Annotated in this window: 55 protein-coding genes (1 of these 55 running past the window's edge); 38 read left to right on the top strand and 17 right to left on the bottom strand. The window is 54.7% G+C overall.

Annotation, left to right across the window (positions count from 1 at the left end; genetic code table 11):
• Positions 1-1,386, bottom strand: partial view of a beta-galactosidase gene (locus ACPUC7_RS19865; RefSeq protein WP_494924189.1) — the 5' end (the start) only. The gene continues 1,695 nt to the left of window position 1, outside the view; 1,386 of the gene's 3,081 nt are visible here — the first part of the coding sequence; it begins with the start codon at positions 1,384-1,386; the stop codon falls past the left edge of the window.
• A 265-nt stretch (positions 1,387-1,651) separates the two neighbouring features.
• On the opposite strand from ACPUC7_RS19865, the gene ACPUC7_RS19860 reads away from it, so the two are divergent.
• The 7 genes from ACPUC7_RS19860 to ACPUC7_RS19830 all read left to right on the top strand — a co-directional run bounded on the left by ACPUC7_RS19860 (position 1,652) and on the right by ACPUC7_RS19830 (position 8,088).
• Positions 1,652-1,783 carry a hypothetical protein gene (locus ACPUC7_RS19860; RefSeq protein WP_343553647.1) on the top strand — a complete coding sequence of 44 codons (132 nt, stop codon included), beginning with the start codon at positions 1,652-1,654 and terminating at the stop codon, positions 1,781-1,783.
• 215 nt (positions 1,784-1,998) lie between these two features.
• The gene (iraP, locus tag ACPUC7_RS19855) at positions 1,999-2,253 is read left to right on the top strand and encodes an anti-adapter protein IraP (protein WP_494924188.1); all 255 of its coding nucleotides are present in this window, start codon (positions 1,999-2,001) and stop codon (positions 2,251-2,253) included.
• Between the two features lie 103 nt (positions 2,254-2,356).
• Positions 2,357-2,659, top strand: coding sequence for a PsiF family protein (locus ACPUC7_RS19850; RefSeq protein WP_343553610.1), 303 nt, complete (start codon positions 2,357-2,359; stop codon positions 2,657-2,659).
• A gap of 323 nt (positions 2,660-2,982) precedes the next feature.
• On the top strand, positions 2,983-4,506 hold the full coding sequence (locus tag ACPUC7_RS19845; protein ID WP_494924187.1) for a sodium:solute symporter family protein: 1,524 nt from the start codon (positions 2,983-2,985) through the stop codon (positions 4,504-4,506).
• A 1-nt stretch (position 4,507) separates the two neighbouring features.
• Positions 4,508-5,281, top strand: coding sequence for a glucosamine-6-phosphate deaminase (locus ACPUC7_RS19840; RefSeq protein WP_494924186.1), 774 nt, complete (start codon positions 4,508-4,510; stop codon positions 5,279-5,281).
• Complete coding sequence (locus tag ACPUC7_RS19835) at positions 5,274-6,422, top strand: N-acetylglucosamine-6-phosphate deacetylase (RefSeq protein WP_494924185.1); 1,149 nt, start codon at positions 5,274-5,276, stop codon at positions 6,420-6,422. The genes ACPUC7_RS19840 and ACPUC7_RS19835 overlap by 8 nt, the downstream gene beginning before the upstream one ends.
• A gap of 139 nt (positions 6,423-6,561) precedes the next feature.
• On the top strand, positions 6,562-8,088 hold the full coding sequence (locus ACPUC7_RS19830; protein ID WP_494924184.1) for an FAD-dependent oxidoreductase: 1,527 nt from the start codon (positions 6,562-6,564) through the stop codon (positions 8,086-8,088).
• 155 nt (positions 8,089-8,243) lie between these two features.
• On the opposite strand, the gene proC is transcribed toward ACPUC7_RS19830, so the two are convergent.
• A complete protein-coding gene (gene proC, locus ACPUC7_RS19825) occupies positions 8,244-9,056 on the bottom strand; it encodes a pyrroline-5-carboxylate reductase (RefSeq protein WP_343553615.1) in 813 nt (270 codons plus the stop codon).
• Between the two features lie 149 nt (positions 9,057-9,205).
• On the opposite strand from proC, the gene ACPUC7_RS19820 reads away from it, so the two are divergent.
• Positions 9,206-9,649 carry a YaiI/YqxD family protein gene (locus ACPUC7_RS19820; RefSeq protein WP_007887063.1) on the top strand — a complete coding sequence of 148 codons (444 nt, stop codon included), beginning with the start codon at positions 9,206-9,208 and terminating at the stop codon, positions 9,647-9,649.
• Here ACPUC7_RS19820 and ACPUC7_RS19815 read toward each other — a convergent pair whose 3' ends face one another.
• Positions 9,650-10,345 (bottom strand): DUF2076 domain-containing protein, encoded by a 696-nt coding sequence (locus ACPUC7_RS19815; protein WP_494924183.1) that lies wholly within the window; start codon positions 10,343-10,345, stop codon positions 9,650-9,652.
• 284 nt (positions 10,346-10,629) lie between these two features.
• Here ACPUC7_RS19815 and aroL point away from each other — a divergent pair, with 284 nt between their 5' ends.
• The 7 genes from aroL to ppnP all read left to right on the top strand — a co-directional run bounded on the left by aroL (position 10,630) and on the right by ppnP (position 16,314).
• On the top strand, positions 10,630-11,154 hold the full coding sequence (aroL, locus tag ACPUC7_RS19810) for a shikimate kinase AroL (protein ID WP_494924182.1): 525 nt from the start codon (positions 10,630-10,632) through the stop codon (positions 11,152-11,154).
• 107 nt (positions 11,155-11,261) lie between these two features.
• A complete protein-coding gene (locus ACPUC7_RS19805) occupies positions 11,262-11,453 on the top strand; it encodes a YaiA family protein (protein WP_343553619.1) in 192 nt (63 codons plus the stop codon).
• Between the two features lie 362 nt (positions 11,454-11,815).
• Positions 11,816-12,568 (top strand): IclR family transcriptional regulator, encoded by a 753-nt coding sequence (locus tag ACPUC7_RS19800; RefSeq protein WP_494924181.1) that lies wholly within the window; start codon positions 11,816-11,818, stop codon positions 12,566-12,568.
• Positions 12,569-12,737: 169 nt separating this feature from the next.
• Positions 12,738-14,297, top strand: coding sequence for an OPT/YSL family transporter (locus ACPUC7_RS19795; protein ID WP_343553621.1), 1,560 nt, complete (start codon positions 12,738-12,740; stop codon positions 14,295-14,297).
• Positions 14,298-14,312: 15 nt separating this feature from the next.
• Positions 14,313-15,245: a DUF1177 domain-containing protein gene (locus tag ACPUC7_RS19790; protein WP_494924180.1), complete on the top strand. Its 933-nt coding sequence runs from the start codon at positions 14,313-14,315 to the stop codon at positions 15,243-15,245.
• Between the two features lie 2 nt (positions 15,246-15,247).
• Positions 15,248-15,925, top strand: coding sequence for an AroM family protein (locus tag ACPUC7_RS19785; RefSeq protein WP_343553623.1), 678 nt, complete (start codon positions 15,248-15,250; stop codon positions 15,923-15,925).
• Positions 15,926-16,029: 104 nt separating this feature from the next.
• The gene (gene ppnP, locus ACPUC7_RS19780) at positions 16,030-16,314 is read left to right on the top strand and encodes a pyrimidine/purine nucleoside phosphorylase (protein ID WP_343553624.1); all 285 of its coding nucleotides are present in this window, start codon (positions 16,030-16,032) and stop codon (positions 16,312-16,314) included.
• Positions 16,315-16,469: 155 nt separating this feature from the next.
• Here ppnP and rdgC read toward each other — a convergent pair whose 3' ends face one another.
• Entirely contained in the window at positions 16,470-17,381 is a 912-nt protein-coding gene (rdgC, locus tag ACPUC7_RS19775; protein ID WP_494924179.1) for a recombination-associated protein RdgC, read from the bottom strand.
• Between the two features lie 145 nt (positions 17,382-17,526).
• On the opposite strand from rdgC, the gene mak reads away from it, so the two are divergent.
• The gene (mak, locus tag ACPUC7_RS19770) at positions 17,527-18,432 is read left to right on the top strand and encodes a fructokinase (RefSeq protein ID WP_494924178.1); all 906 of its coding nucleotides are present in this window, start codon (positions 17,527-17,529) and stop codon (positions 18,430-18,432) included.
• Positions 18,433-18,479: 47 nt separating this feature from the next.
• Here mak and eat read toward each other — a convergent pair whose 3' ends face one another.
• Positions 18,480-19,844, bottom strand: coding sequence for an ethanolamine permease (eat, locus tag ACPUC7_RS19765; protein WP_494924177.1), 1,365 nt, complete (start codon positions 19,842-19,844; stop codon positions 18,480-18,482).
• A 259-nt stretch (positions 19,845-20,103) separates the two neighbouring features.
• Between eat and ACPUC7_RS19760 the strand changes: the two genes are divergently transcribed.
• Entirely contained in the window at positions 20,104-21,108 is a 1,005-nt protein-coding gene (locus ACPUC7_RS19760; RefSeq protein ID WP_494924176.1) for a phosphotransferase enzyme family protein, read from the top strand.
• A gap of 182 nt (positions 21,109-21,290) precedes the next feature.
• Positions 21,291-22,352, top strand: coding sequence for an AraC-like transcriptional regulator QhpR (gene qhpR, locus ACPUC7_RS19755; RefSeq protein WP_494924175.1), 1,062 nt, complete (start codon positions 21,291-21,293; stop codon positions 22,350-22,352).
• Here qhpR and ACPUC7_RS19750 read toward each other — a convergent pair.
• Entirely contained in the window at positions 22,312-22,731 is a 420-nt protein-coding gene (locus tag ACPUC7_RS19750; RefSeq protein ID WP_343553630.1) for a cell envelope integrity TolA C-terminal domain-containing protein, read from the bottom strand. The genes qhpR and ACPUC7_RS19750 overlap by 41 nt on opposite strands.
• Positions 22,732-22,885: 154 nt before the next feature.
• Here ACPUC7_RS19750 and ACPUC7_RS19745 point away from each other — a divergent pair, with 154 nt between their 5' ends.
• The 3 genes from ACPUC7_RS19745 to ACPUC7_RS19735 are packed head-to-tail and all read left to right on the top strand — an operon-like array spanning position 22,886 to position 24,584.
• Positions 22,886-23,563, top strand: coding sequence for a CsgG/HfaB family protein (locus tag ACPUC7_RS19745; RefSeq protein ID WP_343553631.1), 678 nt, complete (start codon positions 22,886-22,888; stop codon positions 23,561-23,563).
• A gap of 11 nt (positions 23,564-23,574) precedes the next feature.
• Positions 23,575-23,934 (top strand): DUF4810 domain-containing protein, encoded by a 360-nt coding sequence (locus ACPUC7_RS19740; RefSeq protein WP_343553632.1) that lies wholly within the window; start codon positions 23,575-23,577, stop codon positions 23,932-23,934.
• Positions 23,931-24,584 carry a DUF799 domain-containing protein gene (locus tag ACPUC7_RS19735; RefSeq protein WP_494924174.1) on the top strand — a complete coding sequence of 218 codons (654 nt, stop codon included), beginning with the start codon at positions 23,931-23,933 and terminating at the stop codon, positions 24,582-24,584. Before ACPUC7_RS19740 ends, ACPUC7_RS19735 begins: the two co-directional genes overlap by 4 nt.
• Before the next feature lie 51 nt (positions 24,585-24,635).
• Here ACPUC7_RS19735 and ACPUC7_RS19730 read toward each other — a convergent pair whose 3' ends face one another.
• A complete protein-coding gene (locus ACPUC7_RS19730) occupies positions 24,636-28,313 on the bottom strand; it encodes an AAA family ATPase (protein ID WP_494924173.1) in 3,678 nt (1,225 codons plus the stop codon).
• The gene (gene sbcD, locus ACPUC7_RS19725; RefSeq protein WP_494924172.1) at positions 28,310-29,515 is read right to left on the bottom strand and encodes an exonuclease subunit SbcD; all 1,206 of its coding nucleotides are present in this window, start codon (positions 29,513-29,515) and stop codon (positions 28,310-28,312) included. Before sbcD ends, ACPUC7_RS19730 begins: the two co-directional genes overlap by 4 nt.
• 197 nt (positions 29,516-29,712) lie before the next feature.
• Here sbcD and phoB point away from each other — a divergent pair, with 197 nt between their 5' ends.
• The 6 genes from phoB to proY all read left to right on the top strand — a co-directional run bounded on the left by phoB (position 29,713) and on the right by proY (position 37,172).
• Positions 29,713-30,402, top strand: a complete 690-nt coding sequence (gene phoB, locus ACPUC7_RS19720; protein WP_343553636.1) for a phosphate response regulator transcription factor PhoB — start codon at positions 29,713-29,715, stop codon at positions 30,400-30,402.
• Positions 30,403-30,416: 14 nt separating this feature from the next.
• Positions 30,417-31,727: a phosphate regulon sensor histidine kinase PhoR gene (phoR, locus tag ACPUC7_RS19715; protein WP_494924171.1), complete on the top strand. Its 1,311-nt coding sequence runs from the start codon at positions 30,417-30,419 to the stop codon at positions 31,725-31,727.
• Between the two features lie 102 nt (positions 31,728-31,829).
• Positions 31,830-32,756, top strand: a complete 927-nt coding sequence (locus tag ACPUC7_RS19710; RefSeq protein ID WP_494924170.1) for a PstS family phosphate ABC transporter substrate-binding protein — start codon at positions 31,830-31,832, stop codon at positions 32,754-32,756.
• Between the two features lie 167 nt (positions 32,757-32,923).
• Positions 32,924-34,030: a cobalamin-independent methionine synthase II family protein gene (locus tag ACPUC7_RS19705; protein WP_494924169.1), complete on the top strand. Its 1,107-nt coding sequence runs from the start codon at positions 32,924-32,926 to the stop codon at positions 34,028-34,030.
• A gap of 399 nt (positions 34,031-34,429) precedes the next feature.
• A complete protein-coding gene (gene brnQ, locus ACPUC7_RS19700) occupies positions 34,430-35,749 on the top strand; it encodes a branched-chain amino acid transport system II carrier protein (RefSeq protein WP_494924168.1) in 1,320 nt (439 codons plus the stop codon).
• 67 nt (positions 35,750-35,816) lie between these two features.
• A complete protein-coding gene (gene proY / locus ACPUC7_RS19695; RefSeq protein ID WP_494924167.1) occupies positions 35,817-37,172 on the top strand; it encodes a proline-specific permease ProY in 1,356 nt (451 codons plus the stop codon).
• 374 nt (positions 37,173-37,546) lie between these two features.
• On the opposite strand, the gene ACPUC7_RS19690 is transcribed toward proY, so the two are convergent.
• The 3 genes from ACPUC7_RS19690 to ACPUC7_RS19680 form a co-directional block, all read right to left on the bottom strand.
• Positions 37,547-38,356 (bottom strand): inositol monophosphatase family protein, encoded by an 810-nt coding sequence (locus ACPUC7_RS19690; RefSeq protein ID WP_494924166.1) that lies wholly within the window; start codon positions 38,354-38,356, stop codon positions 37,547-37,549.
• A 203-nt stretch (positions 38,357-38,559) separates the two neighbouring features.
• Entirely contained in the window at positions 38,560-39,798 is a 1,239-nt protein-coding gene (locus ACPUC7_RS19685) for a mechanosensitive ion channel family protein (RefSeq protein WP_494924165.1), read from the bottom strand.
• An 86-nt stretch (positions 39,799-39,884) separates the two neighbouring features.
• The gene (locus ACPUC7_RS19680) at positions 39,885-40,466 is read right to left on the bottom strand and encodes an ACP phosphodiesterase (protein WP_494924222.1); all 582 of its coding nucleotides are present in this window, start codon (positions 40,464-40,466) and stop codon (positions 39,885-39,887) included.
• 298 nt (positions 40,467-40,764) lie between these two features.
• Here ACPUC7_RS19680 and queA point away from each other — a divergent pair, with 298 nt between their 5' ends.
• From queA to secF, 5 genes are read left to right on the top strand one after another with little or no spacing between them, the layout of a single operon-like run.
• Positions 40,765-41,835: a tRNA preQ1(34) S-adenosylmethionine ribosyltransferase-isomerase QueA gene (gene queA / locus ACPUC7_RS19675; protein WP_494924164.1), complete on the top strand. Its 1,071-nt coding sequence runs from the start codon at positions 40,765-40,767 to the stop codon at positions 41,833-41,835.
• A gap of 34 nt (positions 41,836-41,869) precedes the next feature.
• Positions 41,870-42,994 carry a tRNA guanosine(34) transglycosylase Tgt gene (gene tgt, locus ACPUC7_RS19670; protein WP_064740428.1) on the top strand — a complete coding sequence of 375 codons (1,125 nt, stop codon included), beginning with the start codon at positions 41,870-41,872 and terminating at the stop codon, positions 42,992-42,994.
• A 24-nt stretch (positions 42,995-43,018) separates the two neighbouring features.
• The gene (yajC, locus tag ACPUC7_RS19665) at positions 43,019-43,351 is read left to right on the top strand and encodes a preprotein translocase subunit YajC (protein ID WP_343554131.1); all 333 of its coding nucleotides are present in this window, start codon (positions 43,019-43,021) and stop codon (positions 43,349-43,351) included.
• Between the two features lie 25 nt (positions 43,352-43,376).
• Positions 43,377-45,224: a protein translocase subunit SecD gene (gene secD / locus ACPUC7_RS19660; protein ID WP_494924163.1), complete on the top strand. Its 1,848-nt coding sequence runs from the start codon at positions 43,377-43,379 to the stop codon at positions 45,222-45,224.
• 10 nt (positions 45,225-45,234) lie between these two features.
• Positions 45,235-46,203: a protein translocase subunit SecF gene (secF, locus tag ACPUC7_RS19655; protein ID WP_494924162.1), complete on the top strand. Its 969-nt coding sequence runs from the start codon at positions 45,235-45,237 to the stop codon at positions 46,201-46,203.
• 115 nt (positions 46,204-46,318) lie between these two features.
• On the opposite strand, the gene ACPUC7_RS19650 is transcribed toward secF, so the two are convergent.
• A complete protein-coding gene (locus ACPUC7_RS19650) occupies positions 46,319-46,882 on the bottom strand; it encodes a SadB/YajI family lipoprotein (RefSeq protein ID WP_494924161.1) in 564 nt (187 codons plus the stop codon).
• Positions 46,883-46,897: 15 nt separating this feature from the next.
• The gene (gene lysM, locus ACPUC7_RS19645) at positions 46,898-47,335 is read right to left on the bottom strand and encodes a peptidoglycan-binding protein LysM (protein ID WP_494924160.1); all 438 of its coding nucleotides are present in this window, start codon (positions 47,333-47,335) and stop codon (positions 46,898-46,900) included.
• A 212-nt stretch (positions 47,336-47,547) separates the two neighbouring features.
• On the opposite strand from lysM, the gene nrdR reads away from it, so the two are divergent.
• The 5 genes from nrdR to thiL all read left to right on the top strand — a co-directional run bounded on the left by nrdR (position 47,548) and on the right by thiL (position 51,125).
• Positions 47,548-47,997 (top strand): transcriptional regulator NrdR, encoded by a 450-nt coding sequence (nrdR, locus tag ACPUC7_RS19640; RefSeq protein ID WP_008103978.1) that lies wholly within the window; start codon positions 47,548-47,550, stop codon positions 47,995-47,997.
• Positions 47,998-48,000: 3 nt separating this feature from the next.
• Positions 48,001-49,104, top strand: a complete 1,104-nt coding sequence (gene ribD, locus ACPUC7_RS19635) for a bifunctional diaminohydroxyphosphoribosylaminopyrimidine deaminase/5-amino-6-(5-phosphoribosylamino)uracil reductase RibD (RefSeq protein ID WP_494924159.1) — start codon at positions 48,001-48,003, stop codon at positions 49,102-49,104.
• Positions 49,105-49,192: 88 nt separating this feature from the next.
• The gene (ribH, locus tag ACPUC7_RS19630) at positions 49,193-49,663 is read left to right on the top strand and encodes a 6,7-dimethyl-8-ribityllumazine synthase (RefSeq protein ID WP_007887008.1); all 471 of its coding nucleotides are present in this window, start codon (positions 49,193-49,195) and stop codon (positions 49,661-49,663) included.
• Between the two features lie 19 nt (positions 49,664-49,682).
• Positions 49,683-50,102: a transcription antitermination factor NusB gene (nusB, locus tag ACPUC7_RS19625; protein WP_007887007.1), complete on the top strand. Its 420-nt coding sequence runs from the start codon at positions 49,683-49,685 to the stop codon at positions 50,100-50,102.
• Between the two features lie 45 nt (positions 50,103-50,147).
• Positions 50,148-51,125 (top strand): thiamine-phosphate kinase, encoded by a 978-nt coding sequence (gene thiL / locus ACPUC7_RS19620; protein ID WP_494924158.1) that lies wholly within the window; start codon positions 50,148-50,150, stop codon positions 51,123-51,125.
• 70 nt (positions 51,126-51,195) lie between these two features.
• Here the strand turns inward: thiL and ACPUC7_RS19615 are convergent, their stop codons facing one another.
• The 4 genes from ACPUC7_RS19615 to xseB form a co-directional block, all read right to left on the bottom strand.
• Positions 51,196-52,170: an aldo/keto reductase gene (locus ACPUC7_RS19615; RefSeq protein ID WP_494924157.1), complete on the bottom strand. Its 975-nt coding sequence runs from the start codon at positions 52,168-52,170 to the stop codon at positions 51,196-51,198.
• Positions 52,171-52,257: 87 nt separating this feature from the next.
• On the bottom strand, positions 52,258-54,123 hold the full coding sequence (gene dxs / locus ACPUC7_RS19610; protein WP_494924156.1) for a 1-deoxy-D-xylulose-5-phosphate synthase: 1,866 nt from the start codon (positions 54,121-54,123) through the stop codon (positions 52,258-52,260).
• Positions 54,124-54,142: 19 nt separating this feature from the next.
• Entirely contained in the window at positions 54,143-55,042 is a 900-nt protein-coding gene (ispA, locus tag ACPUC7_RS19605) for a (2E,6E)-farnesyl diphosphate synthase (RefSeq protein ID WP_494924155.1), read from the bottom strand.
• Positions 55,042-55,284: an exodeoxyribonuclease VII small subunit gene (xseB, locus tag ACPUC7_RS19600; RefSeq protein ID WP_494924154.1), complete on the bottom strand. Its 243-nt coding sequence runs from the start codon at positions 55,282-55,284 to the stop codon at positions 55,042-55,044. The genes ispA and xseB overlap by 1 nt, the downstream gene beginning before the upstream one ends.
• A 235-nt stretch (positions 55,285-55,519) precedes the next feature.
• Here xseB and thiI point away from each other — a divergent pair, with 235 nt between their 5' ends.
• On the top strand, positions 55,520-56,968 hold the full coding sequence (gene thiI / locus ACPUC7_RS19595; protein WP_343554114.1) for a tRNA uracil 4-sulfurtransferase ThiI: 1,449 nt from the start codon (positions 55,520-55,522) through the stop codon (positions 56,966-56,968).
• Positions 56,969-57,185: the final 217 nt, after the last annotated feature.

The following is a 57,185-nucleotide window of genomic DNA, read 5'->3' as shown; positions in this document are numbered from 1 at the left end:
GCCCAGCGACCAGATAATAATGCAGGCGTGATTACGATCGCGCTGCACCATGCGCGTAACGCGCTCACTGTAAGCGGCAAACCAGCGCGGATCGCTGGAGAGCCGGTTCATTGGCTGCATGCCGTGGGTTTCGATATTGGCTTCATCGACCACATATAAACCGTACTCATCGCACAACCGATACCACAGCGGATGATTGGGATAATGCGCGCAACGCACCGCGTTGAAGTTGTGGCGCTTCATCAATTCAATGTCGCGGCGCATGCTGGCTTCATCTACCACCTGGCCGTTTTCCGGGTGATGTTCATGGCGGTTAGCGCCGCGAATCAGCAGCGGCTTGCTGTTGACGCACAATTGGCCGTTCTCAATGCTAACGCGGCGGAAACCGACGTCGTAGGCTTCGGCTTCAATCAGCCCGCCTTGATCATCGAGCAGTGAAACTACGGCACGATACAGGTGCGGCGTTTCGGCGCTCCACAACAACGGCTGCTGCACCGGCACAATCATTAATGCGCGTTCAGGATAATGGCCGCGTTCATCAATAATCGCGCTACCAGGTGCTTGTTGTTGTTCGCCAATCAACTTATCGCCGAGCCATAAACTGACGCGCAAGCGGCACTGTGCGAGTTGGTGCGCGCCGGGCTGAATCTTAACGTTGACGCGCAAATCACCACGGATGTATTCCGGGCTGAGTGCGGTTTCAATTTGCACATCGGCGAGTTGCGTAAGCGGCTTATGCAGCAAGGTCACATCGCGGAAAATGCCGCTCATGCGCCACATATCCTGATCTTCCAAATAGCTGCCATCGCTCCAGCGCAGCACCATCACCGCCAGGCGGTTTTGTCCTGGCTGCAACGCTGCGCTGAGATCGAATTCGGCCGGTAAACGGCTATCTTGCGAGTAACCGATCCATTGTCCATTGCACCATAAGAAGAAGGCAGAATTGACGCCATCAAAGATGATGCGTGTCTGGCCCTGATTCAGCCAATTTTCATCCACTTTGAATGTGAGCGAATAACATCCGGTGGGATTTTCCCTGGGAATAAAAGGCGGCGTCACCGGAATCGGGTACTGCACGTTGGTGTAAATCGGCGTATCGTAACCATGCAATTGCCAGTTGGCGGGCACCGGTAGCGCATGCGCGCCAGGCAGATCCTGCAACAGCCAGCTTTGCGGCACTGCTTCCGGCTGAGTGAAATAGCTGAAGGTCCATTGGCCGTTGAGTGAGATGCGCGAAGGCGAAGGGCGATCGTCACGTGCGCTGATCTCATCGCGCCAACTGGCAAACGGTGGATGCGCATCCAGGCGATTCAGGCTGGTGATAACCGGGTTTTCCCAATCGCGGCGTGCCAGAATTTCACTAAGGGAAACGGTGGATGATGTCATGGTCTGATCTCATTAAATGTAATGCGCTCACATTGCGTGAATTTAGCGCAACAGTAAAGGGATTAGCGATGATTTTGCGAGGTGAGTCCGCCTGGTAATTAACCGGAACTGTGATGTTTTTGCCATGGCAGTACCCGCGAATTGTTAAGCGTGGTGAGCGGAGATGAATAGCGGCGTGATGCGGAGAATTCTGTATTGTCGCGCCCGATGCGGCCTCATACACTCAGCCCGATTTCACCCTTCTGAGGTTATTATGGTTCGTATTATGAAACTCGCCGCGGTCGTGGCATTGGTTAGCGCATTGAGCGGTTGCATTTTCCCACCTCCAGGCGGCGGTGGTGGTTGGGGCGGCGGACACGGCGGCGGTCCGGGTCGTGGATTCTCGGAACCACGCTAATTTAGTGCCAATTTAAATTAATTTCTAATAAGCGAAACGTTTCAACAAACACTATTTGTCATCAGTGAAACGTTTCGCCGTTACATATTGAATTTGCATCGCTTTTAATGCGCTGCGGTTATTGCTAATTTTTCCATTTAACACTTAAAAATCCTTGTTGTTTTATTCTGCTCAATGCTAACGTCTGTTTTTCTTCTCTCTATTGAGCTTGTCGCATGAAAAACCTGATTGCGGAACTCCTTCTAAAGCTGGCAGAAAAAGAAGAAGAGTCTAAAGAATTAGTGGTTCAGGTTGAGGCGTTAGAAATCGTGTTAACGGCGATGCTGCGCAAACTGAATCCGGAACAATTCCATGAAATCGCTGCGGGCATTAAATTGGCGATGCCGCCGGTGTCACCGGCTGCTGAAACGCCTGATACCACATTATTGCGTAATTACGTTGAAAGACTGCTCGACCACCCGCGCGTTTAGCCAGCTTGGTCCTGTTTTTACAGGAAAATGTCGTTATGGAGTTCTCGCATTTGCTTATTCCGTGCCATGCTTAGTAAGCAATAATGCTAAGGAGAATCCGGTAATGAAATCGTGTCTTTTGGCAATAATGGCAGCAGGCCTGCTGATTGCAGGCGGAGCCAGTGCAGCAGAGAAAACCGCTCAACAGGAAAAAATGACCATGTGTAACCAGAGCGCCGGTACACAAAATCTGAAAGGTGATGCGCGTAAAAGCTTCATGAGTGACTGTCTGAAAAAAGACAGCAAAATGGGCAGCATGACGCCGCAGCAAATGAAGATGAAAACCTGCAACGCCGATGCAGCGGATAAAAAACTCGCTGGTGATGCACGTAAAACCTTTATGAGTTCCTGTCTGAAAAAAAGTTAATTGAATTAACCGCTGACGTTTAACATGTAATAAGGGTTCATGTTTATCATGAACCCTTTTTTTATGTCGAATTTCATACCTACAGTTATCGTAGGGTCGCCATTTATGGTGACCTATAAATATCTGGATGCGATCTCATTACGTAAATATTCAATTTTACTTATCACGTCAGAATAAAAACGCATACCAGGATATCCATCACATTCCGCGGCTAAAAACACTGGCAGGATGCATTAGTCCTAAATGATGACTAATTAAATATTCGCCAATTTCCCCGCGAAGCCGGACCGTTCGTTGGACAGCCTTTACCTGTGGAGTCTGCTATGAATGTGCTTGATTATGCTGTGATGGCGCTTTACGCGCTGATGATTGTGGCTATAACCCTGTGGGCAATGCGCAAGGTGGGCAGCACGCGCGATTTCTTTGCCGCGGGCGGCAAAATGCCGTGGTGGCTTTCTGGCGTGTCGCATCACATGTCGGGCTACAGTGCGGCGGTGTTCGTCGCCTACGCGGCGGTGGCGTACAACATGGGCATCACCATCTATTTCTGGTGGGCGTTCCCGATTGCCATCGCGGTGCTGATTGGTTCGCGTTTGTTCGCGCCGCGTTGGGCGCGCTTGCGTATTTACATGAATATTGAATCGCCGATGGAATACCTCGCCACACGTTACAACGTACCGACGCAAATGGTACTGGCGTGGAGCGGTGTGCTGCTGAAAACCTTCGACGTTGGGGCAAAATGGGCGGCGATCGCGGTGATCATCAACGTGTTTACCGGGCTTGATCCGCTGGTTGGCATTTGCCTATCGGGCGCGCTCAGCCTGTTTTACACCGTGATGGGCGGTTTGTGGGCCGATGCCTGTAACGACTTCGGTCAGTTCGTGGTGCAGTTTGTCGCGGCGATTGTGATGGTGGTGGCGGTGGCAATGCATCTGGGCGGTTTTGGCGAACTGTTCACTATCTGGCAGCGCTTGCCCGAAACGCATACGCAGATCATTCAACAGCCGTATTCGCTCGGCTTTATCCTCGCCTATTTCGTTATCTACACCTTGAGCTATAACGGCGGCACCTGGAATTTGGCGCAACGTTTCATCGCCGCGCCTGCGGGCCGCGATGCACGCAAAGCGGCACTGCTGTCTGCCGCGTTGTACCTGATCTGGCCGCTGATTCTGTTCTGGCCGATGTGGGCGGCGCCGCTGCTGTTTCCCAATCTCAGCGATCCGTCGCGCTCCTACTCAATGATGGCGATGGAACTGCTGCCGAATGGGTTAGTCGGACTGGTGCTGGTGGCGATGTTTACTCACACGCTATCGATGACGTCATCGGACGCCAATGCCATCACCGCCGTGGTCACGCGCGATATCCTGCCAGGCATGCTGCCCAAGCGTTTTCAGCGCAGCAAAAGTTCGCTGCTAGTGGCGCGGCTGACGGCGTTTCTGTTCATCATCACCACGTTGATCATTGCCATGAACGCCGGTCGTTTTGGCGGCGTGCTGTCGCTGCTGATCATCTGGTTTGGCGGCTTAGTCGGCCCCATCTCGATTCCGATGTTGTTGGGCTTGCTGCCCGCTTTCCGTCGCAGCGGCAGCGCCGCCGCGCTGGTGAGTTGGGCGGTCGGCGTCGCCACCTTCTTCTGCGTGAAATTCATGCTCAACGATGTCAGCACCGCCACGCAGGTCGCCGCGCCGGTGATGTCATCGCTGGTGCTGTTTGTGCTGATGGGCTGGCTACGCCGCGCGCCGGTGCGCCCGGAAGTCGATCAACTGCTCAATGCACTTAATCAGGATCACGATGCGCCCACGCAAGCCAGTTGGGCGCAGAAAAACAATGCTTCTCAGGAGGGATAACATGACGCTATTACAACAAGGATCGCGTGACCGTTTGCAGGTGCAACGTTATGCCAGTCGTCTGGCGCTTGGTGAGGCCGCGGCGCAGGATGCCGCCACTCATTTGCGTCAATTGCTCAGCCAACAAGCGGTGGTGCGGATGGTGTTTGCGGCTGCGCCGTCGCAAAACGAATTCCTTGCCGCGCTGGCAGCCGCGCCGGATATCGATTGGTCGCGCATTCACGCTTTTCACATGGATGAATATATCGGCCTAGCCAACCACGCACCGCAGCGTTTCAGCCAGTTTCTGCGCCAGCATTTGTTTGATTTAGTGCAGCCGGGCGAAGTGCATTTGATTCCATCTGACGGCGATCCAGCGGCAATCTGCGAGGAATACAGCCAAAAGCTCAACGCCGCACCGATTGATGTGGTGTGCCTCGGGATAGGTGAAAACGGGCACCTGGCATTTAACGATCCGCCGGTCGCGGATTTCAACGATCCCTTGAGCGTTAAAGTGGTGGAACTGGATGACGCGTGTCGCCAGCAGCAGGTCAACGATGGCTGCTTTGCGACCTTCGACGCGGTGCCCACACATGCGGTGACGTTAACCCTTCCCGCATTGCTGCGCGGTTTGCGGCTGTTCTGCATGGTGCCGGGCGCGACGAAACGGGCGGCTGTTCACGCCACGCTGCACGATGACATCTCCACCGCCTGTCCTGCGACATGTTTGCGCCAGCATCCAAGCTGCACGTTATACACCGACAGCGATGCGTGCCCGGAGGTGGAACTTGACTGATTCCCTACTGCGAGGCCGCGATTACCGTACGCTGCAACCGATTGAGTTGCAGATGCAGGACGGCCTGATCATGGATATGCGTCCACTGGACACTCTGGATGACGACATCATCCTTGCGCCAGGTTTGGTGGACCTGCAAATCAACGGCTTTCAGGGCGTGGATTTCAACCATTTCCCGTTTAGCGAAGAAGACGTGGTACGCGCCACGCGAGCGCTGTGGCAGCAAGGTGTCACCAGTTATTTGCCGACGGTGATCACCGCGCAGCCGGAGTTGATCGCGCAAGCGATGCAGCGATTGGCCAGCGCTTGTGAACATCATCCGGATGTGGCGAATGCGGTGCCGGGTTTCCACCTCGAAGGACCGTTTTTATCGCCGGAAGACGGGCCGCGCGGCGCACATCCGCGTGAGGCGATCTGCGCGCCGGACATTGCTTTATTTGACGGCTGGCAGCAGGCGGCGCAGCAACATATTCGTTTGCTGACCTTGTCGCCGGAGTGGGAGCACAGCAACGCATTGATCAAACATTGTGTGGCGCAGCAGGTGCGCGTTGCCATCGGCCATACCTCGGCAACAGCACAGCAGATTCATGCCGCGGTGGAAGCCGGTGCGACGCTCTCGACCCATTTGGGCAATGGCGCGCATCTGCAACTGCCGCGCCATCCCAACTACATCTGGCAGCAACTGGCGGAAGATGCGTTGGCGGCGACACTGATTGCCGATGGCGACCATTTGCCGCCGGAAGTGTTGAAGGTGTTCCTGCGCGCCAAAGGCGAACAGGCGCTGCTGGTCAGCGACGTCACCGCGTTTGCCGGACAGCCGCCGGGCATTTATGACACCGCGATTGGCGGTCGCGTGCAGCTCAGCGACGGTGGACGGCTGAGTATGGCCGATGCGCCGCAATTGTTGGCCGGTTCGGCGCGCGGATTGCTGGAGGGCGTTAACTTCCTGCTGCGTCAGCAATTAGCCACGTTGCCACAAGCGATTGAGATGGCATCGCTGCGGCCCGCACGTCAGATTGGCTTGCCACAACAGCAAGGATTAGCCTGTGGCGCGCCCGCCGATGTGCTGCTGCTGAATACGCAGCCTGACGGCAGTGTTACGCTGCGTGGCTGTGTGAAGCTGGGCAAGCGGGTGGCTTAAGCAGACTTTCTTTTGCGTTTAAACAGTGACTTATCTGCCGCTGCGTTTTGTTGTTGCCGACAATCCACCACGATTTGCCAGGCTTACTGTTTGTAGGGAATTGCTGTTTACCTCACAACCACAAGAATGGAGGCCAATCGTGAGCTATCAAACTGTCATGGAACTCAAGGCGCTGGCACAGCGCAAACCCACCAAAGTCACCGTCGGCGAAACCGATATGGTGCTGATTCGTGATGGCGAGCGCGTGCAGGCGCTACAGGCCAAATGTCCGCATGCGGGTGCGCCGTTAGAGCAGGGCGCGGTGTGCGGCGACAAACTGGTGTGCCCGTGGCACAAAGCGGTATTTCAACTGCAAGACGGGAAGATGTGCGAGCCGTTGGCGCTGGCAAATTTAAAGCGTTATCCGGTGCGTATCGAACAGGGCAAAGTGCTGATCAATCCGCAGGCGATGTCGCCGGCCAGCGTGCCATCCGCGCAAGGCAAAACGCCGGTCTGCGTGATTTTAGGTGCGGGCGCAGCGGGCAGTGCAGCGATCTGGACGCTGCGTGACAGCGGCTTTAACGGTCGCATTGTGTTGATCGAACGCGAATCAGCAGCGCCTTACGATCGCACCGCGCTGAGTAAGTTTGTGCCGTCGGGGAAAATGGCGATCGATGACGTGCCGAAACTGCTCAAGCCGGAGTTGCTGGCAACGGTGGAACGCTTACAAGGCGAGGTTGAACAACTCAAGGCGCTCGAACAGACCTTGCTGCTGAAAGGTGGCAAAGCGCTGAAATTCGACCAATTGCTGATTGCCAGCGGCGGCGTGCCGCAACCGTTGAATATCCCCGGCAAAGAGTTAGGCGGGGTGCATATGCTGCGATCGCTTGATCAAGCTGATGCGTTGCTAAAAGACGTTGATGATAGCGAACGCCTGGTGATCATCGGCAACAGCTTTATCGGCATGGAAATGGCCGGTTCGCTGCGCAATCGTGATGTTGACGTCACGGTGATTGCGCGCCATCCGCTGCCGTTCGCCAACCAGTTTGGTGAAGAGATCGGCCAATACTTTTACGATCTGCATCGCAGCAATGGCGTGAAGTTTGTTGAAGGCGAGCCGGTGGCGCTGGAAGGTGAGGGCGATGTTAACGCGGTACGCTTGAAAAGTGGCAAGCAGATTGAGGCCAGTTTGGTGCTGTTTGCCACCGGCGTCGCGCCAGCCACCTCGTTTATTCATGATCTACCGTTGGAAGAGGATGGCAGTTTGCTCACCGATGGCCAACTGCGCGTCGCTGACAACATTTGGGTGGCCGGTGATATCGCGACGTATCCTTCGGTACGTGGCCCGCAGCGTATTGAGCACTATCGTGTGGCGCACCAGCAAGGGCGCATCGCGGCATTGAATATGCTGGGCAAAACGCAGTTGTACGATCGTGTACCGTTCTTTTGGACCGCGCATTACGGCACGCGCTATGAGTATTTAGGCCATGCGGAACAGTGGGATGATTACCGCTTGCTGGGATCGTTGCAGGATAAGCAGTTTGTGGCTTTTTATTTGCGTGAAGGGATGATTGCGGCGGTGTGTTCGGCGGGATTATATACGCTGACGGCAGCGCTGGTAGAGGAGATGCAGCAGCCAATGACGTTGGCGCAGGGAATGGCGTTGTATGAGGCTTATCAAGGATAGGCGCTCGTTAGTTTGTGCGCGCTGTCCCTCATCCCAGCCTTCTCCCGCAAGCGGGAGAAGGGGCCGATCGAGTGCTTATGCAGAATTGTTTTTCACCTAATCATTCCCTCTCCGCGTGCGGGAGAGGGTTAGGGTAAGGGGCAAACCGCACAAATCTACTGCTTACTCAGCGCCTCGGATTTCGCCATACACTGCTGCATGGCGTTAATCACTGCCGCGCGGAAACCTTGCTCTTCCAGCACTTTTACCGCTTCAATGGTGGTGCCGCCTGGCGAGCACACCATATCTTTCAGTTCGCCGGGATGCTTGCCGGTTTCCAACACCATCTGCGCTGAACCTTTCACCGCTTGTGCGGCAAATTGATAGGCCTGCGCACGCGGCATGCCGCCGAGAACCGCCGCATCGGCCATCGCTTCGATAAACATAAACACATATGCCGGTGCTGAACCGCTCACGCCGACCACCGCGTGAATCAGATACTCATTCACCACCGCTGCTTTACCAAAGCTTTCGAAAATTCCCACCACTTCATCGACTTCATGCGCTTCAACCAGCACGTTTGGCGTGATGGATGTCATGCCTTCATTCACCAGCGACGGCGTGTTGGGCATTACGCGGATGATTTTACGGTCGTGGCCCAATACTGCAGCCAGCGAATCCAGCGTCACACCGGCGGCAATCGACACCACCAACACATCTTTCTTCAGCTGGCCGGCCAAATCTTTCAGCACTTTGAGAATCACATTCGGTTTCACCGCGCCAAACAGGATATCGACTTCGCGCGCCAGGCTTTCAACGCTGTCCGCCGCCGTCACGCCATATTGCTGTGCCATCGCCTGATTGGTAGCCGGTTTGCGGTCGAACACCCAGATATTGGCCGGGGCGATCTGCCCGCTGTTAACCAATCCGCTGATGATGGCTTTGGCCATATTGCCGCAACCGACAAACCCGATTTTTTTCTCCAGCATCGCTTAATCCTCTATGTGGTCCATTTTTCTGTGGGGGTAAGCTTACGTCAGCAGCGATTAATAACAAGGCGGGCGGCACGCAAAAACAGTTGCCATTCCGCGCCAGACCGGCAAGATCAGCGGCATTGTCTGTGAAAAAAGGATTCATCATGTCGATTTGGGTTGATGCCGACGCCTGTCCCAATGTCATCAAAGAAGTGCTGTATCGCGCTGCCGAACGCACCAAAGTCACCGTAACTTTCGTGGCGAATCAACCGTTGCGTGTGCCGCCGTCGCCGTGGCTGAAAACCTTGCAGGTTGCTGCCGGCTTTGACGTGGCCGATAACGAGATTGTGAAGCGCGTGCAGCCTGGTGAATTGGTGATTACCGGTGATATTCCCCTGGCGGCAGAAGTGCTGGAGAAAGGGGCGGCGGCGTTGAATCCGCGCGGAGAACGCTACTCGCCAGATACCATTCGCCAGCGCTTAACCATGCGTGATTTTATGGAAACGATGCGCGCCAGCGGGATTCAGAGCGGCGGCCCGTCGACCTTAAGCCAACGCGACCGCCAACTGTTTGCTAACGAACTGGATAAGTGGCTACGTCAGCGCTAATCAGACGAAACTGTCATCATCATCGAAGTCGCCGCCACTGCCAAAGTCGCCGAAATCGTTGTTATCCGCCAGGTTGTTATCCCAGCCCGAATTGTTGTCCAGAAACGCATTGTTGCTGTCGTTGCCATTGAAGGTGTCGAGGCTGTTGTCGACCTGCGGCAGTGCCGGTTCGTTGATGATATTCACGATCTCTTCCGGCTGCGAATGATGGAACATGCTGGTCAGCATATCCGCCATTACCACGCCGCCCGCCACACCGACCGCAGTTTGCAACGCGCCGCCGAGGAAACCGGTGCCGCGCGGTGGTGCTGCGTATTGCTGCTGTGGCGGTGGCGCATATTGCTGATGTGGTTGCGGCGGCGCGCTGCCCCACGGCTGCTGTTGCTGCTGTGACGCCGCCGGGCGCGAACCGCCACCAAACAGGCTCGACAGAAAACCGCCGCTGCTCTGTTGCGGCGCTTGTTGCTGCGCCTGCGCCAGACGATTCTCTAAATCTGTCACCTGCGCATTGAGTTTTTTCAGTGCGGCTTCCTGAATCAAAATCGCCTGCGACATGTAATAAGGCGCGCCGGGCTGATTCTGTAAATGCTGTTTGATCAACTGTTCTGCGCCCGCATCACGCGGGCCACTTTGCGTCTCAGCCTGTTTCAATCGGCTGAACAGGTTTTCAATCAGTTGTTGTTCTTCGCTTTGCATGGGGAACCCTCCGTTTAAGGTATGTCTCATATATGAGGGCGCGGGTCAGGAAAGTAAATCAATGACCTGGTAAGGAAATGTTGCCCGCTCTTACATTTAGGCGGATGCACGATTCACGCATTGTTTTTCGTTGCATAATCAAACAAGTAGCCTGAGACCATGCTGAAATACGCATAAATCGTGCCTCGCGGGTGGCTGATAAAATAAAATCCAGGTATTATGCGACGCATTATTGACCTGATGACGTTGCCCGTGCGGCACATTACGGCGGAGGATGAGCCTGGATGTCATTACCCATCTATCTGATCGGCGCACGCGGTTGCGGTAAAACCACTGTTGGCCAGGCGCTGTCGCAAGCGTTGGGCTATGCCTTTAACGATACCGATCACTACTTACAGCTCACCACGCAACGCAGCGTGGCGGACATTGTCGCGTCTGAAGGTTGGGATAGCTTCCGCGCCCGTGAAACCGAATCGCTGCGTGCCGTCACGGCGCCCAACACCGTGATTGCCACCGGCGGCGGCATGGTATTGGCGGAAGTGAATCGTCGCTTTATGCGCGAACAGGGGCAGGTGATTTGGCTTAACGCGCCGTCAACGGTGTTGGCCGAGCGTTTGGAACATCAACCCGAAGCGGCGCAACGCCCAACCTTAACGGGCCGCCCGATTGCCGAAGAGATGGGCGATATTCTGCGCGAGCGTGCGCATCTCTATCGTCAAACCGCGCATCATGAAGTCAATGCCATGCAATCGCCCGATCGCGTGGTCGAGCAAATTCTGCAATCGCTGTCACTCGCCCGCGCCAGTTAACGCCTCAGATTCGTCCCTGTTTTTTGCAGCGATCCTCAGTTGTCTATACTTAACGGTAGGCAGAGGATCACTGCTGCCTGTGGACAATTGCGAGAAGAGGGAAAACGATGCCAACTAAACCACCGTATCCGCGTGAAGCGCGAATTGTTACCGTTGAGAAAGGCCCTGCTGGCAATACCGTCACATGGTATGAATTACGCGCTGACCATCCCAAACCTGATTCGTTAATTAGCGAACATAAAACGCAAGCTGAAGCGCAGGACGCGAAAGAGCGATACGAAGATATCAAAAAAGACTAACTTTACCCGTCATATTTCAAGCTGCAGAGGCGTTGGCTACATGTGCTCACCCCAGTCACTTACTAAAGTAAGCTCTTGGGGATTCTCACATTTGCCGCCTTCCTGCAGCTTGAACTATTTAGGGTAAAGACAATTTTTTCTGCCAAATAACTGTTTATTTCCAATTTATCTCTACACCTTTCTGCTGAATAAATCCTGCGCCTGATAACGTCATTCATTTCACGCTTAGTGCCGTATTTTATGCTGCCTTAAAACACGCCAGTTTTGTCCGGCTCAAAATTTGCACTTGACCGCGAAAGCGTAGCGTTTTACTTTCGGGTTATTGATATAGGAACTCAGTTCCACATAGTGAAACCGACACCATGACCACACTCGAAAATGCCGCCGCTGTATTGAAGCTGTTCCAGCGCTTTGGCGTGACGCAAGGCCATCCTGGCTTAACGTTTACCGAGGTGGTGGATGCGTTGGGCTTGCCGAAAAGTACGGTTTCTCGCCTGCTGGCGACCATGGAAAGTGAAGGATTGCTTGAGCGTGACGCGGAAAGCCGCTGCTTCCAGATTGGTCGCGTGCTGCTTTCTGTGGCCGGTCATTATCTCTCGACACCTTTGGTAGATAGCGCGTCGGCGCCGATGGCGCGTTTAGCGGCCAGCAGCGGCTGCATGGGCTATATCTCGGTGATTGATGGCGATGATGTGCTGGTGATGCGCATGTATCACGGGCGCTTCTTCACTCAACTGGTTACGCCGCCGGGTACGCGCGTTTCACTTCCCGGCACCTCAACCGGACGCGTGTTGTTAGCGCAGCTTAGCGATGATCAAGTGCGCGAGCGTTTTGCCAGCAACTGGCAGGCGGCTTCGGCGAACTCGCCGCTGAGTGTCGATGCATTATGTGATGAATTAGCGGTGATTCGACAGCAAGGCTGGGCACTGGCGCGCAATGAGACGCTGCCGGGCATCAGTTCCATCGCGGTCGCGGTGACCAACAAGCATCGCGGCGAAAGTGCTGCGTTGTGTCTCTCGTTTTTATCGCAAGAAGCGGCGCCCGGCTACCCGGAAGCACTGCTCAGCGAACTGCGTGCAACGGCCGCATTGATGGCCGAAAAATACGGCGCATAACCTTATTTTCGATTTAAAGGCGTTTATTCGCGCCACACCGGGGAAATAGCAGGTCTACGGACCTGCTTATTTCAATAATCAGGGAACGATTTATAAAAAGCATTGGTGTCCCGCGTGTCGGGCATTAAATGTCTATGCGTTTTCTACAGGGTGAAAATACGGGGATCTTATGCGTCAAAATAATCCAATAAAAAGTGTTGGCGTGGCCTTAATGTTGGTGCTGCTCTCGGTAGCCGGTGCCATTATTGGGGTTCAGCTTATTACCACTATTGGGGTGACACCCAATACCTCTATTATCGGCGCGCTATTTGCCATGCTTCTGGCGCGTATTCCACTGCAATGGTTCCGCCGCTATCGCTCAATCGAAGTGCAGAACCTCGCGCAAACCGCCATCTCTTCCGCCACCTTCGGTGCTGCTAACAGTTTGTTGATGCCGATTGCGGTGCCGTGGGCGCTGGGCGAGCCACAATTGGTGTTGCCGCTGTTTGTGGGCGTGAGCGCCGCCATGCTGCTCGATGCTTACTTACTCTATCGCTTGTTCGATACGCGTGTATTCCCGGCCAGCAATGCGTGGCCACCGGGCGTTGCCGCCGCTGAAGCGATCAAGGCTGGTGACAAAGGCGGCCGTCAGGCGTGGTTGCTGGTGGTCGGCATTGTTGGTGGTATCGCCGGTTCGATGCTGAAGATTCCGATGTCGGCCTTTGGTACGGCGTTCATCGGTAATATCTGGGCGCTGAGCATGCTCGGTATTGGCTTCTTATTGCGTGCTTATGCGCAACCGGTTGCTGGTATTGATATCAATGCACTTTATATTCCGCACGGCGTGATGGTCGGTGCCGGTTTAGTGGCGTTGATTCAGGTGGCGCAGGTGATCATCAGCCGCCGCAAAGATCAAATCAACGTCAGTCGTCCCGACAGCGATGTGAAGCGCTCGTTGGGCTTTGGCACCGTGGGTTACATCGTTATTTCGACGTTGCTGGCGCTGGCGGGCGGTTTGTGGAGCCAGATGGGCTTGCCGATGTTGGTGCTGTTCATCATCTATGCCGCATTTGCTGCCTTTGTTCATGAACTGATCGTCGGGATTGCCGCGATGCATTCCGGCTGGTTCCCGGCGTTTGCCGTGGCGTTGATCACCCTGATTCTCGGTATTCTGCTCGGTTTCCCGCCGTTGGCGCTATGCCTGTTGTGTGGCTTCACCGCGGCGACCGGTCCGGCTTTTGCCGACATGGGTTACGACTTGAAAGCCGGCTTCATCCTGCGTGGCAACGGCGCTGATTTGCAGCAAGAGTTGTGGGGACGTCGCATCCAGCTGATCGCCGCGATGATTGCGTTCGTCATCTGTATTCCGGTGGTGTGGTATGCGCACAACCTGTTCTTTGCGGAGAACTTGTTGCCGCCGGTGGCGCGCGTGTATGCCAAAACCATTCAAGCCGGTGCTGAACCGGGTATCGCCGGAAACCTGCTGATGTGGGCAATTCCAGGCGCGATTATCCAATTTATCGGTGGGCCAAAACGCCAGCTTGGCGTGCTGTTGGCGACCGGTTTGCTGATTAACAACGCCGCTGCCGGTTGGGCGGTGATGGTCGGTATCGCACTGCGCATCATCATCTTGCGCGTATGGGGCGAGCGTGGACGTTCACCGATGGAGGTGATGGCCGCAGGGTTTATTGCGGGCGACGCGCTGTACAGCTTCTTCCATTCACTTTTCGCCAGTAGCACCAAGAAATAATCCAGGGAATTCATTATGAGCTTACAGCAGACATTGCAGGTGTTTGAGTTACTCGATAGCGCCTATATCGACGGCCAACAAGTGGTGGATTTATTCGCCGCTTATCCCGGCGTGACCGCCAGCACCAAACGTGTGACTGGGCCGAAAGGGCGTACCGATTTCGTGCGTATCGATATTCCAGGTTCGCAAGGCAAGAGCAAAGGTGGCAACGCGCCGACGCTGGGCATTATTGGTCGCCTTGGCGGTATCGGCGCGCGTCCAACGCGTATTGGCATGGTGTCTGACGCCGATGGCGCGGTCGCCGCAGTCAGCAGCGCACTGAAGCTGGCACAGATGCAGACCAAAGGCGACGTGCTGGCCGGTGACGTGATCATCACCACCCACATCTGCCCGGATGCGCCAACGCGTCCGCATGAGCCGGTGGATTTCATGGATTCGCCATGTGACGACATCACCATGAATGACAACGAAGTGATTGCTGGCGTCGATGCGATTCTGTCGATCGATACCACCAAAGGTAACCGCATTCTCAATTACAAAGGCTACGCGCTGTCGCCAACGGTGAAAGAGGGCTACATCCTGCGTGTCTCTGAAGATTTGCTGCGCATTATGGAGATGACCAGCGGCCAGCCAGCGGTGACGTTCCCGATCACCACGCAAGACATCACGCCATACGGCAACGGTGTTTATCACCTCAACAGCATCCTGCAACCATCAACGGCCACTGATGTGCCGGTGGTTGGCGTGGCGATTTGCGCCGAATCGGTGGTGCCAGGTTGCGGCACCGGCGCCAGCCATGAAGTGGATATTGCTTTAGCGGTGAAGTTTGCGGTGGAAGTAGCAAAAGAGTTCGGGCGCGAAACTTGTCAATTCTATGACCAGCAAGAGTACGCTCTGCTGCTATCTTTGTATGGTAGTCTCAGCCACTTGCGCAACCGGAAAGCCTAACGATGAACACGTCCCTGGTTACTCTTACGATTGGTCAATCTCCGCGCAGCGACATCTTGCCGCTGCTGGAAGAACATCTTCCCGCTGAGCAAGTCGCGCACGCGGGTTTACTCGACGGCCTGACGCTAGCCGAGGTTGAGCAGCATTATGCACCCGCGGCGGGTGACAAGGTGCTGGTATCGCGTATGACCACTGGCGAGCAAGTGCGCTTGTCGGGGCCAAAAGTGGAGCAGGGACTGCAACGTAAAATCATCGAGCTGGAACAGCAGGGCTACGACACCATTCTGCTGCTGTGCACCGGCGAGTTTGGCGCGCTGAAATCGCAATCCGCCTTGCTGCTGGAGCCAGATCGCATCATTCCTCCACTGGTGAAGGCGATTGTGCAGGATCATAAAATCGGCATCGTGGTGCCGGTGGAAGAGCAGATTGCTGAGCAGGCCAGCAAATGGCGTCATCTCAGTACGCCGCCGTGCTTTGCGGTCGCCAGCCCGTATCTGGCCGAGCATGCCGATCTGGTCGAAGCCGGATTATCCTTGCAGGAGCAAGGCGCGGATGTGGTGGTGCTGGATTGCATCGGTTATCACCAAAAACACCGTGATTTCCTGCAGAAAATGCTGGGCATTCCGGTGCTGTTGTCGAACGTGCTGGTGGCGAAGCTGGCAGCAGAATTGATCGTCTAATGCGGATGGATCACAACTTGCGATGTACGGCGCTAATTCGCGTGACAGATCAGCGAGTTCCTTAGTAATCTGCCAGTCACGATAATGTGCTGTGAGGAAGTAATATGCTCAATACGAGTGAGTATTTCGACGGAAAAGTGAAGTCCATTGGTTTCGACAGCGTCACCATTGGTCGTGCCAGCGTAGGCGTGATGGCGGAAGGTGAATACACCTTTGGCACCAATCAGCCAGAAGAGATGACGGTTGTCAGCGGCGCACTGAAAGTGCTGTTGCCGGGCGAAACCGAGTGGAAATGGTACGAAGCCGGTTCCTCGTTTAACGTGCCAGGCCAGAGCGAATTCCACCTGCAAGTGGCAGAGCCTTCGTCTTATCTGTGCCGCTACCTATAAGCACACGTTCGCGAAATAACGTCTGAAACCGGCCATTCCAATTTGGGGTGGCCGGTTTTTTTATGGACGAACAACAGGTGCGCATTAATGCGCACCCTACGATATCCCAGCCGGTTGGCCGTAGGGGCGCAATTTATGGTGACCGCAATCACCCATTAACGCTTGGCTTCGCCGCCTAACGCTTCCACCAGATTGCTGATCAGCGCGGCCAGTTCGCTGGTCATCAGAATGAAATCGGCATCGAAACGCTGGGCGAAATCATCGCGATCGATATCGTCATTCTGTTCGCGTAGCGTGTCGCTGAACTTTAGACGTTTGACTGAAGCATCGTCAGCGATCACCAACTGAATGCGTTCCTGCCAATCCAACGCCAGTTTGGTCACCACTTTGCCGGCTTCGATATGAGTGGCGATTTCGTCAGAGATCAGATCCTGCTTCTTACAGCGAATCACACCGCCATCTTCCAGCATCGCTTTCAGCTCAGCTTCGTCCATCAAGGCAAAACCGGCGGGCAATTCACCGGAACGCACCCATTCGGTCAAGGTCAGTTCGATGGGATTTTCCAGCGTCAGCGGCACGACCGGCAGCGAACCGATGCTTTTACGCAGCAGCGCTAGGGTATCTTCGGCTTTCTTGGCGCTGGCACAATCAACGATGATCAAATTGTTGACGGTATCGATCCACATGAAGGTTTGGCTGAAGCGACTAAACGCGCGCGGCAGCAAGCTGTGCAGCACTTCATCTTTCAGCGAATCTTTCTCAGTCTTCTTCAGCTTACGGCTCTGTTCGGCTTCCAGCTTGTCGATCTTCGCTTCCAGCGCCTGTTTCACCACTGGCGATGGCAGAATTTTTTGCTCAGTGCGCGCACAAATCACAATTTGACCGTTGATTTCATGCGTCAGCGCTTCACCGCGATTGCCCATCGGTGAAACCCAGCCGGTTTTCGCCATATCCTGGCTGCCGCACGGGGAAAAGGTGAAGGCGTCGAGCTGCTTTTCCAGTTCGTCTGCGGACAGCGGAATGTCACGATTCAGACGATAAACCATCATATTTTTAAACCACAACATCGGGATTCCTTACCGTGGGTGCGATCGGGCGCACAAGTCTCAAAGTCAGCGCGCATGATAGCGAAACATCGGATTGGTTTCATTGCCTTTCCCGATTCAGCCTTCTACTGTATTTGTCACCACAACGAATAATGAGGAATAAATCGTGCGCATTGGAATTGATTTAGGCGGCACCAAAATTGAAGTGATTGCCCTGTCCGACCAAGGGGAAGAGCTGTTTCGTCACCGCATCAATACGCCGCGTGATGACTATGCTGCCACGGTTCAGGCGATTGTCGATTTAGTGCTGCTGGCGGAAGAGAAAACCGGCCAAAAAGGCACGGTGGGCATCGGCATTCCCGGCACTATTTCGCCGTACACGCAGCGGGTGAAGAATGCCAACTCAACCTGGCTCAACGGTCAACCGCTGGACAAGGATTTAGCTCAGGCGCTGAATCGAGAAGTGCGTATCGCCAACGACGCGAATTGTTTGGCGGTTTCTGAAGCGGTGGATGGCGCGGGCGCGGGCAAATCGGTGGTGTTTGCGGTGATTATCGGCACCGGTTCGGGCGCGGGTGTGGCGATTGGCGGCGAGTCGCGTATCGGTGGTAACGGCAACGCCGGTGAGTGGGGCCACAATCCGCTGCCGTGGATGGATGAAGATGAACTGCGCCATCGCGCTGAAGTGCCGTGTTATTGCGGTTTACAAGGTTGTATCGAGACCTTTGTATCGGGCACCGGATTCGCCATTGATTATCAGCGCCTGAGCGGCAAAGCGTTAAAAGGTGCGGAGATCATTAAGTTGATCGAGCAGCAAGATCCGGTAGCGGAGTTGGCGATGAATCGCTATGAAATGCGTCTGGCGAAGTCGCTGGCGCAGGTGGTGAATCTGCTTGATCCCGATGTGATCGTGCTCGGCGGCGGCATGAGTAATAACGATCGCCTGTATCAAACCGTGCCCGCATTGATGAAGCAGTGGGTGTTTGGTCGTGAGTGTGAAACGCCGGTGCTGAAGGCGGTACACGGTGATTCCAGCGGCGTGCGCGGCGCGGCGTGGTTGTGGCCGTTGTAAGTTTGAGTTGATTAAAAAAGGTCACCATTTTTGGTGACCTTATAAAATCATTCCCCCACTAGCATCGAATCCTGCGGTGCGTTATCACGCTGGGATTTGGTTGCCAGGAAGTAAACGTAACCCACCGCCATAATCGCCACGAACAACCCGCCAATTACCGGGTTGAACCATAGCATCGCCACCAGGCACACCAAAGACAGTACCAGCGCAATGCCCGGTACAATCGGATAGCCCGGCGCGCGGAAGCTGCGTTCCATTTCTGGCGCGCTGCGACGCAGTTTGAACAGGCTCAGCATGCTCATCAGATACATCACAATCGCGCCGAACACCGCCATGGTGATCATCGCCGCCGTCAACGTCATGCCTTGCAGATTAATAATGCCGTCACTGTAAATCGCCGCGATACCAATCACGCCACCAGCAATAATCGCACGATGCGGCGTTTGGAAGCGCGACAGTTTTGCCAGGCTTTGCGGCAAATAGCCGGCGCGGGCGAGGGCAAAGAACTGGCGAGAATAGCCGAGGATAATGCCGTGGAAACTGGCGATCAGACCAAACAGGCCAATCCACACCAGCATATGCATCCAGTTGGAGTTCTCACCCACGATCATCTTCATTGCCTGCGGCAGCGGATCGTTGATGTCCGACAGCTTGCGCCAATCGCCAGCGCCACCGGCCAGCAGCATCACGCCGATTGCCAGCACCACTAAGGTCATGATGCCGGTGATATAGGCTTTCGGGATGGTGCGTTTCGGATCTTTGGCCTCTTCGGCGGCCATCGCCGCCCCTTCAATGGCGAGGAAGAACCAGATGGCGAACGGGATCGCGGCGAAGATGCCAGACATCGCCGGCATGCCGAAGTGATCGCTACCGGCCCAACCGTTGGCGGCGAAGTTGGCAATGCTGAAGCCCGGCGACACCACGCCCATAAACACCAGCAGCTCCAATACCGCCAGCACCGTGACCACCAATTCGAACATCGCCGCCAGTTTCACGCCGAGGATATTCAGCGTCATAAACACCAGATAAGCGCCAACCGCGGCGGTTTTCGGATTGAGATCGGGATATTGCACATTGAGATATGCGCCTATCGCCATGGCAATCGCTGGAGGGGCGAAGACAAACTCAATCAGCGTCGCCAGGCCTGCAATTAAGCCGCCAGTTTCACCAAACGCGCGGCGGCTATACGCAAACGGGCCACCGGCATGTGGGATGGCGGTGGTCAGTTCGGTAAAGCTGAATATAAAACAGGTGTACATGGTGGCGATCATCGCGGTGGTAATCAAAAATCCCAGCGTGCCCGCCACGCCCCAGCCATAACTCCAGCCAAAATATTCGCCAGAAATCACTAATCCAACCGCAATGCCCCACAAATGCAGGGTGCCCAGTGTGGGTTTGAGCTTATTGGTCATCGTCTTCTCCCCGTCGTCATTGTTGGTGCGGCAGCTTCACCGCGCTTTTTTATCTTTGCGCTACAGTGAAGTGATAATGCCGCTGCCCGGCGCGGGAAAACTTGACGCGCGCGCAGTGAGTTTTGTCCTCCACGGTCAACTCTCAGGCAAGAAAAGTGCCAGATGCACGCTGCGGTCAACTTTAGGTTGTCTGCGGTCAAGCAGACAAGGCGAGCTCATCCCATGCTGATAACACTTGATTGATGCTGGAGACCGATGAATGAGTGCCGAACAATCCGATACCTTAACTGACGCTGAAATCACCCACCTGGCGCATCAGGCACTGGCCTACTATCCCGCTGCGCTGCGTGGCGACTTGAAACTATTATGCCGCTCTGAAAATGCCACTTTCTTATTGCAGGCGGCGGGCAAACGTTATGCGCTGCGTCTGCATCGTCCTAACTATCACAGCAAAGCCGACATTCTCAGCGAGCTGATGTGGCTGGATGCGCTGCGTGAGATCGGCATTATGGTGCCGCAAGCCATCCCCGCCAGCGCGGGTGAAACGGTGCTGACCTTGCCAATGACCGATGGCGGCGAGCGCTATGCGGTGCTGTTCCACTGGATCGAAGGCGACATGCCGACCACCGATGTCGATCCCAAAGCGTTTCAGCAGCTGGGCCACATCACCGCGCGCCTGCATCAACACAGCCGCAGTTGGCAGAAGCCAGCGGGTTTCCAGCGCATTATCTGGGATCATCACACCATGGTCAGCGATCGCAGCCATTGGGGCCGCTGGCAGGATGCACCGAACCTCAATCCGGCCGATCACGGCATCGTGGCGGAAGCGGTGGCGCGCGTCGGTCAGGAGCTGCAAGGCTTCGGCAAAGACACCAATCGTTATGGTTTGATCCACGCCGATCTGCGTTTGACCAACTTGTTGCTGCACAAAGGCGAAACGCGGGTGATCGATTTCGATGACTGCGGAATGGGCTGGTATCTGCACGATCTCGCCGCCGCGATCAGTTTTGTTGAGCACCATCCGCGCGCCGCTGAATGGGTGGATAACTGGATTCTCGGATACGAAAAAGTGGCGCACATCAGCGATGAAGAGATGGCGCTGGTGCCAACGCTGCTGATTCAACGTCGCATTCAAATGACGGCGTGGATGGGATCGCATGCAGAAACCGAAATGGCGCTAAGTCTTGGCCCACGTTGGGCCGATCATTCGGTGCGCTTGTGTCGTCGCTATCTGGAAACCAATCAGCTGCCGGTTGGCGTTTGATGCACCAGCAGTGATCAGCATTGCGTCGTCGCGGCGCAATCGAGGTCACCCTAAATGGCGACCCTACGCGGTTTCATGTGATTTTGTAGGGTCACCATTTAGGGTGACCTCATATCGCGGGATGGTATGAAAATTGCTGGATCTCTCACACTGTTTCACTCGCGCCTAAATGTGAGGTTCCAATGCAATCACTCATGACTCCCACTGACGCCTTCAGCGCCTTATCGGTCAGCGCCAGCAATCGCGGCGTGCTCGCGGCGGCGGCCACCGGGCTAAGCGCATTTATCACCGACAAAGGCGGCGATGTAGATCGCATTTTTGGCATCAGCGGCATCAACTCAGAGCTGCTCGCCAGCCCAACGCTCAGCCTGGGACTGGTGAACTACTGTCGTGTGATGGAAGAAGCGGCGCGTCATTCGGGTTTTGATAACTTCGGTTTGCATTACGGCAAGCAGTTCAAACCGCAGTCATTAGGCTTGATTGGTTACATTGGCCTGTGTTCGCCCACGCTGGAACAAGCGCTGCATAACGTGGTGAATGCCTTTCCGTGGCATCAGCACGACACCTTGACGCGGCTGGTGGATAAGGGCGAATGCTGGCGGCTGGATTATCAGGTGCGTCACGGCGCAATCCTTTCGCGGCGTCAGGATGCGGAACTGACGCTGGGCATGTTCCTTAATATCATTCGTCACGTGGCCGGTAAAAACTGGGCGCCGCGTGAAGTGCATTTCGAACATCCGCGTCCGGAGCAGTGGCATGAACACTGTAAAGTGTTTGATGCGCCAGTGTGGTTCGATCAACCGTTCAACTCGCTGCTGATCCCCAAACGCGATCTGCTGCGATCGATGCCGGAACAGGACCCGATGCTGCTGATGGTGATGCAGGATGCGATTCGCCGCCTCAACAGTTCAACCAGCTTGCAAAGCGTGGTCGAGCAGGCGCGTTCGCAGGTCAATTTGTCGCTGATGCAGGGCGAACCGGTGCTGGAAGAGATTGCGGAAAAAATGGGGCTGTCGAGCTGGTCGCTGCAGCGGCGACTGCGCGAGGAAGGCATTAGCTTCACTGCGCTGGTGGATAAAGTGCGCTGCGAGATGGCGACCTATTATCTGCAACAGAAGCAACTGCCGATCTCGGAAATGGCGCTGCTGCTTGGCTATTCCGAAGTCAGCGCCTTTTCGCGTGCATTCCGTCGCTGGTTTGGCATTAGCCCGCGCCAGTGGCGTCAGGATGGGCTGGCGAGCTAGGCGCGAAACCAAACCACGCCGGTTGAGCACGATCGGGCGGCGGCGGCAAATCTTTGCTTTGACCAATCAATTGCCAGGCGCGCAGGCACAGCGTTTCATCGCCTTGCGTCTGCGTTACCGCGAAACGCCCGCTGTTTTGCCACTCCAATCGCACCAAACATTGCTGACCCGCATATCTTTTCGCATCGTTGAAATGCTGGTTCAGTTGATGCTGCATTTCATCAGCCCACTTGCAGGAAGCGCTGCCCGGCTCGCTCTGCGGCTGACACAGATTGGCGATGCTATCTTGTTGCTTTGGCTGCGAATGTTGGCAGGCGCTGAGCGCCGATATAATGATTAACCCGCCGAATAATCCCGCCATTCTATTAATTAAATTCATTAATGTGCCTGTATTTCCGCTAAAGATCCTATGCCTCATTGCCGACAGTCTACAGACCGGCTCAATCAATGCTATGGCATTACTCTGACTGTCGGCAGAACCAGAATTTGCCGCAACCTCGCGGCTTTATCCCCTTTTGATTCATGGATTCGAAATGCAGAAAAAATATGCCTTTGCGGCACTCTCCTTGTTAAGCGCGGCGCTGCTCAGCGGCTGCGCGACCGAATCGTCGCGCGCCATTGAAGCGCCACAGGTGCGCGCGGCCAGCCAGCCCGCGTATCAGGGCGTGCGCAGCCCGATTGCGGTCGGCCAATTTGATAACCGTTCGTCGTACATGAACGGCATTTTCTCCGATGGTGTTGATCGTCTGGGCAATCAATCGAAAACCATTCTCGTCACGCATTTGCAGCAGACCAATCGTTTCAACGTGCTGGATCGCAGCAACTTGAAAGAGCTGGAGCAGGAAGCGGGCTTCAAAAAGAGCCAACAGAACATCAAAGGTGCCACCTACATCATCACCGGCGATATCACCGAGTTTGGTCGCAAAGAAGTTGGCGATCAGCAGCTGTGGGGCATTCTGGGTCGCGGCAAGAGCCAAGTCGCTTACGCCAAAGTGAATTTGAATGTGGTGGATGTCACCACCTCAGAAGTGGTGTACAGCGCACAGGGCGCGGGCGAATACCAGCTATCTGCACGTGAAATTATTGGTTTTGGCGGCACCACCAGTTACGACTCAACGCTGAACGGCAAAGTGATGGATCTGGCGATCCGTGAAGCGGTCGATCATTTAGTCGATGGCATTAACAGCGGCGCGTGGCGCCCAGCGAAATAAGGATATTACGCATGAAATTATTACCGTTGAGTGCGGCGCTGATCGCCGCGAGCCTATTAGCGGGTTGTGCGCCAAAAGGGCCAGAGCCGATCTATTACTGGGGCGATTACCAGCAGCAGATCTACAGCTACTACAAAAAAGATTCCGATCCGCAAAAACAGATCGAAGCGCTGAATCTCGATATCGAAAAAGCCAAAGCGGTGAACAAGCCAGTGGCACCGGGCCTCCACGCCCAATTGGGGCTGCTGTATGCCAAAACCGGCGCAAGCGATAAAGCCTTTAGCCAGTTTGCCACCGAAAAGCAGCTGTTCCCTGAATCTGCGCCCTACATGGACTTTCTGATGAAGAAAAAGCAAGGAGTTGCCCAATGAAAAAGTGGATTGCTGCATTCAGCGTGTTGACCGCGCTGCTGCTCACCGGTTGTGCGCACAAAAAACCGTACGATTACAGCGCATTCCGCGCCAGTAAACCGGCTTCTATTCTGGTGTTGCCAGCGGATAACCGCTCGCCGGATGTTAATGCTGCTAACAGCTTCACCTCGCTGGTGACACAGCCGCTGGCAGAAGCGGGTTATTACGTGTTCCCGGTGGCGGTGGTGGATGAAACTTTCCAGCAGAACGGATTAACCAACGGCCATGAAATTCAAGCCGTCAGCCCGCAGCGCCTGCACGATATCTTCCATGCCGATAGCGCGCTGTACATTTCGGTGACCGATTACGGCAGCAGCTATCAGGTGATCCAGAGCGTGACTACAGTGTCGGCTAACGCACGGCTGGTGGATCTGCGCAGCGGCAAAGAGTTGTGGCAGGGCATTGCTACGGCAAACGATGCCGAAGGTGGCAACAACAATAGCGGCGGCATTATTGGCATGTTGGTGTCGGCGGCGATTAAGCAGATTGCCAGCAATGTCAGTGACAAATCGCACACCATCGCCGGTGTCACCAGCGCGCGTTTGTTGGCACAGAACGAGCAGGGCGGTTTGCTGAGCGGGCCGCGTTATAAGTTGGCGAGTACGCGTTAACCAGGTCACCATAAATGGCGACCCTACAAAAACAGGTGTAGGGTCGCTGATTTATTCCCCCGGCAACTCCAGTTTGCTGTAGCCCAAACCGTTCATCTTGCGCACTCTGATCTGCACCGGAATGCGCTCTTTCATCGCTTCCACATGACTGATCACGCCGATGGTTTTGCCGCTGGCATTCAAGGCATCCAGCGCATCCAGCGCGGTGTCCAGCGTTTCGGCATCTAGCGTGCCAAAACCTTCATCGAGGAACAGCGATTCGATACGCGTTTTGTGGCTGACCAAATCCGATAACGCCAGTGCCAGCGCCAGACTTACCAGGAAGCTCTCGCCGCCGGATAAGGTACGCGTGTCGCGCGTGGCATCCGCCTGCCAGGTATCCACCACTTCTAATTCCAACTCGTCACTGTCGCGGCGTTGCAGTAAGTAGCGGCCGTGCAAACGATCCAGCTGGCGATTGGCCAGCCACACCAAATGATCGAGCGTCAAACCTTGTGCAAAGCGACGGAATTTATCGCCTTTGGCTGAGCCGATCAGGTCGTTCAGCCGACCTAACTGCGTCAACGTCGCATCATCTTCGGCGATCTGTGTAAGCAACGCTTGCTGCTGCTGGCGCTGCTGGGCATCGCTGTGCAACTGCTGCTGCGCTTCACCTTGCTGGCGTGCATTGTCGCGCAGCGCAATGCGCAGTTGCTCCAGTTGCTGTTGCATGTTGGCGGCACTTTCATCGCTCAACGCCGCCGGACGCTGCTGCTGATGCGCCGCTAAACGTTGCGCAAGCTGTTCGTGCAAAGTGATTTGCTGCTGGCGCTGCTGCTCAAGCGTGTGTAACTGCTGACGTAATTGCTGCACTGCATTCTCGTCCAGCAACGCCACGCGTAATGCCGCTTCATCGGCAAAATCACTCTGCTGCAATGCGGCCTGCAAGGCGGTTTCTGCGGCCTGCACTCGCTCGCTTAAGCTCTGTTGCTGCGCATTGATTTGCTCACATTGGCCGTTCAGGCTGTGCAGCGCGCTCTGCGCCTGCTGCCACTGATGTAACTGCTGTGCCAGCGCTTGTTCGCACTGCTGTAAGGCGGCGTGTTGCTGCTGACGCGCTTCCGCCACCTGTCGATCGCCAAACAGTTGCTGACGCTGCTGCACCTGCTGTTGATGCTGCTGTTGCAAGGTGCTGAGCGCCTGCTGCAACTCGTCCAGCCGCTGCTGTTCACGCTGCTGCTGCTGCTGCAGGCTGTTGCGCTCGCTCTCGGCTTTCGCCAATTGCGGCTGCAACTCGGCGAGTAACCGTTCACTCTCCTGCCATTTGCGCCAGCGCTGCTGCAAGTGGTTGAGCCAGCTTTCGCGCGCCTCCGCTGCCGGTAGATCAAGCTGATGCTGCGCCAACTGCTGTTGCAACAGCTGCGTTTGCTGCTGCTGAGCGTTGCGTTCGCTGGTTTCGCGTTGGCTGAGTTGATCCAACGCTTGCTGGCTGCTGGCGATCTGCTGCTGTGCCAGCTGCTGCTGGTTTTGCTGTTGCTGCCATTGCTGCTGCTGTTGCAAATGCGCATCGCGGGTTTGCTGTACCAAACGTGCCGCATTGTCACGCGCTTGAAGTTGTTGCTGCTGCGCGTGTTCTTCAGCATCCAGGCGCTGCTGCCACTGCGCAAATGCCTCTTGTTGTTCCAGCGTGCAGGTAAGTGCCAGCTCACCGCACAGCGTTTGCCATTGCGCATGGGTGGTGGCGATCTGCTGATCGTAATCGCTGATTTCCTGCTGCAAACTTTGCTGCTGTTGCAGGGATAATTTTTGCTGTTCGCGTTTAGCGGTTCCCAACTCATGAAGTCTTGCCACAAGTAATTCTTGCTCTGATTTGCGGCGAAGATTTTCGCTAGGTTCCAATGCTTGATACTGTTCAATTGCTGGGTGCTGGCATGAACCGCAAAGTGGACAAGGTTGATCCTGTTGAAGTTTGGCTCGAGCACTAGCCAGATCTGCAATGGTGCTTTCCAGCTCGCAAATCTTAGTTATATCTTCAAAGGTTTGTTTTTCACGCTTGTATTCATCACGCAGCGCCTGAAGCGCCAATTCTTCGGCCTGATGCTGTTGCTGCAACTGCGTCAGCTTTTGCTGGCGCTGCAATTTCTGCGGCTGCAAGCTGCGCCATTGTGCGGCTAACAACGTGAGTTGCTGACGCGCAGCGCGTTGCGCTCGATGCTGCGCCAGGGCGGCACGCAACTGTTCGCTGCTGATTTCAGCCTCAAGCGAAGTCAGTGCTTGCTCCGCTTGTAAGCGTTGCTGTGCAGCCTGCGCTTCAGCCTGCTGCAACGGTTGTGCCGCTTGTTCACGCTGCGCGTATGCCTGTTGATGCTGCTCCAGCTGGCTGCGCTGTTGTTGCTGCTGTTGCTGCAACTGCGTCAACGTTTGTTCACGCTCATCCAGCCGGGCGATGTCGGCCTGCCAGCGGCTTAATTCGCCTCCCCAAACAGCCGCGGCGGCTTCTTCACGGCGCAGGGTTTGTTGCTGCTCCACTTGCTGCTGTAAACGTTCACTTACCTGCTGTTGCTGGCTGAGCGCGGTTTGCTGAGTTTGCAGCGCCGCTTGTTGCTGCGTGTGTTGGCGTTGCTGCTCGCCTAATTGCTGTGCGCTGCTGCTGATGCGTTGATCGAGCGGAATCACCTGTTCGGTCAGCAAGGTTTCCAGCTGCTGCTGTTGCTGCAACACTTGCTCACGCGCCTGTTGCGCCGCTTGATAGTGACTTTCGCCCTGTTGCAACGCGGCTTGAGCTTGCTGCTGCTGGCTGATTAATTGCTGCGACTGCCGCTCCAGCGCCTGCCGATCCTGCTGCAATTGCTCGCGTTGCTGTAACTTTTCGCGCAGTTTTTCCGCTGGCTCGGCGCGTGCTAAACGCTGACGATCGCCCTCGGCCTGTTGCCACGCCTGCTGAGCATGTTCTAGCGTTTGCTGCGCCTGCTGTTGTTCCTGTGCCAACTGCTGCGATTGCGCCAGCCAGTGTTGCTGCGCCTGCGCCTCGTTTAATTGCTCACTCAGGATTTTCTCCTGCGCGCCGAGTTCCGCCAGCTGCTGCGTTAACTCGGCACGGCGCGCTTCATCCAGCAGCGACATGCCGCCCGCACGCGCGCGCAGCGTATCCAACTCGCTGCGTGCCGTACGCCAGCGCTCGTAAATCTGCACCGAGATTTGTCCGTAGATTTCCGTGCCGGTCAACTCTTCCAGCAGTTCGGCGCGTTCGCCGGGCTTGGCGTTGAGGAAGGCGGCAAACTGGCCTTGCGACAGCATCATTGAACGGGTGAAGCGGGCGAAATCCAGTCCGGACAAGGTTTCGATGGCTTTCAGCTTGTCGCCGACTTTATCGGCAACGATTTGATTATCCGCCACGCGCGCCAGCTCAACGCGCGGTGCCTGCAACTTGCCGTCGGCTTGTCCACGTGCACGGTTCTGGCTCCAGAAGGCGCGCCATGCTTCGCCTTTTACCTCAAATTCCACTTCAGCTAAGCATTCGGCGGTATCACGGGTGATCAGCTCATTCTGGGTTTGCGACAGCACGCCAAGGCGCGGCGTTTGGTGATACAGCGCCAGGCAAATCGCATCCAGCAAGGTGGTTTTCCCTGCGCCCGTTGCGCCGGTAATGGCAAACAGGCCGTTGCTGGCAAAAGGTTCGCGGCGGAAGTCGATAAACCATTCGCCGCGCAGCGCGTTAAGGTTTTTAAAGCGTAAGGTCAAAATTTTCATGCAGATGGATTCTCCAGCGCGGCAAGCTGCGTGCGGAACAGTTGCGTCAATTGCTCGGCCTGTTCGGCATCCAGCTGTTCTTCTTGCGCCAGTCGACGGGCAAACACTTCTTCGACTTTCAATTCGCTCAACGTTTCATTATCCAGCCGCTCCAGACTGCGGCTGCGCTGTTCGCGGCTGCGGCGCACCAGCAGCACTTCAACCGGCAAGTGCTCGGTTAACGCTTCGATACGACGCTGTAAATCGCTGAGGTATTCCTGCGTGGTGATCTCAATATCCAACCAGGTCAGCGGCGCGTTTTCATCGGCGGTGAACTGCGCCAACTGATGTTCGATCTCGGCCATCGAACCTTTCAGCATTTGCATTGGCTGAAATGGCGGAATGATTAATGGCGTCACATCATCTAACTGCGCACTGAATTCCAGCAGGAATACGCTTTTGTCGCGTCCCAGCTCATCAAAACTCAGTGGAATCGGCGAACCGCTGTAACGAATATGATCGCTGTTGGCGATGCGTTGCGCGCGGTGAATATGGCCGAGCGCGATATAATCGGCCGGCGGAAACGCCTGCGCCGGGAAGGCATCCAGCGTGCCAATATAGATGTCGCGCACCGAATCACTTTTGGTCACGCCGACCGTGGTGAGATGCCCGGTGGCGATGATCGGCAATGCATTGTTTTGCGCCTGCGCGGCGGCGAAGCATTGTTGGTAATGCTGCTCGATGGCTTCCAGCAGCGAAATTTGCTTCTCGCGCCCCGATTGTCCGGCCTGGCTGCGCAGGATATCGCGCGGACGCAGATAAGGAATGGCGCACAGCAGCGCGCCCGGCGTGCCATCGCGTTGCTTCAACGTTAATACCTGATGTTCACCGTGCGGCGTCGCGCTGGTGATCACTTGAGTATTCAGGCACGCCAGCAGTTCGCGTGATTCATTCAGCGTGGCAACCGAATCGTGATTGCCCGCCAGCACCACCAATTGGCAGCCGCTGGGCTGCAACGCCACCACAAAACGGTTAAACATTTCGCGTGCGTAACTTGGCGGCGAGCCGGTATCAAACAGATCGCCGGCGATGATCAGCGCATCCACCTGATGCTGCACAATCTGGTCCTGTAGCCAGTCAAGAAACGCTTGATGTTCTGGCGCGCGACTTTTGCTGTAAAAGAACTGTCCGAGATGCCAGTCCGCGGTGTGAATGATGCGCATGAATGCTCCGTGCAAGCTTAAGCGAGGGCGAATTATAACCGCTTCAGATCAATAAGAAAAAAAGCAGATTTATGTTGTCACATTTCAGTTTCTTATCTATTTATCTAGGGGCGGTGTTTTCATAAAAGTGTCATAAAACTGACGCATAATGGCGCCGCAAATCCCAGTGACAGATGGTCACACTAGCAGGAGTTACAATGGCTAAGCGCATTTTGGTTGTGGAAGACGAAGCTCCCATCCGTGAAATGTTATGTTTCGTGCTGGAACAGAATGATTACCAGCCTATTGAGGCGGAAGATTATGACAGCGCGATTGGTAAGCTGATCGAACCTTGGCCTGATTTGATTCTGCTGGACTGGATGTTACCCGGCGGCAGCGGTATTCAATTCATTAAACATTTGAAACGCGAAGCCATGACGCGTGAAATCCCGGTGATGATGCTGACGGCGCGCGGTGAAGAAGAAGATCGCGTACGCGGTCTGGAAGTGGGCGCGGATGATTACATCACCAAGCCATTCTCACCGAAAGAGTTGATGGCACGTATCAAAGCGGTAATGCGCCGTATTTCACCGATGGCGGTGGAAGAGGTGATTGAAATGCAGGGCTTAAGTCTGGATCCTTCTTCGCACCGCGTGATGTCGGAAAGCACGCCGCTGGAAATGGGGCCGACCGAATATAAATTGCTGCACTTCTTTATGACGCATCCAGAACGTGTGTATAGCCGCGAGCAGCTGCTGAACCACGTTTGGGGCACCAATGTGTATGTCGAAGATCGCACCGTGGATGTGCATATTCGTCGTTTGCGTAAAGCGCTGGAACTCACCGGCCACGATCGTATGGTACAAACCGTGCGCGGAACAGGGTATCGTTTCTCTGCCCGCTACTAAACGGAGTTTTTACCGTGCTGGAACGACTCTCCTGGAAGAGATTGTTGATCGAGCTGGCGCTGGTGTGTTTGCCTGCGCTGGTGCTTGGTCTGTTGTTCGGTTATCTGCCGTGGCTGCTGCTGATTGCAGTATCCGGCGTGATGTTTTGGCACTTCAAAAACCTGATGCGTCTGTCGCACTGGCTGTGGGTCGATCGCTCGATGACGCCGCCCGCCGGACGCGGCAGCTGGGAACCGCTGTTTTACGGCTTGTATCAAATGCAGTTGCGCAACCGTCGTCGTCGTCGCGAGTTGGGCAATCTGATCAAACGTTTCCGCAGCGGCGCAGAATCGTTGCCCGATGCGGTGGTGCTGACCACCGAAGAGGGCACCATCTTTTGGTGTAACGGTTTGGCACAGCAGCATCTGGGTTTACGCTGGCCGGAAGATAACGGCCAGAACATTCTCAATTTGCTGCGCTATCCCGAATTCTCCCGCTATATTCGCCAGCGCGATTTCGACAAGCCGCTGACGCAGATCCTCAATAATCAGCATCATATGGAATTCCGCGTGATGCCATACAGCGAAGGGCAATGGTTGATGGTGGCGCGTGATGTCACCCAGATGCACCAGCTGGAAGGTGCACGTCGTAACTTCTTCGCCAACGTCAGTCATGAGCTGCGCACGCCGTTAACCGTGCTGCAAGGCTATTTGGAAATGATGGACGATTCGGTGATGAACGAGCGCACGCGGGCCAAGGCGTTGCACACCATGCAAGAGCAAACGCGGCGCATGGACAGCCTGGTGAAACAGTTGCTCACCTTGTCGCGCATTGAAGCCGCGCCAGCCATCGATTTGAAAGAAACTGTCGATGTGCCGACCATGCTGCTGCTGTTGCAGCGTGAAGCGGAAACGCTCAGTCAGGGACGCCATTCGATTCATTTCCACACCGATCCGCACCTTAAAGTGTTCGGCAATGACGAACAGTTACACAGCGCGATTTCCAATCTGGTGTACAACGCGGTGAACCACACGCCAGAAGGCACGCGGCTGGATATCAGTTGGCTGCGCACCAAGCAGGGCGCGGAGTTCAAAGTGTGCGATAACGGGCCGGGCATCAGTGAGGAGCATATTCCGCGCCTCACTGAACGTTTCTATCGCGTGGATAAAGCGCGTTCGCGCGCCACCGGCGGCAGCGGTTTGGGATTGGCGATCGTTAAGCATGCGTTGAGCCATCACAACGCGCGGCTGGAAATCACCAGCGTGCCGCATCAGGAAACCTGTTTCAGTTTTCTTCTGCCGCCACGGTTGATTGTGGCTAACGCAATTCAAGCAAGCATTAATTAAGGCTTGCACGACGTAGCGGCGCAATTTATTGCGCGAAAAATCGCGCCGCTACAGAATAGGCGTCATGTTTTTGATTCGCTTAATTGAATTGCGGGACGTCTGATGAAATCGCTGTTGCTCTCTTTTTTACTGTTCTGCTCATTTCAGTCTTACAGCCAACAAACCATGCTGACCGGCAATTTAAGCAGCGTGGGATCGGATACCTTGGGTTATCTGATGACCTTGTGGGGCGAGGATTTCAGTCGCCAGTCGCCGGGCGTTAACGTGCAGGTGCAGGCGGCGGGTTCTTCCACTGCACCAACCGCGCTGGCCGCCGGTGCTGCGCAACTGGGTGCGATGAGCCGCCCAATGCAGATAGATGAACGCCAACTGTTTATCGCGCGTTACGGCTATCCGCCACTGGCGGTGCCGGTGGCGATGGATGCGCTGGTGGTGGTGGTCAATCAAGACAATCCACTGCCGCGCATCGCTCCACAGCAACTCGATGCTCTATTCTCAATCACCCGTTTGTGTGGCGCGCAACAGGTGCCGCAACGCTGGGGCGATCTCGGCTTAAGCGATAGCCGCTGGGCGACGCGCAGCATTCAGCGTTTTGGCCGCAATTCCGCCTCGGGAACCTGGGGTTTCTTCAAGCAACAGGCGCTGTGTAAAGGCGATTTTCGTGCTGATGTAGCCGAATTTCCTGGTTCCGCCGCCGTGGTGCAAGCGGTGGCGGCGACGCCAAATAGCATCGGCTACGCCAGTTTTGGTTTCCACCTCAGCGGCGTGAAAATGCTGCCGGTGGTGACGGCGGCAGGCGACAGCGTGATGCCCGACGCCGAATCGATCCGCAGCGGCCGCTATCCGTGGTCGCGCCCGCTCTATATCTACGTCAATAAAGCGCCCGGCAAACCCTTGCCGCCGTTGGTGGATGCGTTTCTACAGCAGGTGCTGTCAGCGCAAGGTCAGCGCCGGGTGAGTGAAGCCGGTTATTTGCCGTTGTCTGAAACTCAGATGGCGCAGGCACGCGCGGCCATTGAGGCAAATTGAACCACGCGCATCCGATCATGAATTTCTTTCATGTGAGCTGAATTTTCTTCTATTGCTGAAAAGACGACAGCATGGCACTCTCCTTGGACATATAGCCATCTAGATGGCTAAAAATAACCAAGCGAAATTATACCCTGTGGTAATTACACCCAGGATGAGGAGTGACGATGCCAGCTCAACCCCCGTTCCGTGCCGATACCGTCGGCAGTTTTCTGCGTCCCGCCGCCATTAAACAGGCGCGTGAGCAGTTCGCCAAAGGTGAAATCAACGCCGAGCAACTGCGTCAGGTGGAAGACCGTGAAATCCGCCATGTGGTAGAACATCAGCGTGCCAACGGCCTGCAAATTGTTACCGACGGCGAATTCCGTCGCGCTTGGTGGCACTTCGACTTCTTCGGCGATTTGCTCGGCGTGGAGCTGTTTGAAGCGGAGCAGGGGATTCAATTCAATGGCGTGCAGACCAAAGCGCACGGCGTGAAAGTCACCGGCAAAGTGGCGTTCAATCCAAATCACCCGATGCTCGATCACTTCCGTTTCCTGCAAAGCGTGGCGGGCGATGCGGTGGCGAAGATGACCATTCCAAGTCCTAGCGTGCTGCATTTCCGTGGCGGACGTAAGGTGATCGATGCCACGGTTTATCCCGATCTGAAAGAGTATTTCGCCGATCTGGCACAAACCTATAAAGATGCGATCAACGCTTTTTACGCCGCCGGTTGCCGTTACCTGCAACTGGATGACACCGTTTGGGCTTATCTGTGCTCAACCGAGCAGCAGCAACAGATCCGCGAACGTGGCGAAGATCCACAAGAACTGGCGCGCATTTATGCTGAAGTACTGAATAAAGCGCTGGAAGGCAAACCGGCGGATTTAACCGTTGGCTTGCATGTGTGTCGCGGCAACTTCCGCTCCACGTGGATTTCCGAAGGCGGTTACGAGCCGGTCGCCGAAGTGCTGTTCGGTGGTGTGAACATCGACGCGTTTTACCTCGAATACGATAACCAACGTTCCGGTGGCTTCGAGCCGCTGCGCTTCATCAAGCCAGGTCATCAGCAAGTGGTGCTGGGTTTGATCACCACCAAAACGGGCGAACTGGAAGATGCGGCGCAGGTCGAAGCACGTTTGCAGGAAGCAGCGCAGTTCGTCAGCCTCGATCAAATTTGCCTCAGCCCGCAATGCGGCTTTGCCTCGACCGAAGAGGGCAATAGCCTGAGCGAAGCGCAGCAGTGGCAGAAGATTCGTCTGGTGGTCGATATAGCGAGAACAGTCTGGAAATGATGTAAAGCAGAGCAAACAGGCGCGTAAATCGCGCCTTTTGTGCATGCAAAGGGCAATTTATGCAAAGAGATCTCCCGCGTTGCGGAAACTTTTAGCAAATCATCTGAGGTGTTTTCCTACAATTCCATCGTGATTCACTGCTTTATTCCACTATCTTGTTATATCCTTCTGGTTTTCCGATCCCGTATTGCCTTTCTTCGCTATAAACGTTCTAATTTGCGCCGTTGTCGATTTATCCCTCTGCGAACACAAGAAAAGTAGTTTAAATCACCTGCGCTTTAACGATTCGTCCCGCATAACACGCTGGTCTGGCCGAATAAGCCCCGGTTTTAGCGCATCCAGAGGACAACACGAACTCAACTTCCACCGCAACATCAGCTACAGGCAGTACAGAAGTTTATGACACATCGTTTAACCTCCAAGGATATCCTGGCGCTGGGCTTCATGACGTTTGCCCTGTTCGTTGGCGCAGGAAATATCATCTTCCCACCGATGGTGGGGATTCAGTCTGGCGAGCACGTTTGGATTGCTGCTTTTGGCTTCCTGATTACTGCGGTTGGTTTGCCGGTAATCACCGTGATCGCGCTGGCGCGCGTCGGCGGCGGCATTGATGCCCTGAGCTCACCGATTGGCAAAGCTGCCGGTTTGCTGCTGGCGACCGTGTGCTATCTGGCCGTGGGTCCGCTGTTTGCCACGCCACGTACTGCCACCGTTTCATTTGCCGTCGGCATTGCGCCACTGACCGGCGATGGCACGCTGCCGCTGTTTATTTACAGCCTGTTGTACTTCGCGCTGGTGATCGGCATTTCGCTCTATCCGGGCAAGCTGCTGGATACCGTTGGTCACTTCCTGGCACCGTTGAAAATTCTGGCGCTGATCGTGCTTGGCGTTGCGGTATTGATTTGGCCAGCTGGCGGCGTTTCTCCGGCGACCGAAGAGTATCAGCGTGCCGCCTTCTCCAGCGGTTTCGTCAACGGTTATCTGACCATGGATACCTTGGGTGCGCTGGTGTTCGGTATCGTGATCGTTAATGCGGCGCGTTCACGCGGCGTAGAAGATGCCAAGTTGCTGACGCGCTACACCATGCTGGCCGGTATTATCGCCGGTATCGGTTTGACGCTGATTTACCTGACGCTGTTCAAGCTGGGCAACGACAGCGGTGCGCTGGTGGCACAAAGCGCCAACGGTGCTGAAATTCTGCATGCTTATGTGCAGCAGACCTTCGGCGGCATGGGCAGCTTCTTCCTCGCGGCACTGATCTTCGTGGCGTGCATGGTGACGGCGGTTGGCCTGACTTGTGCCTGTGCAGAATTCTTTGCGCAATACCTGCCACTGTCGTATAAAGCGCTGGTGTTTATTCTGGGTCTGTTCTCCATGGTGGTGTCGAATCTCGGCCTGAGCCACTTGATTCAGATCTCGATTCCGGTGCTGACCGCGATTTATCCGCCGTGCATCGTGCTGGTGGTATTGAGCTTCACGCTGAAGTTCTGGAACAAAAGTTCACGTATCATCGCGCCAACCATGCTGGTGAGCCTGCTGTTTGGTATCGTTGATGCGATTAAAACCACCAGCTTTAAAGATGTGCTGCCGCTGTTCAGTCAGCATCTGCCGCTGGCCGATCAGGGGCTTTCCTGGTTGCCGCCGTCGCTGGCGATGTTGGTGATTGCCGCAGTGGTGGATCGTGCCAAAGGACGTGAACAGGTCGCCGTCCATCAGTAAGCGACATTGCTGTTAATTTCGACCACGGGCTCGCCCGTGGTTTTTCATTTTCAAGGTACTGAGAGTTATGCAAGAAACCAACAAGCTCAAACGTGGACTGAGCACGCGTCACATTCGCTTTATGGCGCTGGGATCGGCAATTGGTACCGGGCTGTTTTACGGCTCGGCTGATGCCATCAGAATGGCGGGACCTAGCGTACTACTGGCGTACATCATCGGCGGTGCGGTGGCGTATATCATCATGCGCGCGCTGGGTGAGATGTCGGTAAACAATCCGCAGGCCAGTTCGTTCTCGCGTTACGCACAGGATTATCTCGGCCCGCTGGCGGGTTACATCACCGGCTGGACTTACTGTTTTGAAATCCTGATTGTGGCGATTGCCGACGTAACGGCTTTTGGTATCTACATGGGCGTGTGGTTCCCCGAGGTGCCGCACTGGATCTGGGTGCTGAGCGTGGTGCTGATCATCGGCGCGATTAACCTGATGAGCGTGAAGGTGTTTGGCGAAGTGGAGTTTTGGTTCTCCTTCTTCAAAGTGGCTACCATCATCATCATGATCGTCGCCGGTTTTGGCATGATTTTCTGGGGTATCGGCAACGGCGGGCAACCCACCGGCATCCATAATCTGTGGACCAACGGCGGCTTCTTTGCCCACGGCATCGTCGGCATGCTGCTGTCATTGCAGATGGTGATGTTTGCTTACGGCGGCATTGAGATTATCGGCATCACCGCGGGTGAAGCGGAAGATCCGAAGAAGTCGATTCCACGCGCCATTAACTCAGTACCGATGCGTATTCTGGTGTTTTATGTCGGTACACTGTTCGTAATTATGTCGATTTATCCGTGGAATCAAGTGGGCACTTCCGGCAGCCCGTTTGTGCTGACCTTCCAGCATTTAGGCATTGCCGCCGCCGCATCGATTCTTAACTTCGTGGTCTTGACGGCGTCACTGTCGGCGATTAACAGCGATGTATTCGGCGTCGGACGTATGCTGCACGGCATGGCGCAGCAAGGCCACGCACCGAAGGTATTCCAGAAAGTTTCTAATCGCGGCATTCCGTGGGTCACGGTATTAGTGATGATGCTGGCGATGTTGGTTGCGGTGTATCTCAACTACCTGATGCCGGAAAAAGTGTTCCTGGTGATTGCCTCATTGGCGACCTTTGCCACCGTGTGGGTGTGGATTATGATTCTGCTGTCGCAGATTGCTTTCCGCCGCAAAATTGGCAAAGAAGAAGCCGGTAAATTGCAGTTTGCCATGCCGGGCGGCAGCGCCACCGCGTGGTTCGGTGTGCTGTTCCTGGCCTTTATTATTGGTTTGATTGGCTACTTCCCAGATACGCGCGTGTCGCTGTATGTCGGCTTCGCGTGGATTGCGCTGTTGCTGTTGGCGTGGCCATTGGTGAAAAAGCGTAAGGGATAATGCTGCATATCTAATCGTAGGGTGCGCATTCTTGCGCACCTGGTCACCATAAATGGCGACCCTACGGGAGAGGCATGGCAACCCGAGATATTTACTTTACATATTTTTCCAAAAAATAATTCGGCGCATCCTGTCGCCGAAAAAGTTACAAAGGAGAAAAAGTAAACATATATCTAAGGGATGATTGACGCTGCCAGAATACGCGTTTTCCTGCGCTAATCAGCATGATGAGAAAAATATAGAATATTCGCAGATCGCCGATTCAATAACGTTTATCTGGCTAACCTAATGCAAGAAGGAAAGTTAAGCCGACGTAAATAAATCGACTTAACGTAATGCGGATAAATTCTGACGTCCGGCGTGCAGTGAAATTATTATAACGATGGATGATCCGGCAGCAGCGCTTTCAATTGTGGATAAATCACCGCGTTCGCCAGTAATACCGGATTGCCATTCTGCAAACCGTGATTAATAAGATAATCGTTGCTGATGCCGCCCGCTTCGCGCATTAACACAATGCCGGGTAAACCATCCCACGGATTCATATGTGCTTCGTAGTAACCAATCAAGCGTCCTGCTGCTGCCCAGGCGCTCATCAACGCTCCTGAACCGTTGCGGATAAACATGCCACCTTGCGTTAATAACGCGCCAATAAAGGCGGTGAGCGGTGCAATCGGTTGGCTGTTAGAGCTGCTGAGACCCAGCACGCCCTGATCGAGCTGTTGCGCGCTATGCGCCTGAATGCGTTTGTCATTGACCCACGCGCCTTTACCACGGCAAGCATGAAACATTTCATGATGATTGGGATCGCAGACCACGCCAATCACCGGCTCGTCTTCACAGACGATGGCTAATGACACGCACCAATTGTGCAAACCGTTGAGGAAGCTGCTGGTGCCGTCAATCGGATCGATCACCCAAATAAACCGCGCGCCGCTGGTTTCGCCGCCGCTCTCTTCGCCAAGTACCGCGTCATCAGGAAAACGTTCGTAAATCAGATGTTTGACCAGCTGCTCGACGTTGCGATCCGCTTCGCTGACCACATCCTGCAAATCCTTCTTGTGTTCAATCACTAATTGATGACGTTGCTGATACCAGGATAACGCGCGGCTGGCGGCGGCTTTCGCCACATCGCGGGCGAAATGATAGCGTGCATCCAATTCGGTAAGCGTGGCTGATGACATCTTTCCCTCTTATGATTTTCTGACTGACGAAGCAACTACAAGCGCCCAAATTGGCACGTTAGCTGTGTGACAGACTTAACAAAAGTTAAGAAAGGTTTCATTAAGCCGTAGATGGCTGCGACTGACAAGAGGAGAAAGAAGCCAGCCAGCGAAATTTTTAATTACGCTGACCGGGGAGGTGAGAAGGCGGATTAAGCCTGGGTTTATTTGCCGATTTGGCGCATGTCATTTCCGGTGGGGGATTGATGCACGCGCAGACCAAAGGTCGGTAATACGGCATAAATATGGTCAAAAATATCCGATTGAATATTCTCGTACTCTTTCCACACCGTGGTGCTGGTGAAAACATACACTTCGAGCGGCAAGCCGTTTTCGCCTGGCGCCAATTGACGCACCATCAAGGTCATCTCTTTGTGGATGCGCGGATGTTGTTCCAGCCAGCTTTGCAGCCAGACGCGGAAGGTGCCGACATTAGTCAGGCGACGCCCATTCAGCGGCGAATTTAAATCACATTCAAGTTGCGCATTCCAGGCTGCCACTTCTTCATTCTTACTGTGCAAATACGGCGTTAACAGGTGGGCATTTTTCAATTGATTCATTAATTCCTCATCGAGGAATTTGATGCTGGTGGTATCAATATGCACGCTGCGTTTAATTCGACGCCCGCCAGATTCAGACATACCGCGCCAGTTTTTGAAGGAGTCAGAAATTAAGGCGTAGGCCGGAATCGTGACAATCGTGTTATCCCAGTTGCGCACTTTTACCGTGGTCAGTGAAATATCAATCACGGAACCATCCGCGCCATATTTCGGCATTTCCAGCCAGTCATTCATCTTCAGCATATTATTGGCAGCTAACTGAATACCGGCGACCAGACCGAGAATCGGATCTTTAAATACCAGCATCAGCACCGCCGTCATGGCACCCAGACCGGTGATCAATACGCCCGGTGATTTGCCCAATAACAGCGAAATGATCATGATCACCATTAAAATCGCGGCAATCAATTTTACGCTCTGAATAATGCCGCGCAGCGGTAATTGCTGTGCCAGCGCGCTGTTGGTGCTGAGTTGTTGCAGCAAATCCAGCAGTGAAAACAGTAATAGCAGGGCAAACACCATCATCCACAGCTGCGCGAAAATCAGCAGCGCAGAATAAAGTTGCGTGCTGTCATGCAGGAAAGCTTCAGTTTGCAGTTTGAATAACACACCTTGCATCAACCACACGCAGCGGCTGAACAAGCGACTGTTGATCAGCGTTTTCGGCCATTGGCGGCTGGTTTTCTCGGCGCGGCGACGTAGCAACGGCAAAATGGCGCGGTGCAGGATGCCGTGAGTGAACAGTGAAATGGCGAAGATGATGGCAATAACGATCCCCAACGCCAATATGTTGGGGTAATGAATACCGGCTTCTGCGAGCCAGTTGGCAATGTAATGTTGCATGTAAGAATTCCCTGAGCGTGAGCGAGTATTTCGGTCACGCAGGGTAGGGGGCCAGCCTTTTCCAGTCCAACAGACAGGTCTTGAAGTTACAACTGTTGTGCGCGGGCGTCGGCCATCAAGCGGGGATAAAACTGGAAGAACAGCGGTTCGAGCCGATCGTAATGATCAACAAAATCCTGGTAAGAATCACGCAGTGCCGCCAGACGCGGGCGACGGTGCGCCATGCCGTTCAGCACACGCTGTAGTCGCGCAGGTTCGGCGTAATGCTCAAACCAGCGTTCACGCCACATCACCGCATTCAACTCGATGAACCCTTCTGGTGTGCCGGCCAACTGCGGCACGATGTTGTGTTCCGCCTCGGCGGTAAATGCGGCCAGCGATTGGGTTGGCGTGAATTGATCCCAATGCAGTGCTAGGAAGTGATCCCAAATCACGTCCAGCGTGATCGGTGCTACGCGGCGCGTTTCAGCGCGAAATAGCTGACGCGCTTCACGCACTTCCGGCAGATTATCGGTCAATACGTCGATGCGACGATGCATCGCAATGCCGTCCACCACCGGCGCGGGCCATTGCGATTGCACGTTGCCGCGCACGAAGTCGGCCATGAGATTGCCCAGCAGCGAGCTGTTTGCCAGCTGTGCCAGGTGGAGGTGCGCGAGAAAGTTCATGGCACGCATTATATACACGTCATACTTCAAGTTACAGGTGCGTTGGCTACTCTCGCTCACCCGAATCACTTACTCATGTAAGCTCATCGTGCTGCCCTCGTTTGCCGCGTGATTCGGCCTAAGGCCTCACCCCTTCGGGGCCAGCGCTAGCGCTGTTTAAAAACGCTTAGCGTTTTTGTCCTGTACCTCGAATTATTTTGTGTAGAGGCAGAATCACAGAAACTCAGCCAGTTGTTCAGAATTTGCCGCTTTTCCGCTAAACTATGCCGCCTGATTTTAAGTCCTGAAGAAGTGATGCATGCGCGTAGCCGATTTTACCTTTGAGTTGCCAGAATCCTTAATCGCCCACTATCCACAGGCGCAGCGTAGCGGTTGCCGCTTGCTGTCGCTGGATGGCCCAAGCGGGGCGCTAAGCCACGGCGTGTTTACTGACGTCATGGATAAGCTCAATCCGGGCGATTTGCTGGTGTTCAACAACACGCGCGTGATTCCGGCACGTGTCTTTGGCCGTAAAGCCAGCGGCGGGAAAATCGAGATGCTGGTTGAGCGCATGCTGGACGACAAACGTGTGCTGGCGCATGTGCGCGCCTCGAAAGCACCGAAGCCGGGTGCGGAATTGCTGCTCGGCGATGATGAGAGCGTCAAAGCGACGATGGTAGCGCGCCATGACACGCTGTTTGAAATTGAATTTGCAGACGATCGCGCGGTGCTGGATATCCTCAACAGCGTTGGCCACATGCCGCTGCCGCCGTATATTGATCGTCCTGACGAAGATGCCGATCGCGAGTTGTATCAAACCGTCTACGGCGTGCGTCCGGGCGCGGTTGCGGCACCTACCGCCGGTTTGCACTTCGACGAGCCTTTGCTGGCGGCGCTGAAAGAGAAAGGCGTGGAGATGGCGTTTGTTACGCTGCACGTCGGCGCAGGCACCTTCCAGCCGGTACGCGTGGAAACCATCGAAGATCACATCATGCACGCCGAATATGCTGAAGTGCCGCAAGAGGTCGTCGATGCGGTGCTGGCATGTAAAGCACGCGGCAACAAAGTGGTGGCGGTCGGCACCACCTCGGTCCGTTCGCTGGAGAGTGCCGCCAAGGCCAGCCAGGATGCGCTGATTGCGCCGTTCTTCGATGACACGCAAATCTTCATCTATCCCGGCTATCACTATCAGGTGATCGATGCGCTGATCACCAACTTCCACTTGCCGGAATCGACCCTGATTATGTTGGTGTCGGCGTTTGCCGGTTATCAACACACCATGGCGGCTTATCACAGCGCGGTGGCTGAGCAGTACCGTTTCTTTAGCTACGGGGATGCGATGTACATCACCCGTAATCCACAAGCACCAGACGAAAGCGTCGGCGCGTAATTGAATCAGACTGTTTCTCTGATTAGAGGTTAATGTGAAATTTGAATTAGATACTACCGACGGGCGCGCGCGCCGTGGCCGTCTGGTCTTTGATCGTGGCGTAGTGGAAACCCCGGCGTTTATGCCGGTTGGCACCTACGGCACGGTGAAAGGCATGACGCCGGAAGAAGTCAAAGAAACCGGCGCACAGATCCTGCTCGGCAACACCTTCCACCTGTGGCTGCGCCCAGGCCAGGAGATCATGAAGTTGCACGGCGATTTGCATGATTTCATGAACTGGCAAGGGCCGATCCTCACCGATTCCGGCGGCTTCCAGGTCTTCAGCCTTGGTGACATCCGCAAGATCACCGAAGCGGGCGTGCATTTCCGTAACCCCATCAACGGCGATCCCATCTTCCTCGATCCAGAAAAATCGATGGAGATTCAGTTCGATCTCGGTTCTGACGTGGTGATGATTTTCGATGAATGTACCCCGTATCCAGCCGATTGGGATTACGCCAAGCGTTCGATGGAGATGTCTCTGCGCTGGGCACAACGTAGCCGCGATCGCTTTGATTCGCTTGGCAATAAAAATGCGTTGTTCGGCATTATTCAGGGCGGTGTTTACGAAGATTTACGAGATGTCTCGGTTAAAGGTCTGGTAGAGATTGGCTTTGATGGGTACGCTGTGGGCGGCCTGGCGGTGGGTGAACCTAAAGAGGACATGCACCGAATCCTGGAGCACGTCTGTCCGCAAATTCCGCAAGACAAACCGCGTTATTTGATGGGCGTCGGCAAGCCAGAAGATCTGGTGGAAGGCGTTCGCCGCGGTATCGATATGTTTGACTGCGTTATGCCAACGCGCAATGCGCGAAACGGTCATCTGTTTGTTACCGATGGCGTGGTGAAAATCCGTAATGCCAAATATAAAGATGATACCGCCACGCTGGATGCGGAGTGTGATTGTTACACCTGTCGCAATTACAGCCGCGCTTACTTGCATCATCTTGATCGTTGTAACGAAATACTGGGCGCACGCCTGAATACGATTCACAATTTGCGCTATTACCAACGTTTGATGGCCGGTTTACGTAAGGCTATCGAAGAGGGTAAATTAGAGCACTTTGTTAGCGAGTTCTACCAAAGGACGGGTAAAGCGGTTCCTCCGCTGAACGTCTGATAATTCATCAATGAGGGAAATTTAATGAGCTTTTTCATTTCTGACGCCGTAGCCGCAGCAGGCGCACCGTCGCAGGGAAGTCCGTATTCTCTGGTGATCATGCTGGTGGTATTTGGTCTGATTTTCTACTTCATGATTCTGCGTCCGCAGCAGAAACGTGCGAAAGATCACAAGAAGCTGATGGATTCCATCTCTAAAGGTGATGAAGTGCTGACCAGCGGTGGCTTGGTTGGTCGTGTGACCAAAGTGGCAGAAACTGGCTATGTTTCTATTGCTCTGAACGACACCACTGAAGTAGTTGTTAAACGTGATTTCGTGGCCGCCGTTCTGCCGAAAGGTACTATGAAGGCGCTGTAATTTTTTCTTCCCGAAGGGAACTGCCGTGTTAAACCGTTATCCTTTGTGGAAGTACATCATGCTGGTCGCCGTGATTCTCGTCGGCCTGCTCTATGCGCTTCCTAACCTCTATGGTGAGGATCCGGCCGTTCAGATCACTGGTGCGCGCGGTGGCGCCGCCAGTGAGCAAACGTTGGATCAGATCCAGACCGTATTAAAACAAGACAACATCCAGAGCAAATCCCTGGCTTTGGAAAATGGCGCTATTCTGGCTCGTTTTGAGAACCAGGATGTGCAGCTGCGCGCTCGTGATGCTATCACCACGGCGCTGGGCGAAGACTACATTGTGGCACTCAACCTCGCGCCGGCAACGCCACGCTGGCTGAGCATGCTGGCCGCGGAGCCGATGAAACTCGGTCTTGATCTGCGCGGCGGCGTACACTTCCTGATGGAAGTGGATATGGATACCGCGTTGGGCAAACTGCAAGAGCAGAATGCCGACAGCCTGCGCAGCGATCTGCGCGACAAAAGCATTCCGTATACCACCGTTAATAAAATCGCGAACTATGGCGTAGAAGTGCGTTTCCGTGATGGCGCAAGCCGTGACGCGGCAATCAGCTACTTGTCATCACGTCACCGCGATCTGGTGATCTCAAGCCAGGGCAGCGATACGCTGCGTGCGGTGATGAGCGATGCGCGTCTGAGCGAAGCGCGTGAATATGCGGTGCAGCAAAACATCACTATCCTGCGTAACCGTGTTAACCAGTTGGGCGTTGCCGAACCATTGGTGCAGCGTCAAGGTTCTGACCGCATCGTGGTTGAGCTGCCAGGCATCCAGGACACCGCGCGCGCCAAAGAAATTTTGGGTGCGACCGCCACGCTGGAATTCCGTCTGGTAAATACCAGCGTGGATCCAAGTGCAGCGGCCAGTGGCCGTGTGCCGGGTGATTCGGAAGTGAAGAAAACGCGTGAAGGCCAGCCAGTGGTGCTGTACAAGCGTGTGATTCTGACCGGTGACCACATCACCGATTCCACCTCAAGCATGGATGAGTACAACCAGCCGCAGGTGAACATTTCACTGGATGGCGCGGGCGGCAACATGATGTCGAACTTCACCAAGGACAACATCGGCAAGCCGATGGCGACCCTGTTTGTGGAGTACAAAGACAGCGGCAAGAAAGACGCCAACGGTCGTTCGATTCTGGTGAAGCAGGAAGAAGTGATTAACGTGGCGAACATTCAGTCGCGCCTTGGTAACAGCTTCCGTATCACCGGCATCAACAATCCAAACGAAGCACGTCAGCTGTCGCTGCTGCTGCGCGCGGGTGCGTTGATTGCGCCAATCCAGATTGTTGAAGAGCGTACCATCGGCCCAACTATGGGTCAGCAGAACATCACACAAGGTCTTGAAGCCTGCTTGTGGGGCTTGATTGCGTCGATTCTGTTTATGGTGGTGTTCTACAAGAAATTTGGTCTTATTGCGACCAGCGCACTGCTGTGTAACCTGGTGCTGATTGTCGGCATCATGTCACTGTTGCCAGGCGCGACGCTCACCATGCCAGGTATTGCCGGTATTGTGTTGACGCTGGCGGTAGCAGTCGATGCTAACGTGTTGATTAACGAACGTATTAAAGAAGAGTTGCGTAACGGACGCTCGGTACAGCAGGCGATTCATGAAGGCTATAAAGGCGCCTTCTCCAGTATCGTCGACGCCAACGTCACTACGCTGATCAAAGTTATCATTCTTTATGCGGTCGGTACCGGTTCCATCAAAGGCTTTGCGATTACCACCGCTATCGGTATCGCGACCTCAATGTTTACCGCTATCGTCGGCACCCGTGCCATCGTTAACCTGGTGTACGGCGGCAAACGCATCAACAAGCTGTCTATCTGAGGAGTGCGTTGTGGCACAGGAATATAGTATTGAGCAGCTAAACCACGGGCGTAAAGTCGTCGACTTTATGCGCTGGGATAAGCTGGCTTTCATCATCTCCGGTTTGCTGATTGTGGCGTCAATCGCCATCGTTGGCGTCAAAGGCTTCAACTGGGGCCTCGACTTTACCGGCGGAACGGTGATTGAAATTAACCTGGAAAAACCGGCGGATCTTGATGCGCTGCGCGAAGGTTTGGTCAAAGCGGGCTTTGAAGAGCCGCTGGTACAAAACTTTGGTAGCAGCCGCGATGTGATGGTGCGTATGCCACCAGCCACCGGCAACGCGGGCACCGAGTTGGGTAATAAAGTTCTGGCTTCGATTAACCAGACGACCCAACAGAATGCAACCGTGAAGCGTATCGAGTTCGTTGGCCCAAGCGTGGGTAGCGATTTGGCGCAGGCGGGTGCGATGGCGCTGCTGTCAGCGCTGATTGCCATTTTGATCTACATCGGCTTCCGCTTTGAGTGGCGTTTGGCGCTGGGTACCGTACTGGCACTGGCGCACGATGTGATCATCACCTGCGGCATCCTGGCGCTGTCACGGGTTGAAATTGACCTGACGATTGTCGCCTCGCTGATGTCGGTGATTGGTTACTCGCTTAACGATAAAATCGTGGTTTCCGACCGTATTCGTGAGAACTTCCGCAAAATCCGTCGCGGTTCTTCTTACGACATTACCAACGTGTCGTTGACTCAAACGTTAAGCCGTACCTTGATCACCTCATTGACCACGCTGGCGATGATTATGATTCTGTTCGTATTTGGTGGTGCGTTGCTGAAAGGCTTCTCACTGACCATGCTGATCGGTGTCACCATCGGTACGATTTCATCAATTTATGTCTCTTCAGCGCTGGCGCTGAAACTCGGCATGAAGCGTGAACATATGCTGGTGCAGAAAGTGGAAAAAGAGGGCGCAGACCAGCCTTCGATTCTGCCGTAATTCTGCGAAAGATGAGAAAAGGGCTGCCACAGGCAGCCCTTTTTTTATGCCTGTCGATCAGGACATCATGTTGGCGGTCACCATAAATGGCGACCCTACGCTACTGATGCAGAGTTCAGGGCGCGGTTTTGCTTGCCGCCGTGCCTTCTACATCATGTACACGCACATAACCGAGTTGCTCCGGTGCTAAACCGCTCAAGCGCAGCGGAACGGTGACGGAGCTGCGTGGCATCAACTCAGCCGGTACGTCGAGAGTTTGGCTGAGGCTGCCAGCATTGAGTGGCTTACCGCTCGCCGGATCCATTTCGCCCCATACCACGGTGGCGCGTAGGGCCGGAATCGGCTGGTCATCGGTGGAGCGGATATTCAGGTTGGCGCGCGTGCCATTGGCTTCACCCGCCACTTGCGACAGCGACAAACGCAATTTACCCAGCTGCGTCTGTAGCTCCACTGGCGTATTGGCCTGCGGCAACAACCATGCGCCTTGCGTCGATTGGCTGTTGAGCTGCCCCTGAATTTCCAGCGCCGTTGCCTGATTAGTCAGTTTGCGCATCTGCTGATTCAGCTGACTCACTTCCTGATGCAACTCTTTGACCTGCGGTGAAACCGGCGTTGAACTGCAACCACTCAGAACCAGCAAAGAGAGTGCTGCCGGTGCCCATAACGTCCTGATCGTCATGCATTGTCCTTTCAATTATTTGGGAATACGTAAAACCTGGCCTGGATAGATCTTATCAGGATGCGTCAGCATTGGCTTGTTTGCCTCGAAAATCTTGTTGTATTGATTAGGATTTCCGTACACTTCTTTCGATACCGCACTCAAAGTATCGCCTTTTTTCACCGTGTAGAAGGTGGCTTCTGGCGCTGCATCCGTCACCGTAACTTTATCATCCACCTTGGTGATCCCCGCGACGTTACCGGCCGCCACCAGAATCTTCTCCTTCAATTCTTGCGAAACGCCGTTGCCGGTTACCGTAACGGTATCGCCTTTGACATCCACTTTGACCTTATCGCTATCGGGCAAGCCGAGTTTGTTGATGTGATCTTGCAGTTTCTTACTGGCATCATCGCCGCCACTCACGGCGTCCCACAGTTTTTCACCCGCTTCTTTGACGAAATCAAACAGACCCATACATCCTCCAGTTATTGGTGTTGGCCGCCTTAATGGCTGCTCTATAAGCATAGTGGGTTTATCGCAGTGGCTCTTTAGGCGCTGTCCTGCTTGTGAGCCGGGCGGCGTAAATGCGCTTTACAGCAAATGCATCTTTTAAACACGGTTTGTGTTCAGTTTTACTTTGATCGCGCTACACTATGTGCCCAATTTATCTCGCGACAGGAAACGTCATGCATTGCCCATTCTGCTCCGCTGTGGACACCAAAGTGATTGATTCGCGTCTGGTCAGTGAAGGCTCTTCGGTGCGCCGTCGCCGCCAGTGTTTGGTGTGTCACGAGCGTTTTACCACCTTTGAAGTGGCTGAGCTGGTGATGCCGCGCGTGGTAAAAAGCAACGATGTGCGTGAACCGTTCAACGAAGATAAACTCAGCAGCGGCATGATTAAGGCACTGGAAAAGCGTCCGGTGAGTGCCGATGCGGTTGAAAGCGCAGTGAATCACATCAAAACCCAACTGCGTGCGACCGGCGAACGTGAAGTGCCGAGCGCGTTGATTGGAAATCTGGTGATGGATGAGCTGAAAAAGCTGGATAAAGTTGCTTACATCCGCTTTGCCTCGGTATACCGCAGCTTTGAAGATATTCGTGATTTTGGTGAAGAGATCGCCCGCTTACAGGACTAATCCATGACTGACGAACGCTATATGGCGCGCGCGCTGGAACTGGCGCGCCGCGGACGCTTTACCACTACACCCAATCCCAACGTCGGCTGCGTAATTGTGCGCGATGGCGAGATTGTCGGCGAAGGCTGGCATCAGCGCGCCGGTGAACCGCATGCCGAAGTGCATGCACTGCGCATGGCGGGTGAACGCGCGCAGGGCGCAACGGCCTATGTCACGCTGGAACCATGCAGTCATCATGGACGCACGCCGCCGTGTTGCGATGCGCTGATTGCGGCTGGCGTCAGTCGCGTGGTGGCGGCGATGCAAGATCCCAATCCGCAAGTGGCGGGACGTGGCTTGTATCGTTTACAGCAGGCGGGCATCGATGTCAGTCACGGTGTAATGATGAACGATGCTGAAGCATTGAATCGTGGTTTTCTGAAACGCATGCGTACTGGCTTCCCGTGGATTCAGCTAAAACTCGGCGCATCCCTTGATGGGCGTACCGCGATGGCCAGCGGCGAAAGTCAGTGGATCACTTCTGCGGCGGCAAGGCGCGATGTGCAACGTTTGCGCGCCCAGAGTTCAGCTATCCTTAGCACCAGCGCCACGGTGTTAGCAGATAATCCCTCTTTAACCTTGCGCTGGAATGAATTGAGTGACGAGGTGCGTGCGCAACTGGATGAAACGCAGTTGCGCCAGCCGGTGCGGGTCATTATCGACAGCCAGCAACGCGTCACGCCGCAGCATCGTTTAATCGATCAAGCGGGCGAAACCTGGTTGATGCGCAGCGAGCCCGATCAGCAAAGCTGGCCGGAAAACGTCAGCCAGATTGCGGTGCCACAGCGTGGTGAGCAACTTGATTTAGTGGCGATGATGATGCTGCTCGGCCAGCGCCAGATCAACAGCGTGTGGGTGGAAGCCGGAGCCGGTTTAGCTGGCGCTTTGCTGCAAGCGGGATTGGTCGATGAGCTGATCGTTTATATGGCGCCGAAGCTGCTGGGTAACGCCGCGCGTGGCCTGTGCGAATTGCCGGGACTGCAACAATTAGCTGATGCACCGGCCCTGAATTTTAGCGATGTTCGCCTGGTTGGCGAAGACCTGCGCTTGACGCTGACGCCGCGTTGAAAGCGCGGAAAAGCCTGAGCGCGTCGCCAAAGAGTATGATAGAATCCGCCCCCTTCTGCGGGGCCATTAAATAACCCAAAGGATATGTATGAAAGTTATCGAAGCTCCTGTTGCCACGCCTGATGCAAACATTGCCATCGTAATTGCGCGTTTTAACAACTTCATTAATGACAGCCTGCTGGACGGCGCGATTGACGCTTTAAAGCGCATCGGCCAGGTGAAAGCAGATAACATCACCGTTGTCTGGGTTCCGGGTGCATACGAACTGCCGCTGGCAGCACGCGCGCTGGCGAAAGCCGGTAAGCACGACGCCATTGTGGCGTTGGGCACCGTGATCCGTGGCGGCACCGCACACTTCGAATATGTGGCCGGTGAAGCCAGCTCGGGCATTGCGCACGTCGCCATGACCAGCGAAATCCCGGTGACCTTCGGCGTGTTGACCACTGAAAATATCGAGCAGGCGATTGAACGCGCCGGCACGAAAGCAGGGAATAAAGGTGCCGAAGCGGCCCTGACTGCACTCGAAATGATCAACGTATTGAAAGCCATCAAAGCCTGATTTTTGTAAGGGGAATTTTGTGAAACCTGCTGCTCGTCGTCGCGCCCGTGAGTGCGCTGTCCAGGCGCTTTACTCCTGGCAGCTGTCCAAGAACGACATTGCCGATGTGGAATACCAGTTTCTGGCGGAACAAGACGTCAAAGACGTCGATATTAGCTATTTCCGCGAATTGCTGGCCGGTGTGGCGACTAACAGCGCGTACCTGGACGGTCTGATGAAGCCTTACCTGTCGCGTCAGCTGGAAGAGCTGGGCCAGGTAGAAAAAGCCATCCTGCGTATCTCGCTGTATGAGCTGAGCAAGCGTTCTGATGTGCCATACAAAGTGGCCATCAACGAAGGCATTGAATTGGCAAAAGTATTTGGTGCTGAAGACAGCCACAAATTCGTCAATGGTGTTCTCGACAAAGCTGCCCCGCAAATTCGACCGAATAAAAAATAGCATTGAAGGCCGGTTTACCGGCCTTTTCTTCATTGAGACCTGACTATGTCTTGTGGTGAATTCGAACTGATCGCACGTTACTTTAACCGCGTCACCAGCTCCCGCCGCGATGTGGAGAAAGGAATTGGTGACGACTGCGCGTTACTCAACGTGCCAGAAAAACAAACTCTCGCCATCAGCACCGATACCTTGGTGGCGGGAGTGCACTTCTTGCGTGACATTCATCCTGCCGATCTCGGTTACAAAGCCGTGGCGGTTAACCTGAGCGATTTAGCTGCGATGGGTGCCGATCCGGCGTGGTTGACGCTGGCCTTAACGCTGCCGGAAATTGATGAACCTTGGGTCGCTGCGTTTAGCGATAGCCTGTTTGAGCTGCTGGATTATTACGATATGCAGCTGATTGGCGGCGATACCACGCGTGGACCGCTGAGCATGACGCTTGGCATTCACGGTTTAGTGCCGGTGGGCAGGGCGCTGAAACGTTCTGGCGCGAAACCCGGTGACTGGATTTTCGTTACCGGCACGCTGGGTGATAGCGCAGCAGGATTATCGTTGCTGCAACATCGCCATCGTCTGAACGATCCGGCGGTACATGAGGCGTTGATCAAGCGTCATTTACGTCCAATGCCACGTGTGTTGCAAGGCCAGGCGCTGCGTGGCTTAGCGACGTCGGCGATCGATATTTCCGATGGATTGATTTCCGATCTCGGCCATGTGCTGACTGCCAGCCGCGTCGGTGCGCGACTTAATCTTGATGCGTTGCCGCTTTCAGCTGCGTTGCGTGACCATTTTGAGCCTGAGCTGGTACTGAAATGGGCGCTGAGCGGTGGCGAAGATTACGAACTCTGCTTCACGGTGCCGGAAGTGAATCGTGGCGCGCTGGATGTGGCGTTGGGGCATTTCGGTGTGCCTTATACCTGCATCGGCCAGATTGCACCGGAATCGGAAGGGCTGAGTTTGCTGGAGAACGGCAAACCGCGCAGCGTGGATGTGAAAGGGTTTGATCATTTCGGTGTGAAGTGAATGAGGTGGCCATTAATGGCCACCCTACAAAATCCGTAGGGTCGCCATTAATGGCGACCAGGTTCCTGAATCACTCAAATCCCACCACCGGATGCGGTTGATACACCGATTCCAACTCGGCAATCTCATTAGTACTCAACTCTACATCCACCGCTTTCACCAATTCGGCAAACTGCTGCTCACGCGAAGCGCCAATAATCGGCGCGGTCACCGCGGGTTTATGCAGCAACCACGCTAGCGCCACCTGCGCACGCGTCACGCCTTTATCGGCGGCAACGTTGGCGAGTCGTTCGGCAATCTCCGCATCGTTCTCTTCGGTGCCGGTGTACAGTTTCTCCATCACATTATCCGACACCGAACGCGCCGTGGTTTCGCCCCACGGACGCGTCAATTTGCCGCGCGCCAGCGGGCTCCATGGCAGCACCGCAATGCCTTCACGTTGGCACAGCGGATGCATTTCGTTCTCTTCTTCACGCTGAATCAAATTGTACTGATCCTGCATGCTAACAAAGCGCGCCCAGTTATTTTGCTGCTGCAAATCCAGCGCCTGAGCAAACTGGGCTGCGTGCATGGACGATGCGCCGATGTAACGTGCTTTACCGGATTTCACCACCTCATCCAGTGCTGCCAGCGTCTCTTCAATAGGCGTGTCGTAATCCCAACGGTGAATTTGCAGCAAGTCAACATACTCCATGCCAAGGCGCGTCAGGCTATCGTCTATCGATTGCAGGATGTTTTGGCGTGATAAACCTTGTGAGAGATTGCTCAGCGGGAAATAAACCTTGGTCGCGACCACCACCTGATCGCGCTGCGCGAAATCTTTTAGCGCGCGACCCACAATCTCTTCGCTACTGCCGTCGGAATAGCTGTTGGCGGTATCAAAGAAGTTGATGCCGGCGTCCAGCGCCTGCTTGATCAACGGGCGACTGCTCTCTTCCGGCAGCGTCCAGGCGTGATTGCCGCGCGTGGGATCGCCATAAGTCATGCAGCCTAAACAGAGACGCGAAACCTGTAAGTCGGTTTGGCCTAAACGGATGGTTTTCATTGGGGCTCCTGCTCTTATGCTTGAGGGAAAACGTTCCCTAAGCATAGCAGCAGGCTCGCTCACCGGGCGGTGAGCGAGTCGGGCAAATTACTGCGCCAGCCAGGTGCTGATTTGCTGTTGAATACCGGCGGCATCCAACTGATAATCCTGGCGAACTTCATCCTGCGTACCTTGCGGGATAAATTCATCCGGCAGGCCAAGGTTCAACACGTGCACGCGCAGGCGTTTTGCCATCACATACTCGTTAACGCCGCTTCCTGCGCCACCTTTGATGGCACCTTCTTCCAGCGTCACCAGCGAATCATGGCTGGCAGCCAGTTCGGCAATCAATGCTTCGTCGAGCGGTTTCACAAAACGCATATCTACCAGCGTGGCGTTGAGCGCTTCAGCCGCAGTAGTGGCTTCCGGCAACAAGGTGCCGAAGTTGAGGATTGCCAGTTTTTCACCGCGACGTTTCACGATGCCTTTACCGAGCGGCAAACTTGCAAGCGGCTCAAGCGTCGCACCGGTGCCGGTGCCGCGCGGATAACGCACCGCACTTGGGCCATCCTGATAGTGATAACCGGTATACAACATCAAGCGGCATTCGTTTTCGTCGCTTGGCGTCATGATCACCATTTCTGGTACACAACGCAGGAAGGCGATATCAAATGCGCCCTGATGGGTTTGCCCGTCCGCGCCAACAATGCCGCCGCGATCGATAGCAAACAGCACCGGCAATTTCTGGATGGCGACGTCATGGATCAGCTGATCGTAGGCGCGCTGCAGGAAGGTCGAGTAGATCGCCACAATCGGTTTGTAACCACCAATCGCCATACCGGCAGCAAAGGTCACCGCATGCTGTTCGGCAATCGCCACATCAAAATATTGCTGCGGATAATCGCGCGAATAGCTCACCATGCCGGAACCTTCGCGCATCGCTGGCGTTACAGCCATCAGGCGCGGATCGTCGGCGGCCATTTCGCTCAGCCAGTTGCCGAAAATCTTCGAATAGCTCGGCAACCCAGGCGCGCTTTTCGGTAACGATCCGCTAGCCGGATCGAATTTCGGCACCGCATGCCAGGTGATCGGATCTTCTTCCGCCGGGGCATAGCCTTTGCCCTTTTTGGTCATGATGTGCAGGAACTGCGGGCCTTTCAGGTCGCGCATGTTCTTCAGCGTGCTCACCAACGTCAGGACGTCATGGCCATCGACGGGGCCGATATAGTTGAAGCCCAACTCTTCGAACAGCGTACCCGGCACCACCATGCCTTTCAGATGCTCTTCGGTGCGTTTCACCAGCTCTTTAATCGGCGGTAAGCCATCCAGCACGCGCTTGCCGCCTTCGCGCAGACGCGAGTAAGTTTTGCCGGAGAGAATCTGTGCCAGACGATTATTAAGCGCACCGACGTTCTCGGAGATCGACATTTCGTTGTCGTTGAGAATCACCAGCATATCCGGTTTGATGTCGCCTGCGTGGTTCATGGCTTCAAATGCCATACCCGCAGTAATCGCGCCATCGCCGATGATACAGGCCGTACGACGACCTTTACCTTCGCGTTCTGCCGCTACCGCCATACCAAGACCGGCGCTAATCGAAGTGGAAGAGTGACCGACGCTCAGCACGTCATATTCACTCTCGCCGCGCCACGGGAATGGATGCAGGCCATTTTTCTGGCGAATGGTGCCGATGCGATCGCGGCGTCCGGTCAGAATTTTATGCGGATAAGCCTGATGGCCTACATCCCACACCAGATGATCAAATGGCGTGTTGTAGACATAATGCAGCGCCACTGTTAGCTCGACCACGCCTAAACCTGACGCAAAGTGACCGGATGAACGGCTCACGCTATCCAGCAAATATTGACGCAGCTCGTCGCACAACTCCGGAAGTTTATCTTTCGGTAATAACCGTAATTCCTGAACCGTGCTTGCTAACGCCAGTGTCGGGTATTTTGCAGTGTCAAAACTCATCAGAGACTCATTATGAAAGTTATTTATCGCGTTCAATTATGAAGCTTGCCAGCGCTTGTAAAGCGATTGTGTTGTAAGACTGCGCCGCCAGAATATCGAGCGCGCCAAGCGCCTCTTGATAAAGATCCCAGGCTTTGCTGCGGGCGTTTTCCAGTCCCATCAGGGCTGGATAGGTGCTTTTACCTAACGCTTGATCCGATCCCTGGGTTTTGCCTAATACGGCGGTGTCACCGACCACATCGAGGATGTCGTCCTGCACCTGAAACGCCAATCCGATGGCGTTGGCGTAGGTATCCAAAATCGGCAATGCGGCACGGCCTCGCTCGCCTGCCGCTAAGGCACCCAGACGTACCGCGGCGCGAATTAACGCGCCCGTTTTGTGGCGGTGAATCTGTTCGAGCTGTGCCAAATCAATTTGCTTGCCTTCAGCGGCTAAATCCAGTGCCTGACCGCCGCACATGCCGGCCACACCGCTGGCTTGGGCCAGTTCGGAAATCATCGCAATACGTGCTTCGGCAGTCACGCCGGGCATCGGCTGATCGGCCAGAATTGAGAAGGCCAACGTTTGCAGCGCATCGCCGGCAAGAATGGCCGTGTCTTCACCATATTTAATATGGCAGGTTGGCTGCCCGCGGCGTAACGCATCGTCATCCATCGCCGGCAGATCGTCATGAATCAGGGAGTAAGCATGGATGCATTCAACGGCCGCTGCCGGAACATCCAGACTGGCCGCATCGGCCTTTAACATTTCGCCCGTGGCGTATACCAGAAATGGACGCAGACGCTTACCGCCTAATAATGCCCCATATTCCATGGCATTAACCAGAGGAGAACTCTGAAAAGGAAGTGGATCTATTAAGCGTGTCAACGCCAGATTAACGCGTTCGTGATACGCGCTCAGTAATTTAGCGAAATCCATTACTCATTTTCCGGCGTAAAGGGGGCGAGTGGGGCATCTTTCTCGTCGCTCAGCAGGATTTGTACCCGCTGTTCTGCCTGTTGCAGGGTTTGCTGACCGGTACGTGCCAATTGTACGCCGCGTTCAAATTCATTCAGCGCCTGTTCCAGCGGCAGTTCGCCACTCTCCAGACGGCTGACAATCTGTTCCAGCTGCTGCAATGCGCTTTCAAAACTCACTGGCGCTTCGGCTTTTTTCGGCATATCAGTGTCGACTCACAGGTTAAGACATTATCTTGCAATCGGTCATGGTAGCCGACAGGAATTAATTAGCAAAATAATCAATGTGACAGCGGTTGCAGAAGCAGTCACCCGCCAAAGGTGATATACTTTTGCGCCTCGGATGCGGGAGATCCTGATTCAACCCGCAATTATATGATTTTACCAGCTAAGTGCTGATGCTTTTAGCACTTATTTGCCCAAACGAATCCCTGTCGCCATGAAGTTTATCATCAAGCTGTTCCCAGAAATCACCATCAAAAGTCAGTCGGTGCGTCTGCGTTTTATCAAAATTCTGACCAGCAGCATTCGCAATATCCTGCGCACCGTCGATGAAGATATCGCGGTGGTGCGTCACTGGGATCACGTTGAAGTGCGTTCCAAAAACGAATCACTGCGCGAAACCATCGTGGCGGAGCTGACGCGTATTCCCGGCATTCACCATGTGCTGGCGGTTGAAGATCGCGCGTACACCGATATGCACGACATCTTCGAGCAGACGCTGGCGTTGAACCGCGATCGTCTGCAAGGGAAAAGCTTCTGCGTGCGCGTGAAGCGTCGCGGCAAGCACAGCTTCAGCTCGCAGGATGTGGAGCGTTACGTTGGTGGCGGCCTCAATCAACATATCGAAACGGCGCGTGTGCAGCTTAATCGCCCGGATGAAACGGTGAATCTGGAGATCGAAGACGATCGCCTGTTGCTGATCACCGCGCGTTACGAAGGTTTGGGCGGCTTCCCAATTGGTACGCAAGAAGATGTGTTGTCGCTGATTTCCGGCGGCTTCGACTCCGGCGTTTCCAGCTATATGTTGATGCGTCGTGGTTGCCGCGTGCATTACTGCTTCTTCAATCTTGGCGGTGCTGCGCATGAGATTGGTGTGCGCCAGGTTGCGCATTACCTGTGGCAGCGTTTTGGCCGCTCGCATCGCGTACGCTTTGTGGCGATCAATTTCGAACCGGTGGTTGGCGAGATTCTGGAGAAAGTGGATGACGGCCAAATGGGCGTGGTACTGAAGCGTATGATGGTGCGCGCCGCGTCGATGGTCGCAGAGCGCTACGGCGTGCAAGCGTTGGTGACCGGCGAAGCGCTGGGCCAGGTTTCCAGCCAGACGCTGACCAACCTGCGTTTAATTGATAACGCCTCTGATACTTTGATTCTGCGTCCGCTGATTTCGCACGATAAAGAGCACATCATCAACGTGGCACGCCAGATCGGCACCGAAGATTTTGCCCGTACCATGCCGGAATATTGCGGTGTGATTTCGAAAAGCCCAACCGTGAAAGCGGTGAAAGCCAAAATCGAAGCGGAAGAGTTGAATTTCGATTTCGAGATCCTCAATCGTGTGGTGCAAGAAGCCAGCAACGTCGATATCCGCGAAATCGCCGAGCAGACGCAAGAAGAAGTGGTTGAAGTGGAAACTGTGGATTCCTTCACCGCCAACGATGTGGTGCTGGATATCCGTTCCGCCGATGAGCAAGATGCTAAGCCGCTGATCGTTGAAGGCGTAGAAGTGAAACTGCTGTCGTTCTACAAGCTCGGCACTCAGTTTGGCGATTTGGACCAGAGCAAAACCTGGTTGCTGTATTGCGATCGTGGTGTGATGAGCCGTTTGCAGGCGCTGTATCTGCATGAGCAAGGCTTTAAAAACGTGAAGGTCTATCGTCCTTAAGGCGGTTACCGGCGGCGTAACGCTCGCCAACTGAGCGTTATTCGGTCACCATCAATGGCGACCCTACAAACGCATGGTTCGATTGTTGTAAGGTCACCATTTATGGTGTAATGCTCGTCAGTTAAGCCTCAAACATGCCGGAACGCATAGCGTTTCGGCTTTTTCTTTACTGCCCGGGGATAGTGTCTTGGTCGCCGGGTGGGAAGCACGAAGCTGG

The sequence above is a fragment of the Pantoea sp. CFCC18179 genome, from assembly GCF_059412405.1.
Note: the sequence above shows the minus strand (reverse complement) of the source record. Positions and strands in the feature narration are given on the sequence as shown.

What these genes read in the sequence shown, in the direction of transcription:
- ACPUC7_RS19860 (WP_343553647.1), top strand. Translation starts at nt 1,652, where the DNA reads ATGAAACTCGCCGCGGTCGTGGCATTGGTTAGCGCATTGAGCGGTTGC.
- iraP (WP_494924188.1), top strand. Translation starts at nt 1,999, where the DNA reads ATGAAAAACCTGATTGCGGAACTCCTTCTAAAGCTGGCAGAAAAAGAA.
- ACPUC7_RS19850 (WP_343553610.1), top strand. Translation starts at nt 2,357, where the DNA reads ATGAAATCGTGTCTTTTGGCAATAATGGCAGCAGGCCTGCTGATTGCA.
- ACPUC7_RS19845 (WP_494924187.1), top strand. Translation starts at nt 2,983, where the DNA reads ATGAATGTGCTTGATTATGCTGTGATGGCGCTTTACGCGCTGATGATT.
- ACPUC7_RS19840 (WP_494924186.1), top strand. Translation starts at nt 4,508, where the DNA reads ATGACGCTATTACAACAAGGATCGCGTGACCGTTTGCAGGTGCAACGT.
- proC (WP_343553615.1), bottom strand. Translation starts at nt 9,056, where the DNA reads ATGCTGGAGAAAAAAATCGGGTTTGTCGGTTGCGGCAATATGGCCAAA.
- ACPUC7_RS19820 (WP_007887063.1), top strand. Translation starts at nt 9,206, where the DNA reads ATGTCGATTTGGGTTGATGCCGACGCCTGTCCCAATGTCATCAAAGAA.
- ACPUC7_RS19815 (WP_494924183.1), bottom strand. Translation starts at nt 10,345, where the DNA reads ATGCAAAGCGAAGAACAACAACTGATTGAAAACCTGTTCAGCCGATTG.
- aroL (WP_494924182.1), top strand. Translation starts at nt 10,630, where the DNA reads ATGTCATTACCCATCTATCTGATCGGCGCACGCGGTTGCGGTAAAACC.
- ACPUC7_RS19805 (WP_343553619.1), top strand. Translation starts at nt 11,262, where the DNA reads ATGCCAACTAAACCACCGTATCCGCGTGAAGCGCGAATTGTTACCGTT.
- ACPUC7_RS19800 (WP_494924181.1), top strand. Translation starts at nt 11,816, where the DNA reads ATGACCACACTCGAAAATGCCGCCGCTGTATTGAAGCTGTTCCAGCGC.
- ACPUC7_RS19795 (WP_343553621.1), top strand. Translation starts at nt 12,738, where the DNA reads ATGCGTCAAAATAATCCAATAAAAAGTGTTGGCGTGGCCTTAATGTTG.
- ACPUC7_RS19790 (WP_494924180.1), top strand. Translation starts at nt 14,313, where the DNA reads ATGAGCTTACAGCAGACATTGCAGGTGTTTGAGTTACTCGATAGCGCC.
- ACPUC7_RS19785 (WP_343553623.1), top strand. Translation starts at nt 15,248, where the DNA reads ATGAACACGTCCCTGGTTACTCTTACGATTGGTCAATCTCCGCGCAGC.
- ppnP (WP_343553624.1), top strand. Translation starts at nt 16,030, where the DNA reads ATGCTCAATACGAGTGAGTATTTCGACGGAAAAGTGAAGTCCATTGGT.
- rdgC (WP_494924179.1), bottom strand. Translation starts at nt 17,381, where the DNA reads ATGTTGTGGTTTAAAAATATGATGGTTTATCGTCTGAATCGTGACATT.
- eat (WP_494924177.1), bottom strand. Translation starts at nt 19,844, where the DNA reads ATGACCAATAAGCTCAAACCCACACTGGGCACCCTGCATTTGTGGGGC.
- ACPUC7_RS19760 (WP_494924176.1), top strand. Translation starts at nt 20,104, where the DNA reads ATGAGTGCCGAACAATCCGATACCTTAACTGACGCTGAAATCACCCAC.
- qhpR (WP_494924175.1), top strand. Translation starts at nt 21,291, where the DNA reads ATGCAATCACTCATGACTCCCACTGACGCCTTCAGCGCCTTATCGGTC.
- ACPUC7_RS19750 (WP_343553630.1), bottom strand. Translation starts at nt 22,731, where the DNA reads ATGAATTTAATTAATAGAATGGCGGGATTATTCGGCGGGTTAATCATT.
- ACPUC7_RS19745 (WP_343553631.1), top strand. Translation starts at nt 22,886, where the DNA reads ATGCAGAAAAAATATGCCTTTGCGGCACTCTCCTTGTTAAGCGCGGCG.
- ACPUC7_RS19740 (WP_343553632.1), top strand. Translation starts at nt 23,575, where the DNA reads ATGAAATTATTACCGTTGAGTGCGGCGCTGATCGCCGCGAGCCTATTA.
- ACPUC7_RS19735 (WP_494924174.1), top strand. Translation starts at nt 23,931, where the DNA reads ATGAAAAAGTGGATTGCTGCATTCAGCGTGTTGACCGCGCTGCTGCTC.
- ACPUC7_RS19730 (WP_494924173.1), bottom strand. Translation starts at nt 28,313, where the DNA reads ATGAAAATTTTGACCTTACGCTTTAAAAACCTTAACGCGCTGCGCGGC.
- sbcD (WP_494924172.1), bottom strand. Translation starts at nt 29,515, where the DNA reads ATGCGCATCATTCACACCGCGGACTGGCATCTCGGACAGTTCTTTTAC.
- phoB (WP_343553636.1), top strand. Translation starts at nt 29,713, where the DNA reads ATGGCTAAGCGCATTTTGGTTGTGGAAGACGAAGCTCCCATCCGTGAA.
- ACPUC7_RS19710 (WP_494924170.1), top strand. Translation starts at nt 31,830, where the DNA reads ATGAAATCGCTGTTGCTCTCTTTTTTACTGTTCTGCTCATTTCAGTCT.
- ACPUC7_RS19705 (WP_494924169.1), top strand. Translation starts at nt 32,924, where the DNA reads ATGCCAGCTCAACCCCCGTTCCGTGCCGATACCGTCGGCAGTTTTCTG.
- brnQ (WP_494924168.1), top strand. Translation starts at nt 34,430, where the DNA reads ATGACACATCGTTTAACCTCCAAGGATATCCTGGCGCTGGGCTTCATG.
- proY (WP_494924167.1), top strand. Translation starts at nt 35,817, where the DNA reads ATGCAAGAAACCAACAAGCTCAAACGTGGACTGAGCACGCGTCACATT.
- ACPUC7_RS19690 (WP_494924166.1), bottom strand. Translation starts at nt 38,356, where the DNA reads ATGTCATCAGCCACGCTTACCGAATTGGATGCACGCTATCATTTCGCC.
- ACPUC7_RS19685 (WP_494924165.1), bottom strand. Translation starts at nt 39,798, where the DNA reads ATGCAACATTACATTGCCAACTGGCTCGCAGAAGCCGGTATTCATTAC.
- ACPUC7_RS19680 (WP_494924222.1), bottom strand. Translation starts at nt 40,466, where the DNA reads ATGAACTTTCTCGCGCACCTCCACCTGGCACAGCTGGCAAACAGCTCG.
- queA (WP_494924164.1), top strand. Translation starts at nt 40,765, where the DNA reads ATGCGCGTAGCCGATTTTACCTTTGAGTTGCCAGAATCCTTAATCGCC.
- yajC (WP_343554131.1), top strand. Translation starts at nt 43,019, where the DNA reads ATGAGCTTTTTCATTTCTGACGCCGTAGCCGCAGCAGGCGCACCGTCG.
- ACPUC7_RS19650 (WP_494924161.1), bottom strand. Translation starts at nt 46,882, where the DNA reads ATGACGATCAGGACGTTATGGGCACCGGCAGCACTCTCTTTGCTGGTT.
- lysM (WP_494924160.1), bottom strand. Translation starts at nt 47,335, where the DNA reads ATGGGTCTGTTTGATTTCGTCAAAGAAGCGGGTGAAAAACTGTGGGAC.
- nrdR (WP_008103978.1), top strand. Translation starts at nt 47,548, where the DNA reads ATGCATTGCCCATTCTGCTCCGCTGTGGACACCAAAGTGATTGATTCG.
- ribD (WP_494924159.1), top strand. Translation starts at nt 48,001, where the DNA reads ATGACTGACGAACGCTATATGGCGCGCGCGCTGGAACTGGCGCGCCGC.
- ribH (WP_007887008.1), top strand. Translation starts at nt 49,193, where the DNA reads ATGAAAGTTATCGAAGCTCCTGTTGCCACGCCTGATGCAAACATTGCC.
- thiL (WP_494924158.1), top strand. Translation starts at nt 50,148, where the DNA reads ATGTCTTGTGGTGAATTCGAACTGATCGCACGTTACTTTAACCGCGTC.
- ACPUC7_RS19615 (WP_494924157.1), bottom strand. Translation starts at nt 52,170, where the DNA reads ATGAAAACCATCCGTTTAGGCCAAACCGACTTACAGGTTTCGCGTCTC.
- dxs (WP_494924156.1), bottom strand. Translation starts at nt 54,123, where the DNA reads ATGAGTTTTGACACTGCAAAATACCCGACACTGGCGTTAGCAAGCACG.
- ispA (WP_494924155.1), bottom strand. Translation starts at nt 55,042, where the DNA reads ATGGATTTCGCTAAATTACTGAGCGCGTATCACGAACGCGTTAATCTG.
- xseB (WP_494924154.1), bottom strand. Translation starts at nt 55,284, where the DNA reads ATGCCGAAAAAAGCCGAAGCGCCAGTGAGTTTTGAAAGCGCATTGCAG.
- thiI (WP_343554114.1), top strand. Translation starts at nt 55,520, where the DNA reads ATGAAGTTTATCATCAAGCTGTTCCCAGAAATCACCATCAAAAGTCAG.